This is a genomic window from Blastococcus xanthinilyticus, assembly GCF_008124835.1.
Taxonomy (GTDB): Bacteria; Actinomycetota; Actinomycetes; order Mycobacteriales; family Geodermatophilaceae; genus Blastococcus; species Blastococcus xanthinilyticus.
Map to the genome: position 1 here is coordinate 1 of NZ_VNHW01000009.1, position 57,232 is coordinate 57,232.

A 57,232-nucleotide genomic window follows, 5' to 3' on the forward strand; every position below is an offset into this window, starting at 1 on the left:
CCCTGAACTCCTGCGTGTAGACCCTGCCCACGAAGACACCCCTCCCGTGGCGATGCCGCCACTGTGACGGTGTCCGCGAAACCCGGGCAAGCTCAACGTCCACCACGTCGCCCACTGGGCGCACGGCGGGCCGACCAGCTGCGACAACGGCGCGCTGCTCTGCGAGCGGCACCACACGAGCTGTCACGAGGGCGGGTTCTCGATCCGCCGAGATCCCGGCACCGCACGGTGGCACACCTACCGGCCGGACGGGACCGAGGTCCTCAGCCGCGCCGGCCCCTGACCCGGCGGCGGCGCGGCCGCACCGGGCTACCCCTCCCGCGGGGCGTACATGATCACCGCGACACCCACGAGGCAGACCGACGCGCCCACGACGTCCCACCGGTCCGGCCGGAAGCCGTCGACGGCCATCCCCCACGCCAGCGAGCCGGCGACGAAGACGCCGCCGTAGGCAGCGAGGATCCGGCCGAAGTTCGCGTCGGGCTGCAGGGTCGCGACGAATCCGTAGAGCCCGAGCGCGATGACACCGGCGCCGATCCAGGCCCAGCCGCGGTGCTCGCGGACGCCCTGCCAGACCAGCCAGGCGCCGCCGATCTCCGCGAGGGCGGCGAGCGCGAAGAGCGCCAGCGACCGGGCGACGGTCACTCGACGACGTCCAGGAAGCGGCGCAGCGTCGCCAGGAAGACCTCCGGCTGCTCGGAGTGCACCCAGTGGCCGGCGTCGTTGATCCGGACCAGGCGCGTGCTGGGGAACAGCTCATCCATGTGGTCGCGGTCCTCGGGGAGGATGTAGTGCGAGTTCGACCCGGCGATCCACAGCACCGGCCCCTCGAAGGCCGCGCCGGGCGGCGGATCGGGGAAACCGCGGAGCTCGCCGAGGTCGCGCCCGAGCAGCTCCAGGTTCAGCCGCCAGTGCCAGCCGTCCCCGTCCTCCTCGCGGCTCAGGCTCTGCAGCAGGAAGCTGCGCACCATCCGGCTCGGGACGGCGGTGCGCAGCGCGGCATCGGCGTCGGTGCGGCTGGCCAGCGCGGTCAGGTCGATCTCCCGCATGGCGGCGATGAAGGCGGCGAAGGGCGAGGCCTCCTCGTCGGGGTCCTCGGTCCGGCCGCCCTGGAGCGGGTACTCGACCGGGGCGATGTCCACCACCACGAGGGCGCGCAGCAGCTCGGGCCGGCGCAGCGCCAGCTGCATCGACACCTTGCCGCCCATCGAGTGCCCGACCAGGGTCACCGGCTCCCCGTAGCTCTCGAGCTCCGCGGCGAGCAACCCGGCCATGTCGACGTAGTCGACCCGGTCGGTCCAGGGGGAGTGCCCGTGGTTCGGCAGGTCGAGCAGGGTCACCCGGTGGTCGTCGGCCAGCCCCTTGGCGATCGTCGTCCAGTTCTTGCCCTGGCCGAACAGCCCGTGCACGAAGACGACACGTGGTCCCCGCTCGCCCAGGACGCGCCCGTGCAGCCGCTCCTCGTCATCCGTCATGCGGCCATCCCACCAGGTCCGGTCAGCCGCCGGTCACCACCTCCGTGGTGTTGGTGGCGCGGTCCCACCGGATGTAGCCGCCCTCGAAGTCGCTGCGCCGGCCACCGTCGACGTCGTACTCGCCCGAGACGGGGTAGCCCAGCACCCCGTGCTCGGCGCCCAGCGACGCCCACCGCCGGTAGATGGCGCCGTACACCTCGTGCGCACCCAGGTCGGGGCGCCAGTAGATGCCGCTCTCCCCGAACCGGCCGGTGAAGGTCTGGTAGCGCCCCTGCCCGACGGTGGCGCGCTCGCCGGTCAGCGGGAAGCCGAGGACGCCGTGCTCGGCGTCCAGCGCCGACCAGCGCTTGTAGATGTCGCCGTACACCTCGTGGGCGCCCAGGTCGGCCCGCCAGTAGATCCCGCCCACGCCCCACCAGCCGGCGAAGCTCTGGTACCGGCCGACGCCCTCGGTGGCGCGCTCCCCGGTCAGCGGGAAACCCATCACGCCGTGCTCGGCACCCAGCGCACCCCAGCGCTCGTAGATGTCGCCGTACACCTCGTGGGCGCCCAGGCTCGGGTGCCAGTAGATCCCGCCGCCCCCGTAGCCGCCGGCGTAGCTCTGGTAGCGGCCGACGCCCGCGGTGGGGTGCTCCCAGGTGATCGGCGGCCCCATGAAGCCGCCCGGCCCGCCCAGGGCCCGGTACTGCTGCTCGACCGGCGACCAGGCCACCGACACCCCCAGGCGCTGCCCGGCCGCCGCGCGTTCCTCCAGGACGGGGTAGACGTTGGCCAGGCAGCCCTGCAGGGAGATCGACTGCTGCTGCATCACCCAGGCCGTCCGGCCCGCGCTCGGGCAGTCGGTGTGCGGGATGCCGACCCAGTGCCCGACCTCGTGCTGGATGACGTAGCGCTGGTAGGCGGCGAGACCGTGCGGCCAGGACGAGGTGCCGAACCGCCACCGCTCGTCGTTGATGTACACCGAGCGGCCCACCCGGCAGCTCCACTGGGCGCTGCAGCCGGGGGAGGCGGCGGCGATGACGGACGGCGCGGCGAGGATCAGGTCGAAGTCGCTGCCCGAGCCCACCTGCTCGAACGCCACGGTCCCGCCCAGGCTCCACCCGCGCGGGTCGGTGAGCACCTCCCGGGCGATCGCCGTGAAGTGGCCGAGGTCGCCGGCGACGGCGCCGCGCGTGGACACCGTGTAGGTGACCGTCCGCTCCGCGGCCGAGGCGGTGGACGGGAACACCGCCACCGCCGCCAGCGTGACGAGGACGGTCAGGAGCAGACGAGCGGCTCTGGACATGAGGCCTCCCGGCGCGGACCCCCCGCCCGCGCCCCAGGTCGACGTCGGCACCGCCGCCCGGTGCGCTGACCCGGCGCCGGCTGTGTGTCGTCGACCGGTCTACCGCACGCGGGGGGCCCGGAGGAACCCGTTCCGCGACGCCGGTCCGGCGGGTGCACGGCTTCGTCGTCCCGGGCCTCTACCGTGCCCGGGGGATCGACGAGGGGGCGCAGATGCCAGGACGACGCCGGAGCGGGACCAGCACCCGACGGGCGACGGGGACCACGACGCGGAAGGCCGCGCCGCGGAAGCCGGCTGCGCGCAAGGCGGCGCCGCGGAAGGCCGCCCCCGAGCTGCCCACCGCGGGGCCGGGGGAGCGGGTGTGGGTGCTCGCCGTCCCCTTCCGCGCGCCGGCGCCCGGCGCCGTCTGGCACCCGGGGCTGCAGGCCTCCGTCTGGGTGGGTCGCTCGCTGCCGCCCGAGCTGGCGCCCTACGACCCGCCGCCGTACAGCCTCGAGCGGTACCTCGAGGACGAGCTGAACGAGGTTCCGCGGCCGATCCCCGAGGGCCGGCCGCTCACGCCGCGCGACCAGCAGTGCGACGGCGCCGACGTGGTGGCGGCGCACGCCGCGGCCGGGGGCCGGGTCTTCCTGCTCGGCGACGATCCCGGCGTCGGCAAGACCGGTACGGCGATCCTGGCGGTGAAGGCGATCGCCGAGCAGCGCGAAGTCCGGACCGTGCTGGTCATCGCCGACCGGCCGGCGGCGATCACCATCCCGCACTGGGCGCGCTCCATCGCCGGCTTCGGCGACGGCGGGCTGCGCTGGTGCGTCACCACCTGGGACCGGCTGGGCAAGGTGGCGAAGCTGCGCTTCGACGTCGTCGTCGCCGACGAGACGCACATGGTGCGGCACACGACCACCCAGCGGTGGAAGCACTGGAAGGCCGTCTCCGGCGCCGCCCGGGTCAAGGACACCCCCTACGTGCTGGCCGCCACGGCGACGCCGGCGCACACGCCGCTGGAGCTGCCCTACCTGGCACCGGAGTTCGCCGCCCGGCACGGGGAGTCGATCAAGGAGTGGGCCGATCTGCCGAAGGCGCTGGAGCGGCACACGTTCCACGTGGAACGTGGCCGCTACGGCTGGCAGTGGACCGAGGACGCCGACGAGCGCCGGGCCGACCTCGCGCGCCTGCAGTCCTGGCTCGCGGACGCCGATCCGCCGGCCACCCTGCACCGTCCCGCGCCGTGGGGCCCGGTCACGGTGACCGGGACGCCGGTGCTGCTGACGCCCGCGGAACGGACGGCCTACGAGGCGGAGTGGTCGGAGTTCCGCGCCGAGATGCAGCTGGCCCGCCGGTCCCGGCAGAGCGCGAAGGGCCGGGCGGCACTGCTCCGGTTCCGGCAGAAGGCCGGGCTGATCCGCGTGCAGGCGACCGTCGAGTGGATCAAGGCGCAGGTGGAGGCCGAGCGGCAGGTGGCGGTCTCGGTCGAGTTCGTCGAGACGGCGGCCGACCCGATCCGCGAGGCGCTGCTCGACGGCGGCATCCCGGTCGCCGGCATCTACGGGCGCGACCGCTTCGACGTGGAGGCCGAGCGGCTGCGGTTCCAGCGCGGCGAGGCCGCCGTCTGCGTGTTCACGGTGACCGCCTCGATCAGCCTGCACGCGGGCGAACTGCTGCCCGACGGGGCGACGGCGTCGGAGGCGCCCAGGGTGGGGTTGTTCCACCAGCCCCGGTTCTCCGGCATCCAGGCGCGCCAGGTGACGGGACGGACCCACCGCGACGGGCGCAGCTCTCCGTGGCGGGTGGCGTTCGCCGCCGACACGGTGGAGGAGCAGGTGGCCCGCGTGATGGTCGAGCGGCTGGCGGTCAGCGGCTCCACCGCCGGGGCGGACACCTCGGCGCTGCAGGAGATCGCCGAGCTGCTCGACGCCGACTGGCTGCCCGCCGCCGCCCTCACCGAGGGCTGACGGCCGAGGTAGGGCGGCGGTGATCAGCGGAGCAGGCCGGGGAGGTCGAGCACCACGAACGGGGTGAGCCACAGCGCCACCGACGTCCACCACCAGGCGCGGGCGGGCAGCCGGGCCCAGCGCCGGGCGAGCATCGTCAGCGGCCCGGCGATCGCCGCGAAGAACAACCACAGCCCGGTGATGAACACGAAGTAGATCGAGATCCCGTCGTCCACCATGGTCGGGTCCACCGCCGCCCAGCCGGCCTCCATGGCCACCACCCACCCCGTCAGCCAGGTGTTGGCGAGCGGGAAACGGCACAGCCAGCCCAGCGCCAGCCCGAGGACCACGCACACCGCCCAGCCGAGCGGGGCCGGGAGGCCGCGGCGCGCCGTGCCGGCGGGACCCGCCCCGGAGACCGCGCTCATCGCGGCGCGGCCGCCCCGAGCTGGACGTGCGCACCCTCGCCGACGACCGTCACCCGGTCGCCGTCCACGGCCACCGCGGTCCCGTCCGCCAGCCCGAACACCGGGTGCGCCAGGTCGCGCGCGGCCGCCCGCAGCGCCTCCTCCGAGGCGTTCGGGAAGTAGGGCGAACCGAGGTGCGGAAGCACCAGGAGGTCCACCAGCCCCAGGCCGACGCAGTCCTCCGGACGCGGCTTGTCCGACGCGCTGAGCGCGAGATCCGGGCCCAGGACCATGCTGCCCGCGCTGATCCCGATCAGCAGCCGGGACGCCAGCAGCCCGGGCAGCCGGTCAGCCAGCCCGGACCGCCGCAGCTCCCGTAGCAGGTGGGTCGTGTCCCCGCCGGTGAGCACGAGCACGTCGGCCGCCTCGAGCCGCGGCCGCCACACCTCGCCCTCCAGCGCGGAGACGTCCACGATGTCGACGGCGGCGAAGCCGGCGCGCTGGAGGTTCACGTAGTCGGCGATCAGCCAGCCCTTGTCCCCGTCGACGACGTTGGCCGCGGTGGGTACGACGGCGGCTCGCAGACCGCTCAGCGGGCGCCCGGCCAGCTCCGCCGCCGCCTCGACCAGGGACGGGTGGCAGAGGCCGGCGGAGGTCAGCAGCAGCCTCATACCGGGCAGAGCCAGTCGTCCGACGACGGCGCCACGGTCTCCGTCAGCGGCGGGAAGTGCGTGCGGAAGGTGAACGCCTCGGGGGTGGGGCCGTGCGCCCGCAGGTGCCGGATCCGCTCCTCGGCGTCGTCGGTCGTGGGGAGGGTGCCGGCCGGGATCCACCAGAGCGCCGTCGTCGCCTCTGCGGCGCGGGCGAACCACTCCCGGCGCCGCCGCATGATCTGCACGTGGCGGCCGGCGAAGACGTAGCCGGCCAGCGCCTCGACGTCCCGCCAGACGGTGAGGTTGACGATCACGCCGTGGCTGCCGGCGGTGTCCCAGCCGAAGGCCTGCACCGAGGTGGCGTTGCCGTCCTCGGTCTGCAGCCGCCAGACGAAGCCCGGCGCCCGGTCGGCCTCGGCGTTGACCTCGTCCAGGGCCGCCATGAAGTCGGCCAGCACCAGGCTGTCCAGCGGAGCCAGGAGCCGGGAGACGTTCACCTGGGCGAGATGGTGGGTCACTCGCCGGAACCTAGGGGATCGGCCCGGTCCCCGACCAGGGCCGGAACCACCCCGCGGGACGGCGCCCGCCGGCTGCGCTAGGTTCGGCCGTGGCACGGGGTGTCCCGCCCGGGACTGAGATCACACCCGTCGAACCTGCTCCAGTTCGCACTGGCGAAGGGATGTCACCCGGCATGTCCGATGCTGTGGAAGTCGTCGACCTGCGCGCTGCCCGCACGGCGCTGCGCGAGAACGCCCCGCTCGTCCACTGCCTGACCAACACGGTCGTGCAGACGCTGACCGCCAACGCGCTGCTCGCCGTCGGCGCGGCCCCGGCGATGGTGGACGCGCCGCAGGAGGCCGGCGACTTCGCCGCCGTCGCCTCCGCCGTCCTGATCAACGTGGGCACGGTGCACGAGCGCACCGCGGAGGCGATGCGCCTGGCCGCCCGCTCGGCCGGTGCGGCCGGCACCCCCTGGGTGCTCGACCCCGTGGCCGTGGGCCCGCTCGCCTACCGCACCGCCCTGGCCGGTGAGCTCGTCGGGCTCGCCCCCGCCGTCGTCCGGGGCAACGCCTCCGAGGTCATGGCGCTGGCCGGTGCCGGCGCCGGCGGTCGCGGCGTGGACAGCACCGCCGGCGCCGACGACGCGGGCAGCGCCGCCGCGGGGCTCGCGGCCCGCACCGGCGGGGTCGTCGCGGTGAGCGGGGAGGTGGACCTGATCACCGACGGCACGCGGACCGTCCGCGTCGGCGGCGGATCGGCCCTGCTGACCCGCACCACCGGCGCAGGCTGCGCGCTCGGCGCCCTGGTCGCCGCGTACGTCGCGGCGACCGGGGATCCCCTGGCCGGCGCCGTGGCCGCGCACGCGCACGTCGCCCTCGCCGCGGAACGGGCCGCGGCCACCGCCGCCGGTCCGGGCACCTTCGCGGCCGCCTGGCTGGACGCCCTGGACGCGGTTGGACCCGACGACCTCGCCCGCGCCGACGTCCGGCCGGCCTGATGAGACCGCCGTTCGACCCCACGCTCTACCTGGTCACCGACACCGCCCTCTGCCTCCCGCGGCCGGTCGCCGACGTGGTGCGCGCCGCCGTGGCCGGGGGCGTCACCGCCGTCCAGGTGCGCGACAAGCTCGCCCCCCGCCGGGAGCTGCTCGCCCTGACCCGCTCGGTGCAGGCGGCCCTGGCCGACCGCCCGGACGTGCCGGTGGTGGTCAACGACGCCGTGGACGTCGCCCTGCTGGCCGGCGCCGACGGCGTGCACGTCGGCCAGGAGGACCTGCCGGCCGACGAGGTGCGCGCCCTGATCGGGCCCGACCGGCTGCTCGGGGTCTCGGTGGAGAGCGCCGCCGACCTGGCCGAGGCGCTGGCGCTGCCACCGGGCACCGTCGACGTGGTGGGGCTGAGCCCGGTGTGGGCGACGCCGACCAAGCCCGAGGCCGGGCCCGGGCTGGGGCTGGACGCCACCCGCGAGCTGGCCGCCGCCGCGCACGCCGGTGGGCTGCGGGCCGTGGCCATCGGCGGCATCGACGCCACGCGGGCCGCCGCGGCGGCGGCCACCGGGGTGGACGGGATCTGCGTCGTCTCCGCCGTCTGCGCCGCCCCCGATCCACGCGCGGCCGCGGCGCGACTGCGCGCGGCGCTGAGCCCGGTGGGTGCGCGATGACGCCGACCGCGCTCACCGTGGCCGGCAGCGACCCCAGCGGGGGAGCCGGCATCCAGGCCGACCTGAAGACCTTCAGCGCCCTCGGTGCCTACGGGACCGCGGTGCTGACCGCGCTCACCGCGCAGAACACCCACGGCGTCACCGGCGTGCACCCGGTGCCCGCCGGTTTCGTGGTGCAGCAGCTGGAGACGCTCCTGGACGACGTCGCGGTGCACGCCACCAAGCTGGGCATGCTGGGCAGCGCCGAGGTCGTGCGGGCGGTGGCGGGCGTGCTGGCGCAGCGGCGGCCGGGGCCGGTGGTGTGCGACCCGGTGATGGTGGCGACCAGCGGCGACCGGCTGATCGACGACGACGCCGTGGCCGCCGTCCGCACCGACCTCCTGCCGGTGGCCGACCTGATCACGCCGAACGTCCCCGAGGCCGCGGCCCTGCTGGACGCGGCGCCGGCTCCCGACGTCGCCGGGCTGCACGCGCAGGCGCGGGCGCTGCTGGACCTGGGCCCAGGGGCGGTGCTGCTCAAGGGCGGCCACCTGGGCGGCTCGGAGAGCGTCGACGTCCTGGCCACCGCCGCGGGCACGGTCGAGAGCCGGCGGCCCCGCGTCGCGACCACGGCGACGCACGGCACCGGCTGCACGCTCTCCTCGGCGCTCGCGGCGCTGGCCGCCCGCGCGGACGGGCCGCCCGACTGGGCACCGCTGGTCGAGACGGCGCGGACCTACCTCCAGCGGGCGCTGACCGAGGGCGCCGCGCTGCGGATCGGCTCCGGGCACGGGCCGGTGCACCACTTCGCCGGGATCTGGCCGGCGTGAGCTCCTTCAGCGACCGGGCCTGGGCGGCCACCGCCGAGCTCCGCCGGGCGATCGACGAGCTGGCCTTCCTGACCGAGCTGGGGGAGGGCACCCTCGCCCCGGCGGTGTTCCGCCACTACCTGGAGCAGGACGCCCTCTACCTCGGCGGGTACGCGCGGGCGCTGGCGCTGCTGGCCGCCCGGGCGCCGGACCCCGGAGCGGCGGCGTTCTGGGCCGGCTCCGCGCAGAACTGCGGCGTCGTGGAGACCCAGCTGCACGCCGATCTGCTGTCCACCGACCTGCTCGGGTCGGCCGGGGCCCCGCCGGCGCGCCCGCCGGAGCCCTCGCCCACCTGCCTGGGCTACACCTCCTACCTGGTGGCGACGGCGGCCACCGCGCCCTACGCCGTCGCCGCCGCGGCGGTGCTGCCCTGCTACTGGGTCTACGCCGACGTCGGCGCCCGGCTGGCCCCGGTGGCGCGGGCGGCGGCCGACCACCCGTACCGCCGCTGGGTCGCCACCTACGACGCCGAGCCCTTCCAGCTCGCCACGGCCCGCGCCCGCGCCCTGACCGACGCCGCGGCCGAGGCCTCGCCGGCCGAGGAGCCGGCGATGCTGGCGGCCTTCACCGTCGCGGCGCGCTACGAGCTGGAGTTCTGGCGGGCGGCGCACGTCCGGGAGAGCTGGGCTCCCGCCGGCTGAGCGACCGGTGCCGCCGCGGTTCCGGCGGGCCGCCCGCCGCCGGACCGGCACCGCAGGCGATCATCGGTGCCATGCGGCGGGAGGCGAGCATCCTGCATCTGGACCTGGATGCGTTCTTCGCCGCGGTGGAGCAGCGTGACAAGCCGTCGCTGCGCGGGCGCCCCGTCGTCGTCGGCGGCGTCGGCGGCCGCGGCGTCGTCGCCACCGCCTCCTACGAGGCGCGGGCCTACGGCGCGCGCTCGGCGATGTCCACGGCCGAGGCCCGCCGTCGCTGCCCCTCGGGGACGGCGTTCCTCGGCGGTCGGTTCGCCGCGTACCGGCGGACCTCCGACGTCGTCATGGAGCTGCTCCGCGAGCTCTCCCCGCTCGTGGAGCCGGTCTCCATCGACGAGGCCTACGTCGACCTCGCCGCCGGGCCGGGCCACGACCTCTCCGTTTCCGGTGTGACGGAACTCGGCCGAAGGCTCAAGGAACGGATCGCCGCGGCCACCGGGGGGGTGACCGGGTCGGTCGGCATCGGCAGCTCCAAGCTCATGGCCAAGATCGCCTCGGATCTCGACAAGCCCGACGGGCTCGTCGTCGTCCCGCCGGGTGGTGAGCTCGAGGTGCTGCACCCGCTGCCGGTCACCCGCCTCGGCGGGGTCGGCCCCGCGACGGCGGAGCGGCTGCGCCAGGTCGGGGTGTCCACCGTGGCCGACCTCGCGGCCAAGTCGCTGCCCGACCTGGTGGCGCTGGCCGGCCGGGCCCACGGGGCGGGGCTGTACGCGCTGGCGCGGGCGGAGGACGACCGGGCGGTCGTCCCCGACCGGGAGGTGAAGTCGGTGTCGCACGAGGAGACGTTCGAGCGCGACCTCACCGATCTGGCCGTGCTCGGCCGGGAGATCGACTCGATGGCGACCCGGGTGGGCAACCGGCTGCGGTCGTCGGCCTACTCCGGCCGGACCGTCACGGTGAAGCTCCGGCGGTACGACTTCACGACCATCACCCGCTCGCAGACCCTGCCCCAGCCCACCGACGACCCCCGGCTGATCGCCGCGACCGCCCGCCGGCTGCTCACCGAGGCCGGCACCAGCGGCGGGCTGCGGCTGCTGGGCGTCGGCGTCTCCGGGCTGTCGCTGTACGCGCAGGGCGACCTGTTCGCCGACGACGAGGAGCCGGCGGAGGACGCCGGTGCGGCTCCCGACGCTGCGGAGCCCGCGGCCGGGCAGCCGGAGCTGCCGGTCGAGAAGCGCTGGTGGCCCGGCCAGGACGTGCGGCACCAGGAGCTCGGCTCTGGCTGGGTGTGGGGTCGCGGGCTGGGCCGGGTCACCGTGCGGTTCGAGGGGCCGACGACGCCCCCCGGGCCGGTGCGCACGCTCGCCGCCGACGACCCGCTGCTGGAGCCCGCCGACCCGCCGTCCTGGACGCCCGGGTGACCGCACCGGCCGGCGGATGCCCGTGTAGAACGGCATCATGACCGAGCCGAGCACGTGGACGCGGATGACCCAGGAGGACCCGGAGCACTCCCGGGCCTACGTGCAGCGCTTCCGGGACCTCGCGGCGCAGGGGATGGACCTGGCCGGGGAGGCCCGGCTGGTCGACGCGATGCTGCCGCGCGGCTCCCGGGTCCTGGACGCCGGCTGCGGGCCCGGCCGCGTCGGGGGCTGGCTGGCCTCCGTCGGCCACCAGGTGGTGGGGATCGACGTCGACCCGGTGCTGATCGCGGCAGCGGACGAGGACCACCCCGGGCCGCGCTGGCTGGTCGGCGACCTGGCCGAGCTCGACCTCCCGGCCCGCGGCGTCCCCGAGCCGTTCGACGCGATCGTCAGCGCCGGCAACGTGATGGCGTTCCTGGCGCCGTCCACGCGCGGCGCCGTCCTCACCCGGCTGCGGGCGCACGTCGCCCCCGGGGGCCGGGCCGCCATCGGGTTCGGGGCCGGGCGGGGGTACGACTTCGACGAGTTCCTCGCCGACGCCGGCGCAGCCGGCTGGGCGCCGGACCTGCTGCTGTCCACCTGGGACCTGCGGCCGTTCACCCCCGCGTCGGACTTCCTGGTGGCCGTCCTCCGCCCCGTCTGACGGAGCCCTGTGCCGCGATGCCGTGCGGGCCGCCAGGGTCAGCGACCGCCCGCACGGCACCCAGGGGTGTTCGCCGCCCGGCCGCTCCCCGGATGGGTCCGGTCAGAGCCGGCCGTTGGCCCGCAGCTGGATCAGCGCCTGCACCGTGCGGTGCCCGCGCCACTCCAGGGCGGCCGCGGGGGACCAGCTGTCGAAGTCGACCGCCCAGCCGCCGTCGGGCTGCTGGCCCGCGGCGAGCCGGTCGAGCTCGGCGTCGACGACGGCCGGCGCGAACAGGGCCCGCACCGGACCGCCCGGCAGGGGAGCGAAGTCCAGCGGCCGCATGTACTCGTCGTCGGCTCCCCCGGCCACGTGCAGCAGCCCGTCGGCCGGCACCTGCGGGCGCAGGGAGTCCACGAGGTCCGCGGCCTCCGGCCGGACCGGCGCGGCGGCGTCGAGGAACTGCGCCGCGAACGCCAGCTCCATGGCGTGCGCGCCGCCGGCCAGGCCGGCGATCGCGTCCAGGCAGTGGTCCGTCGCCCGGGCCAGCCAGGGATGCCCCGCCACGGCGGGATCGGTGCCCGCCACCCGGTGCGCTCCGGCGGCGACGACGGCGGTGATCTGCAGCGACGCGCGGGTGGGGTCCGCGCCGGTCCAGAAGGGAGCGCAGGCGGCCGGGTCGGGAACGGCCAGGGCGAACGGGAGGCCACCGTCGGGCAGCGTGGCGGCGGCCAGCCAGTCGCACAGCTCCCGTGCCCGCCCCGTCGTCCCCGGCGCCAGGTCGGCGAAGACCTCGAACGCGTGCAGGGCGCCGCCGGGCTGGCTGGTGCCCGACCGGAGGTCCGGCTCCAGACCCCAGCCGTAGCCGCCGTCCGGATTGCGGTAGCCGTCGACGGCGGCCAGCACGGCCGCCGGATCGCCCCCGCCGGTCAGCAGGTCGAACCGCCGGCGGTCGAGCACGCGGCCAGACCCGGCCAGGAAGTCCGCCGCGGCGGCCAGATCGACGGTCACGGGCCGAGCCTTCCGCCTGGCGCGGGTCACCGCCAGGTCCGCCGCTGTTTCCCGTGAAACGGCGGTCACCGACCGCTGGACGCCTCCGGTGGCGCGGGTGGTGGCACGGCCACGCCCAGGGCCACGGTGAGGTCCAGCACCGTCTGCGGGTCCTCCAGCCGCGGCCCGTAGAGCTCCCGCAGCTGGGTCATGCGGTAGCGCACGGTCTGGGGGTGCACGAACAGCGCCGCGGCCACCTGGTCACGGCGACCGTGGTGCAGCAGCCAGCAGCGCAGCGTCTCGGTCAGCTTCTCCCGCGCCGTGTCCCCCACCGACTCCAGCGGCGCCAGCACCCGGGTGCGCAGATCGGCGAGCGCCTGCTCGTCGGCACGGAGGACGAGCTCGGCCAGCCGGGCGTCGGTGTCCACCGGCTCGCCCTCCGCGCCGGTCAGCCCCTGCCGCAGGGCCCGCAGCGCCCGGCCGTACGACGCCTGGACCTCCCACCAGCCGCGGGCCGGGCCCACCACCGCCTCCCGGCCGGCGAGCCCGCGCAGCAGAGCACCACGGGCGACTCCCTCGGCGTCGGGCACGAGCAGCACGGCGAGGTCACCGGTCGGCTCGAGGTCCGGCACGTCCTCCGTCGCGAGCAGCGTCCGCGGATCGAGGGAGACCATGGCGCCCCGGGTCCGGCCCTCGGGCAGGAGCACCGCGGTCAGCGTGCGCGGCGGCGTCCACTCCGCCCGCTGCGCCAGCCCGATCAGCTCGGCGTGCGGGGCGCCGGTGAGCAGCGCGTGCGCCAGCCGCTCGCGCAGCCGCTGGGCCGCCCGGCCGCTGGAGGCCAGCTCGTCCGCGTGCCCGGACACGCTGGCGGCCGACAGCCGGTCGATGTAGGCGAACACCAGCTCGGCGAACCGTGCCACCGGCTCGGGCCCGAGGCCTGCGGCGACCGCCGCCGCGCTCATGTCCCGCCAGGACACCCGCGCGCCGACGCGGTAGGCGGCGAGCAACGCGTCCATGGAGCGGCCGCTGCGCGCCTCACCGCGGCCGAGGGCGTACGCCGCCTCCACGACCGGCCCACCCGGCGTGGCCGCGTCGGCGTTCCCGCCGGCCGCGGCGAGCTCCAGGAAGCCGCGCAGGGTCAGCTCGACCGCCGTGGAGATCTTGCGCCCCATCTTCCCGGTGAAGGCGTCCGCGTAGCCCGGCACCGCGACGATGATCTCCTCGACGGCCCGCTCGGCCACCTTCGGCAGCTCCCTCCGCATCGCGTCGGCGACGGCTTCGGGGAATGGCGCGACACCCGGCATCGTCAGTCTCCTTTGTCCTCAGCGAACAGAAGCTACCGCGCGATTCACGTGCGGAGCACAGGTATTTGGCGGTGGAACTGGGAAAGGTAGAGATATGACAGCCACCGCCCCGCGCCCTGCCGCGGCCCGTACGCCGGCGCGGCCCGCGCTGCGGGACCGGGTGTTCAAGCTGGCCGAGCTGGTGACCACCCCGCTGCTGCCGGTCGACTACCTCGACCTGTTCGACCCGCTCCGTTCCGGCGCGGCGCTGCGCGGTCGCATCGAGGCCGTGCACGAGGAGACGCGCGACGCGGCGAGCATCGTCATCCGCCCCGGCCGCGACTGGCTCCCCCACGTGCCGGGCCAGTACGTCCGCATCGGTATCGACATCGACGGGGTCCGCCAGTGGCGCGCCTACTCGATCACCTCGGTGCTCGGCCGTCCGGACGGCTGCTTCACCATCACGGTGAAGGCCATCCCCGACGGCAAGGTCAGCAACCACCTGGTGCACCGGGTGAAGCCGGGCACGATCATCCAGCTCGACCAGGCCACCGGGGAGTTCTGCCTCCCGGAGGAGACTCCGGGCAAGGCCCTGTTCGTGACCGCCGGCTCGGGGATCACCCCGGTCATGGGCATCCTGCGCAACTCCGCCGACTCCCTTGCCGACACCGTGCTGGTGCACTCCGCGCCCACCTCCGAGGACGTCGTCTTCGGGGAGGAGCTGCGGCAGATGGCCGCCGACGGCCGGATCCGGCTGATCGAGCAGCACACCGACAGCGCCGGGATGCTCGACGCCCGGTCCATCGCCGAACTGGTGCCCGACCTGCACGAGCGCGCCACCTGGGCCTGCGGCCCGGTCGGCATGCTGGAGGCGCTCGAGGAGCACTGGGCGTCGGTAGGCATCGCCGACCGGCTCTACACCGAGCGCTTCCGCCCGCGGATCCTCGTGACCGGCGAGGGCGGCACGGTCACCTTCACGAAGAACGGGACCACCGTCGAGGCCGACGGCGCGACGCCGATCCTCGACGCCGCCGAGGAGGCCGGCGTGCTCATGCCCAGCGGGTGCCGCATGGGCATCTGCTACGGCTGCGTGCTGCCCATGCGGGCCGGCGCGGTCCGCGACCTGCGCAACGGCGAGATCACCACCGCCGAGGACGTCGGTGACGGCGTCCTCATCCAGACCTGCGTCAGCGCCGCCGCCGGCGCCTGCGACATCGACCACTGACCACCTCGAGCCCCAGGAGCCCGGACATGACCGTCATCCAGAAGAAGCCCGAGAACCCGATCGCCCACCTCACCCCCGAGGACATCGAGCTCATCGGCAAGGAGCTCGACACCATCCGCCAGGAGATCCGCGACAGCCTGGGCGAGGACGACGCCAAGTACATCCGCACCGTCATCGACGTGCAGCGCAAGCTCGAGCTCGGCAGCCGCGCCGTGCTGCTGTTCTCCAAGTTCCCCCCGGCCTGGGTGCTCGGCACCGCCGGCCTCTCGGTGGCCAAGATCCTGGAGAACATGGAGATCGGGCACAACATCCTGCACGGCCAGTGGGACTGGATGCGCGACCCGAAGATCCACTCCACGACGTGGGAGTGGGACATGGCCAGCCCGGCCGAGCAGTGGAAGCACTCGCACAACGAGCTGCACCACACGTACACGAACGTGATCGGCAAGGACAACGACCTCGGCTACGGCATCATGCGCGTGGACGAGGACCAGAAGTGGCACCCGATGTACCTGGCGCAGCCGCTCTGGAACTTCATCAACGCCTGCTTCTTCGAGTACGGGATCGCCGCGTACGACCTGGAGCTCGGCAAGAACCTGGCCACCAAGAAGCGCCGCAACGACCCGAAGTTCCGGGCCGCCGCCAAGCAGGTGCTCAAGAAGATCCGGAACCAGGCCGCGAAGGACTACGTCGTCCACCCGCTGCTGTCGGGCCCGTCGTTCCTGCCGACCCTGGCCGCGAACTTCACCGCCAACGTGGTGCGCAACCTCTGGTCGCACTCGGTGATCATGTGCGGCCACTTCCCCGAGGGCGTCGAGACGTTCGAGAAGACCTCGATCGACGGCGAGACCCGCGGCGAGTGGTACGTGCGCCAGATGCTGGGCTCGGCGAACATCTCCGGCAGCAAGGCCATGCACACGATGACCGGGAACCTGTCGCACCAGGTGGAGCACCACCTCTTCCCCGACATCCCGAGCAACCGGTACGCCGAGATCGCCCCGCGGGTGAAGGAGATCTTCGACCGCTACGACCTCACCTACCACTCGGCCCCGCTGTACAAGCAGGTCGCGAGCGCCTGGCATAAGGTCATCCGGCTCTCGCTGCCCAACGGCTGGCTGGCCGAGACGACGCCGAAGAACGCCCCGGCGCAGCTGGCCAAGCTGTACAAGATGACCACCGGTGGGCCCAAGGTCCGCCGCGCGCTGCAGTCGAAGGCCGCCGCCTGACCCCAGGGCACCTCGTCGAACCGGAGAGGCCCAGGACCCACGTGGTCCTGGGCCTCTCCGGTTGCGGGCTCGCGAGGCAGCTCGGCCTCCCCCTCGGGCGGGACCAGCCCAGGGGTGAGCCGAGAAGTCGGTCAGGGTTGCTGCGCCGGCGCCGGCTCGCGCTGCGAGAGCAGGACGGCCGGATCGCGGATCGGCACCTCCCACACCTCCTCCGCCGCGTCAGGGTCCACCACCCGACCGGTGTCGAGGAAGGCCGCGATCTGCGCCAGGCCCTGGAGCGCAGCCGGCCGTGGCGTCTGCAGGAGGAAGGCGTGCGGGTTGCTGGCCTCATCGGGTGTCTCGTCGCCGCGGTACAGGCTGGTCCGTGACCACAGCGCCCCGGCGTCGACGACCGAGAACGATGTCGAGTTCGGGACCGATCGGTCGCCCAATGCCACCTGCACCAGTACCCGTTCGGGTCGGATCAGCGGGGCGAAGGCCTCCGGACTGCCCGGCCGGGCCAGCCAGGTCGCCCCCGCCAGGTAGTCCGCCAGCAGCAGCGCCCGGGGCGCGGTGGCGACCACCGGGTCCTGTCCCACGACGGGCAACGCCTCGGCGACGAGCTGCCGCATGGCGGCCGGGTCACCCGGCAGGCCCGTGGCCTCCAGCGCCTGTTCGGTCACCAGCTCGAACGACGGCGCCAGACGGGCGATCTCGGTGATCGGCCCACCGGGCACGTTCAGCGCCGATCGGGCCACCGCCGGGTCGGCCGCCGTGAGCATGGCGCCGTACATCCCGCCCAGGCTCTGTCCGGCGTACCCGACGTCGTGTCCCGAGAGATCCGCCCGCCTGTCACCGTCGACGTCGGTCCCCCTCAGCGACCGGACCAGGGTCATGATGTCCGCCGCGGTCTGGCGGAGCGCGTCCCGCGAGGAGACCGCCGCAGCCGGCCCGGTCGCCGAGAAACCCTCCGCGCCGGTGATGGTGGCGTCCGTGTCCCCCTGGTCGACGCCACGCCCCAGGCTCGGCAGGGTCCTCGACTCGCCGTCGGATGTACCGATGATCCAGCGGCTCTCCGGGCCGTAGCCGTGGCCGACGGCGTTCGTGGCGATGGTCGCGATGCCTCGCTGCGCGTTCTCCTGGGCTGCGAGGAAGACCCTGGTCATCGATTCCGTGAAGCCGTGTCCGAAGACGGCGACCGGCCAGCCCCCGGCGGGGGCCTCCCCTTCCGGGAGAACGGCGACGAAGGGCAACCGATCGGCTGCCACGGGGTCCGGCCCGGCGTCCCCTGTGGGCGTCTGCTGGATCGTCACGTCCTGCCGCAGCCACGATGGCGCCTCGAAAGATCCAAAGACCAGGGTGCCCCCGCTCATAGGCTGCGGGACGGACACCGGTGGCCCACCGAGCGCCCCGGGCGCCGCGATCGTGTCCGCCTCGAACTGCACGGTGGTCCCGGAAACTGGGAAGACTCCGTCGATCCGCAGGCCCGGCCGGGTGATCCCGGTGGCGCGGAAGGCCGTGCCGTCGTCGATCTGCCGGCGCAGGTCGAGGAGGCCGTCCGTGGCCGACAGCGTCGTGAACCTCTCCTCCGCCGGACCAGTGCCAGGACTGCTTCGCAGCCGGAGCCGGTAGGTGGTGCCGGGGGCGAGCTGCTCGGCCGGGTGTGCGTACACGGTGAGCGTGAGGGGGTTGTAGACGACGCGGTCGACTCCGGTCCGCCAGCCGCCCCCCTCCCGCTCTATGGAGATGAGGCCGGCGACCTCGGATGGATCGACCGGGTCGGTGAAGCGGATCGCAAGCCGCGGGTCCAGGTCAAAGCCGTCCAGCTGGTTCAGCCTCCGGACCAGCCCACAGGCGATAACCGTCGAGCAGTCCGTGGAGGGAAGGGCCACCCGCCTCCCCGTCCGCTGGTCGGGATCGGCCACGGTGAGCGAGTTCGACGGGAACACCCACACCGGCTGGGCGGCGTCCGCCCGGGTGGCGACCTCCCCAGCCGGTCCCCGGTGCCCTGTCCTCCCGGAATCCGGCGAGGTGCCAGCCGTGGCAGCGAGGACCACGGTCAGGATGCTGAGCGCCGAGAGGGTCGCTCGTCGCCGGCTGCGGTGGGGCACGGAAGTCTCCATCGACTCGGGGACATCCTCTTCCTCGCCTACGGGTGGCTCGGCGCAACCGTCCGCCCGCGTGGAAGCCTGGAACATGCGACGGCCCCCGACTAGGGACCGGGCGCAAGGTCAGTTTGCCATGTCCACGAAGCGGCTGTAGTGGCCCTGGAAGGCGACGGTGACGTTGGCGGTCGGGCCGTTGCGGTGCTTCACCAGCATGATGTCGGCCTCGCCCGCCCGCGGGGACTCCTTCTCGTACATGTCCTCGCGGTGGATCATCATAACCATGTCGGCGTCCTGCTCGATCGAGCCGGACTCACGGAGGTCGGACAGCATCGGCTTCTTGTCCTGCCGCTGCTCCGAGCCACGGTTCAGCTGCGACATCGCGATGACCGGCACCTCGAGCTCCTTGGCCAGCAGCTTGAGCGCACGGGAGAACTCCGAGACCTCCTGCTGGCGGCTCTCGACCTTCTTGCCCGACGTCATCAGCTGCAGGTAGTCGATGACGATGAGCTTGAGGTCGTTGCGCTGCTTGAGCCGCCGGGCCTTCGCCCGGATCTCCATCATCGTCATGTTCGGCGAGTCGTCGATGTAGAGCGGCGCGTCGGCCACCTCGCCCATGCGGCGGGCCAGCTTGGCCCAGTCCTCGTCGGACAGCGTGCCGGCGCGCATGTGGTGCAGCGGCACCTTCGCCTCGGCCGAGAGCAGACGCATGGTGATCTCGTGCTTGCTCATCTCCAGGGAGAAGATGCAGGCCGGCATCCCGTGCTTCACCGTCGCGGACCGCGCGATGTCCAGGCCCAGCGTGCTCTTGCCGACACCCGGACGGGCCGCGATGACGACCATCTGACCGGCCTGCAGGCCGTTGGTCAGCTCGTCGAGGTCGCGGATGCCGGTCGGCACACCGCGGGCGGTGCCACCGCGGGAGGCGATCGCGTCGAGCTCGTCCATCGTCGGCTGCAGGACGTCCTCGAGGCGCGAGTAGTCCTCGCTCATCCGCTTCTCGGTGACGTCGTAGATCTCCTGCTGGGCGCGGTCGACGATGTCGTCGACGTCGCCGTTGCCCCCGGCCGCGCCGTAGCCGAGCTGCACCACGCGAGTGCCGGCCTCGACCAGCCGGCGCAGCACCGCCTGCTCGGCCACGATCGCGGCGTAGTAGCCCGCGTTGGCCGCCGTCGGCGTGGACTGGATGAGGGTGTGCAGGTAGACCGCGCCACCCATCTTCGACAGCTGGTCGGTGCGGTTGAGCTCGGCGGCGACGGTGATCGCGTCGGCCGGCTCGCCACGGCCGTAGAGGTCGATGATGCAGTCGAAGATCACCTGGTGCGCCGGCCGGTAGAAGTCGTTGCCGTGCAGCACCTCGACGACGTCGGCGATCGCATCCTTGCTCAGCAGCATGCCGCCGAGCACCGACTGCTCCGCCGCGACGTCCTGCGGCGGCTGCCGGTCGTACGCCGGCGCCGTCGCGGTCGGTCGGCTGAACTCGTCGGCCACCGCCACGGGGGTACCTCCATCTCCTTGCGGGCGCGCCCGCGGAACCACTCGGCGCAGGGGAAGTACGCGAGCTCGGCGGGCGACGCCGGACCGAACATCCGTTCGGTCACTGCCTACCGGAGGGGACCGACAGTCCGGCTCCCCGTGGTGGCCGGAGAGGACGTTAGGAACTGCGGCGGGCGGCGTCCACCACCGCTGTGCACGCCGATCTGCACAACTTGTGGACAAGTCGGTGGACGGAGGCGTGTCGACATGTGGAGGAAACGGGGGAGGTCGCGTCCCCGCGCACGCGGGCACCCCGGCTGACCTGCACGGACGCCGGCCGGGGGGTGTGGACGCAAGAAATCCGGGGAGAAATTTCGGGAGACGCACCACGAGTCACAGCAGGCCGCGCGGTGGCGACCGGTCGACGACCGGGCGACCACCCGGCGACGGTCCGGCGACCGGCAGCCGGCCCCGCCCCGTGGTGCCCGACCTCACGCTGCGCGGTGCGGTCGGGCACCGGGCGGTGGGGACGGCGGGCGGCGGACAGAGGCCCGTAGCCGCCCTGAACGCCACGAGGGGCGCCGGACCGGAGTCCGACGCCCCTCGGGGACGGTGCACGCGCTCAGGGCGCGTACGGCCTCGCTCAGCCTGCGACGACCTCGATCGTCAGCTGGGAGGCGACCTCGGGGTGCACCCGCACGGTGACGGTGTGCTCGCCCGTGGTCTTGATGCTGCTGGGCAGCTCGATCCGGCGACGGTCGAGCTCCGGGCCGCCGGCCGCGGTGACCGCGGCGGCGACGTCGGCGGTGGTGACCCGGCCGAACAGGCGGCCGCCGTCACCGGCGCGCGCCGGCACCTGGACGGTGAGCCCGGTGAGACGGCCGGCCAGGGCCTGCGCCTCCTCGAGGGACCGCACGTCGCGGGTCGCCCGGGCGCGGCGCAGGGACTCGACCTGCTTCTCGGCACCCCGGGTGGCCTGGATGGCCAGCCCGCGGGGCAGGAGGTAGTTGCGGCCGTAGCCGCCCTTGACCTCGACGGTGTCGCCGGAGGACCCGAGACCGGTGACCTCCTGCGTGAGGATCAGCTTCATCGTGCTCATGATCAGCGCGCCGTCGAGGTGTAGGGCAGCAGCGCCATCTCACGGCTGTTCTTCACGGCCGTGGCGACGTCGCGCTGGTGCTGGCTGCAGTTGCCGCTGACGCGGCGGGCACGGATCTTGCCGCGGTCGGAGATGAACTTCCGCAGCAGGGTCGTGTCCTTGTAGTCGACGTAGGTCGCCTTGTCCTTGCAGAACTGGCAGACCTTCTTCTTGGGCTTGCGAACAGGGGGCTTGGGCACCGGAGTTCTCCAGTAGTCAGATCAGGGGTACGAGGGGTCTGGCCCCGTCCGGGGCTCGCCCGAGCGTGCGGGGGGCGAGTGGGACGGGGTCCTTGCTCAGAAGGGAGGCTCGTCGGACGGGCCGGCGGGCGTCGACCAGGGGTCGCTCGCCCCGCCGCCGCCGCCGCCACCGCCGAAGCCGCCGCCGCTGTTGCCGCCGCCGCCGAAGCCGCCGCCACCACCGCCGCCGCCCTCACCGCGCGAGGCGCGGGTGACCTTGGCCGTGGCGTAGCGGAGCGAGGGGCCGATCTCGTCGACCTCCAGCTCGATGACGGTGCGCTTCTCGCCCTCCTTCGTGTCGAAGGAGCGCTGCTTGAGGCGGCCGCTGACGATGACCCGGGAGCCGCGGGTGAGCGACTCGGCCACGTTCTCCGCGGCCTGGCGCCACACGTTGCAGCGGAGGAAGAGCGCCTCGCCGTCCTTCCACTCCTGCGACTGGCGGTCGAAGGTCCGCGGCGTGGAGGCCACGGTGAAGTTGGCGACGGCAGCCCCGGACGGCGTGAAGCGCAGCTCCGGATCGGCGGTGAGGTTGCCGATGACGGTGATGACGGTTTCGCCGGCCATGGTCAGTGGACCTCGGGTCGCATCAGCTTCGTGCGCAGCACCGACTCGTTCAGGTTCAGCTGGCGGTCCAGCTCCTGGACGGCGGCCGGCTCGGCCTGGATATCGATGATCGCGTAGATCCCCTCGACCTGCTTCTTGATCTCGTAGGCCATCCGGCGACGGCCCCAGATCTCGGTCTTCACCGTTCCACCGGAGTTGGTGACGACGGTCAGGAACCGGTCCAGGCTGGGAGCGATGGTGCGCTCCTCGAGCTCAGGGTCGAGGATGATCATCAATTCGTAGTGACGCACGGAGAACCCCACCTCCTCTGGTCTCAGCGGCTGCAGGGCATCTGCAGCAGGAGGGTCGTACACGCGTCGCGCGCCCGGACCCGCAGGGAGCAGGAGAGGACGCGCACCGGCCAGGCTACCAGCGCCATGGACACGGTGTCCCCGTCGGACCGGCGCTCTACGCTCCCCGGGTGGCTGAGCAGCTGATCGGCGTGCACGTCGGACCGGGTCTGACCGAGGAGAACGAACTGCTGGACGGCGGGCCGCTGGCCCGCGCGGCGGAGGTGGACGCCGACGCGGTGCAGGTGTTCCTGGCCGACCCGCAGGGGTGGAAGGCACCGAAGCCGCGCCCGGACGCCGAGGCGCTGCTCGGCTCCGACGTCGCCGTGTTCGTCCACGCGCCGTACGTGCTCAACGTCGCGACCACGAACAACCGGATCCGCATCCCCAGCCGCAAGCTGCTCGGAGCGCACGCCGCGGCCGCCGCGGCGGTCGGCGCCCGCGGTCTGGTCGTGCACGGCGGCCACGTGCTGGCGAAGGACGACCCGGCGGCCGGGGTGGACAACTGGCGCAAGACCTTCGCCCGCCAGGCCGAGGACGGCGGGTTCCCGGTGCCGGTGCTGATCGAGAACACCGCCGGCGGCGGCAACGCCATGGCCCGGGAGCTGGACGCGCTCGCCCGGCTCTGGGAGGCGGTGGGGGAGTTCGGCGCGGGGCTGGTGCTGGACACCTGCCACGCGTGGGCCGCGGGGTGGGACCTGACCACCGTGGTCGACGACGTCCGGGGGATCACCGGGCGGATCGACCTGGTGCACCTGAACAACAGCCGGGACGCCGCCGGCTCCGGCCGCGACCGGCACGCCCCGCTGGCCGACGGGGAGATCCCGACGGAGCTGCTGGTCGAGGTGGCGCGGCGGGCCGACTGCCCGGTGCTCCTGGAGACCCCCGGCGACGAGGCGGGTCACGCCGCGGAGATCGCGCTGCTCCGGGCGGCCCTGGGGACGTGAACCCTGGCCCTGTCGTGAGGGTTCAGCGCCCGCGGGGGACGGCACGTGGCCGCGGTGGACTGTCCTGTCGTGAGGAGTGGGGCCCGGAGGGTCCCGCGAGCGAGCGACGGAAGGGTTCAGCGCCCGCGGGGGACGGCACGTGGCCGCGGTGGACTGTCCTGTCGTGAGGAGTGGGGCCCGGAGGGTCCCGCGAGCGAGCGACGGAAGGGTTCAGCGCCCGCGGGGGACGGCACGTGGCCGCGGTGGACTGTCCTGTCGTGAGGAGTGGGGCCCGGAGGGTCCCGCGAGCGAGCGACGGAAGGGTTCAGCGCCCGCGGGGGACGGCACGTGGCCGCGGTGGACTGTCCTGTCGTGAGGAGTGGGGCCCGGAGGGTCCCGCGAGCGAGCGACGGAAGGGCTCAGCGCCCGCGGGGGACGGCACGTGGCGGCGGTGATGCCCGGAGGGCATCCATGTGATGGTCCAGGACCCCGCCGGCCGGGTCGTCCACGCCGGGCCAGCTGGTGCGCACGACGTCGCGGTCCGGATCCAGCACGTCCCGCACCACGAGGGCCATCAGCACGAGCACGGCGACGTCCCGCAGCCCGACGGCCAGGAAGAACCACTCGACGTCGACGCCCATGTCGTCGGCGCCGAGGTACCAGAGCAGCCGCGGCACCCACAGCACCGCCTCGGTCGCCTGCCAGGCGAGCAGCGACCGCCACCTGGGGCGGGCGAGGGCCGCGAGCGGCAGCAGCCACAGCGACTCCTGCGGGCTCCACGTCGTGCCGGTGAGCAGGACGACCGCCACCAGGAGGAAGGCCACCTGGGGCACCCGGGGGCGCACCGGTGCCACCCGGGTCAGCCAGGCCACGGCGGCGAGCCCGGCCAGCCCCACCAGGACGGCGACCGCGTCCAGCAGGGCGGGCACCGGGTCGGCGCCCGGGCCCCCGGTCAGGTGCACGGCGATGTTCCACAGGCTGTCCGGTTCGGCCGCCGCGACGCCGGGCAGCGCCGGGAGGACCGCCCAGCCGGCCGGCCCCGCGAGCGCGACCGGGAGGACGACCGCGAGCCAGGTGCCGGCCGCGGCCAGCGCCGTGCGCGACCAGGCCCGGAGCCGGCCGGCCCGCAGGCACAGCAGGAGCAGCGCGAGCAGCAGGAGGACGGCGTGCAGCGCGGCCGCGGCGGCGAGCCCGGTGAGGGCACCGGCGAGCAGCAGCCGGCGCCGCGCCCAGGCCCACAGCGCCAGGCCGGCGAGGGCGACGGCGAACAGGTCCCAGCCGGTGAAGGCGTGCACGAGCAGCAGCGGGGAGAGCCCGATGATGGCGGCGTCCCACGGCCGCCGCCCGGCCAGCGCGAGGGTGCTCCGCACGAGGAGGAACGCGCAGGCGGTCAGCAGCAGGCAGGTGAGCACGTAGTAGCTCTGCACGGGCGGGATCTCGGGGAGCACGCCGGAGCCGGCGGCCGCGCGGTCGTAGACCCCGGCGAGCGCCGCGGCCACCGCCGTGAAGCCACCGGTGAGCACCGGCTGGTCGACCACCACGTCGAGGTGCGGCAGCGCGCCGTCACCCAGACCGTGCGTGCCGAACAGCGGCACCGCGTCGGAGTAGCAGAGGTGCGTGTACTGGACGCCGGCCGTCCAGTTCCCGTCGGAGCACGGCGCCTGCTTGATCCAGGCGACCGCCAGGACCAGCGTGGTGAACAGCAGGCACACCCGCAGCGGCGTCCAGAACAGCGCCCGCCCGGTGACGGCGAACCGGCCCCACGGCCCGCCCACCGCCTCGCTCGCCTGGCGCACGACCGGATCGACCCAGGAGGGCACCACCCGATCCGGCTCGCCCGGCGGGTGCGTTCCACGTGGAACGACGACGGGCCCGTCCGCGGTGGCGGACGGGCCCGTGGCCGGGGTGCTCATGCGAGCGATTGTGCGGGACGGATCAGCGCGGAGCCGGAGGCGTCGTCGGACCGGGTGTCCCGCCGCTGCGCCCGCCCGTGCCCGGGACGGTGGGGTCGTTGTCGTTCGGGTCCGCGTTGGCCGGGACGCCGTCGCCGTCGGCGTCGATGGTCGAGGGGTCCGGCCGCTTCGTCACCGTGGGGTCGTTCGGCGCGAAGTCCTTGTTGTCCGGCACCCCGTCCCCGTCGCTGTCCACCGTCGACGGGTCCGGCTTCTTGGTCACCGTCGCGTCGTTGGGGGCGAAGTCCTTGTCGTCCGGGACGCCGTCCCCGTCGGTGTCGACGACGGCCGGCTGGGCCGGCCGGCTCGGCTCCGGCGTGGGGGTCGGCGTCGGCTCCGGCTCGGGCAGCTGCACGCCCTTGCCGGTGTCGCCCTTGATCAGCGCCTTGTCCGGCAGGTCCTCCTCCGGCGTGCCGGCGAGGACGGTGTCCATGAACCGCTGCCAGATCGCGCCGGGCAGGCCCGAGCCGTAGATGATCCGCTGCCGGGAGTCGACGATCGGGTTGGTGGGGGAGTCGTTGCCCATCCACACCGCCGTCGAGAGGGACGGGGTGTAGCCGACCATCCAGGCATCGGAGTTGTTCTCCCCCTGGCCCTGGGTGCCGGTCTTCGCGGCCACCTCGCGGCCGCCCTCCAGCGACCGGCGCGAGTACCCGGCGACCTCCTTCATGGCCACGGTGACGTCGTTGGCGACGTTCGCCGGGATGACCTGCTCGCCGGAGTCCGGCGGGGTGCCGACCAGGACGGCGCCCTGGCTGTCGGTCACCTGCGCGACGAAGTGGTGGTCCCGCTCGATGCCGCCCGCGGCCAGCGTGGCGAAGCCGTGCGCCTGGTCGATCGGCCGCATCTCGTACTCGCCGATGCCGATCGCGGAGCCGGTGCCGCCGTCGGCGTTGGCGAGCGTCGTCGACTCTGCGAGGCCGCCCACCTCCCAGACCTCGGGGAGGCCGGTGGCCTCGAGGATGGTCTCGCGCACCTTCTCCGCACCGACCTCGAGCGCCAGCCCGTAGTAGGTGGTGTTCAGCGACTTGGTCATCGCCTCGGTCAGCGTGCAGGCGGGGCAGGAGGTGCCGCCGGAGTTGACCACCGGCTTCTCCCGGTCGTCGAACTTCATCGGCGAGCTGCCGTCGCGGCGGGAGTCGATGCCGATGCCCTGCTCCAGCGCGGTGGCGAGCACGTAGGGCTTCACCGACGAGCCGGGCTGCCGCTGGGCCTGGGCGTAGTCGATGACCCCGTCGCCGGCGCCCTTCGGGCCGCCGTAGTACGCGACGACGCCGCCGGTGCGCGGGTCGATGGCGACCAGTGCCTCGCGCAGGCCGTCCGGCTCCCCGGTCATGACCTCCTCGACGCTGGCCTTGGCGGCGTCCTGCGCCTGCTTGCTGACCGTGGTGGTGACCCGCAGGCCGCCGGCGCGGATCTGCTGCTCGTCGTAGCCGTAGGTGCCCTCGAGCTCCTGGAGGACCTGGTTGACGATCAGCCCCTCGGAGGTCTCGGGGATGCCGAGCGTGCTGCCGGTCTTCGGCAGCACCGGCGGGTACACCGACGCGGCCCGCTCCTCGGCGGTCAGCCAGCCCTCCTCGGCCATCGCGTCGAGGACGAGGGCCCAGCGGTCCTGCGCGCCCTCGGGGTTGGTCTCCGGGTCGTACCCCGAGGGGCTCCGGACGAGGACGGCGAGGACGGCGCCCTGCTGCGCGGTGAGCTGCGCGGCCGGGACGCCGAAGTAGGTGTTCGCGGCGGCCTCGATGCCGTAGGCGCCGCGGCCGTAGTAGATCGTGTTCAGGTAGTTCTCGAGGATCTGCTCCTTCGAGAAGTTGTTGTCCAGCTTGATCGCCAGGAACAGCTCCTGGAACTTGCGGCTGAACGTCTGGTCGTGCGTCAGGAAGGCGTTCTTCACGTACTGCTGGGTGATCGTCGAGCCACCCTGGGTGGAGCCGCCGGTCACGTTGTTCCAGGCCGCCCGGACGATGCCGGTGAAGGAGATGCCGGGGTCGGTGTAGAAGCTGCGGTTCTCCGCGGCCAGGATCGCCTGCTGCGCGGGCTCGCTGATCTGGTCCAGCGTGACGTTCGTCCGGTTCTCGTCACCCAGCCGGGCCATCTCCGTGGTGCCGTCGGAGTAGTAGAGGACGGTCGTCTGCTTGGTGGAGACCGAGTCGGGGCTGGGCACCTCGGTGGTGGCGTAGACGACGCCGATGAAGACGCACAGGAGCGCGAACAGGCCGCCGAGGATGCCGGCGCCGATCTTCAGCCGGCGCCGGCGGCGCTGCTTCGGGGTGCGCCCCGCCTTGCCCTTGCCCTTGGCGGCCGGCTTCCCGGCCGGTCGCGCTCCACGGCCGGCCGGAGCACCGCCGCGGGAGGCCGTCGTGCCACCGCGCGAGGCGCTCGTGCCACCGCGGGACGCGCTGGTGCCGCCGCGCGAGGCGCTCGTGCCACCGCGCGAGGCGCTGGTGCGTCCGCGCCCGGGGACCGGCGGGCGACCCGAGCCCCCGGCCGGGGGACGGCCGGAGCCACCGCCGCCGGAGCCGGGAGCGCGGACGGCCGCGGGACGGCGGACCGAGCCGGCCCGTGGTGCGACGGGCGAGGTCTCGTCGTGGCTGGGCACGAACACACCCCTTCCTGAACTGTCTGGGTCGACGCCCGGGCACGTGCCCGGGCGTACTTCGTCTTGAGCTGTGGGAGCAGGTGGTCCGCCTCGTCGCGGACCTCCCCCGCTCGGGGGTGCGGGCCGGTGGCCCCCGGGCTACTCGGTGACCGCGCGGCGGCGGCCGCGGCGCGGTTGCCGGCCCGGTTCGGGCTCGGCTCCGAGGACGTACGAGCAGTCCAGGTGGTTCCAGCCGCAGCCGCGGCACACCTCGACCCGGTACACGGAGAACTCGTCCTGCGCCGCGTCCATGCGGGCGAGCTCAGCCTCGGTCTTGGCCTGGCCGGCCACCGGTCCGAGGTGCTCGCCGTACACGTAGTTGACCAGGGTCAGGCGTTCCCGGCGGCACACCGGGCAGGCGACGTCGGTGGGCTGCCCGTGGTACTTCGCCGCCCGGGAGAGGTAGGGGCTGGCGTCGCACACCTCGAACAACCCGGTACGCCCGGCATGTACTCCCGCGAGGACGGCTCGCCGCTGCAGCGAGTAGTCCACGACGGATCGACGTCCGGGCACGGCGGCCAATGTACGCACCGGGTCCGCCTCCGTGGGGCTCCCGGAAGGCCCCCCAGCTCGGTGTTCGTCCCGCAGGAACCACCCGCCCCAGGCCTTCGGGGTGGAGATCGCGAGGAGCGCCGATGTATCGTCCCGATACATCGATTCGCAGAGACCGGGAGGGCGACGTGCTCGAGTTCGCCATCCTGGGCCTGCTGCACCAGACACCGATGCACGGGTACGAGCTGCGCAAGCAGCTGGCGCAGGTGCTCGGCGGGCTGCGCAGCATCTCCTACGGCTCGCTGTATCCGGCGCTGCGGCGGATGCACGCGGCCGGGCTGATCAGCACCGATGAGCCCGAGCGGCATGCCCTGCTCCCCGCCGACGCGCCGCCGCTGACCGGGCGGCGCGGGAAGGTGGTCTACACGATCACCGCGGAAGGCAAGGAGCGCTTCCACGAGCTCGTCACCCAGACGGGCCCGGAGGCCTACGACGACGGCGGTCTCTTCGGCGTCCGCCTGGCGTTCTTCCGGCACACGGCCCGCGACGTCCGGCTGCGCATCCTCGAGGGCCGTCGCCGCACCGTGGAGCAGCAGCGGGAGGGGCTGCGCTCCTCGCTGGCGCGGACCCGCGAGCGCCTCGACCGCTACACCCTCGAGCTGCAGCGCCACGGGCTGGAGTCGGTGGACCGGGAGGTGCGGTGGCTGTCGGAGCTGATCGACAGCGAGCGCCGGGAGGCGACGGAGCCCGGGGGAGAGCGCCGGGAGGCGACGGAGCCCGGGGGAGAGCGCCGGGAGGCGACGGAGCCCGGGGGAGAGCGCCGGGAGGCGACGGAGCCCGGGGCAGAACGAGACGGAGCGGGCGGAGCAGCGCAGCCCGGCCAGTTCGGCGAGGAACCGCCGGGCACCACGTGAAACCAGCCGGTGGGGCGTCCGTCCCCGCCGGCAGACAGCACCGGACCGCACGCGGTCCAGGAACACAGGACCAACGGTCCAGGGAGAAGGAGAGTCATGGGGTCAGTCAAGGTCGCCATCGTCGGCGTCGGGAACTGCGCGGCCTCGCTCGTTCAGGGCGTGGAGTACTACCGGGACGCCGACGCGAGTGCGTCGGTCCCGGGGCTGATGCACGTCCGCTTCGGCGAGTACCACGTCTCCGACATCGAGTTCGTCGCCGCGTTCGACGTCGACGCCAAGAAGGTCGGGCGTGACCTCTCCGAGGCGATCGTCGCCAGCGAGAACAACACGATCAAGATCTGCGACGTCCCGCCGCTCGGCGTGACCGTGCAGCGCGGCACCACCCTGGACGGCCTCGGCAAGTACTACCGCGAGACCATCGAAGAGTCCGACGACCAGCCGGTCGACATGGTCGCGGCGTTGCGCGAGTCGGGTGCCGACGTCCTCGTCTGCTATTTGCCCGTGGGCTCGCAGCACGCCGCGGAGTTCTACGCCCAGGCGGCGCTGGACGCCGGCGTCGCGTTCGTCAACGCGCTCCCGGTCTTCATCGCCGGGACCAAGGAGTGGGCGGACAAGTTCACCGCCGCGGGCGTCCCGATCGTGGGCGACGACATCAAGAGCCAGGTCGGCGCCACCATCACCCACCGGGTGCTCGCCAAGCTGTTCGAGGACCGCGGCGTGCAGCTGGATCGCACGATGCAGCTCAACGTCGGCGGGAACATGGACTTCAAGAACATGCTCGAGCGGGAGCGCCTGGAGTCCAAGAAGATCTCCAAGACCCAGTCGGTGACCTCCCAGGTCGACCGCGACATGGGCCAGGGCAACGTGCACATCGGCCCGTCGGACCACGTGCCGTGGCTGAGCGACCGCAAGTGGGCCTACGTCCGGCTCGAGGGCCGTGCGTTCGGCGACGTCCCGCTGAACCTGGAGTACAAGCTCGAGGTCTGGGACTCCCCCAACTCGGCCGGCATCATCATCGACGCCGTCCGCGCCGCCAAGATCGCCAAGGACCGCGGCATCGGCGGCCCGATCCTGTCGGCGTCGTCGTACTTCATGAAGAGCCCGCCGGTGCAGTACAGCGACAGCGAGGCCCGCGACGCCGTCGAGGCGTTCATCCGGGGCGACATCGAGCGCTGAGCCCCACCGGGCACAGGAGGCTTTCCCTACGTCTCCGGGGGTCAGGACGTAGGGAAAGCCTCCTGTGCCGCGCCGCGTCGCCGCCGGTCCGGGGCGACCGGCTTCACTACGCTGCCGCCATGCCCGACCGCCGCCCGCTCGTCCCCCGGGCGGCCGCGGCCGGGCTGGCCCTCGCCCTCCTCACCGGGTGCACCGAGGAGAGCCGGCAGGCCGGTGACCCGGTCACCGAGGAGGACGCCGCGGTGCTGGCGAAGCTGCTCCACCGCAACCACGAGCAGGGCGGTGCCGACTTCGTCGTCACCGTGCCCTTCGCCGACGACGCGGTGCTCACCCTCACCGGCGAGATCGACTTCCGGCGGGCCGTCGGGCAGGCGCAGGCGGTCACGACCGTCGGCGACGAGGAACTCGACACCCGGACGCTCTTCTTCGACGCCGACGAGCTGTGGTCCGGTGACCTGCCGGGGCTGCCCGAGGCGCTGGAGGCCGCCGGCGCCCCGTCGGCCACCTACCTGCGCCGCGCCCTCCCCGCGGCGGGCGAGGAGCCGGAGCTGATCGACGTCGTCGTGCAGGTGCTGCAGAACCTCAGCGCCCGCACCGCCGACGACCCCGCCGCGTTCCTGGGCGACCCGTACGCGTTCGAGGCCGAGCAGCCGGTCGACGGCCGGCCGACCACCGTCTACCGGCTGCGCGAGGGGCGCACCGTCGCGGTGGCCGACGGCGACGCGACGCTGGTCCGGTACCGGACGCCGCTGCCGGGTGGGGGCTCGGAGGTCACGGTCACGCTGGCCGACCACGGCACCCGCAGGCTCGCCCTGCCCGGCGAGGAGGAGACGGCAGCCGCCGCGGAGCACCCGGAGATCGCCGAGGCGTTCGGCATCTAGGGGGGCGTCGGGCACCCGGGGGCGGCTCCGGCGACCGGGCCCGGACATGCGGGAAGGGGCGGCCTCTTCCCCAGACCGCCCCTTCCCGTGCACTTTCCTACCAGACCGGAGGCGTTCGCGCCTCCCGACACGGCGGACGGCTCAGTTCTGGGTGGGGTCCGGCGTCGCCGAGGAGAGCACCGCGAGCCGGCCGGCCTGACGGCCCATCACCGACCGCCACAGCTGGGGGCCGGAGAGCCCGCTGAGCACGTCGCCCGGGCGGCTGGGCACGACCGCCCAGGCCCCCTCGGCGATCTCGCCGCCCAGCTGACCGGTGGACCACCCCGCGTAGCCGGCGAAGACGCGGAGCCCGTCCAGCCGCCCCACCAGCGCGTCCGGGTCGCCGTCGAGGTCCACGAGGTGCACGTTCCCGGCGACCGGTCGCAGCCCGTCGGCCGGGCTGCCGCCCGCCGCGGTCGCGAGGCACAGCGCGGTGTCGGTCTCGCACGGACCGCCGACGTGGAAGACCCCGGGGGAGACGGCGAGGTCGCACCAGCCGGGGAGGACGTCGCGGATCTCGACCTGGCTCGGGCGCCCGAGCACGACGCCGAGGGTGCCGTTCTCCGAGTGGTCGAGGACGTACACGACCGCCCCGGCGAAGGTGGGGTCGGTGAGCACCGGCATGGCCACCAGGAGGGCGCCGGCGCGCACGTCGTCGAGGGCTCCGACCGACAGCGGCGGAACCGCTCCGGCACGTCGGCGACCGGTCGCGGGCCGCGTGGGCGGGCCGGACTCGGGTTCGGGCGCAGGCACCGGGGACATCTTCCCCAGTGTGCCCCAGATGAACCCGCCAGGGCGGGGCACGGCCCGCCGTCCCGGCCGACGGGGCGGCGGTGACCCTGCGGTCGGCGGCGGTCGCCCTAGGGTGACCGCGTGGCGGTGGCGGGGACGACGGTGCGCGGGCTGCTGACCCGCGGCGACTTCCGGCGGCTGCTGGGCACCCGGCTCCTGTCGCAGTTCGGGGACGGCGTCTTCCAGGCGGCGCTGGCCGGCACGGTGCTGTTCAACCCGCAGCGCGCGGCCGACCCGGTGGACGTCGCCGCCGGCTTCGCCATCCTGCTGCTGCCCTACTCCCTGGTCGGCCCCTTCGCCGGGGTCTGGCTGGACCGCTGGAGCCGCCGGCAGGTGCTCCTGCGCGCGAACGTGCTGCGGGCCGGCCTGGTGGCGGTGGTGGCGGCGCTCGTCCTCGGCGGCGTGCAGGGGCCTGCGTTCTACGCCGCCGGGCTGCTGGTCTTCTCGGTCAACCGGTTCGTCCTGGCCGCGCTGTCCGCGGGGTTGCCGCACACCACCGACGAGGCGTCGCTGGTCTCGGCCAACGCGCTCTCGACGACGTCCGGTGCCGTGGCGACGGTCGCCGGCGGCGGCGCCGCCCTCGCGCTCCTGCAGGTGACCGGTTCGGACGACGCGGGCTACGCCTCGCTGGCGCTGGCAGCCGCGCTGCCCTACCTCGCGGCCGCCGGCGTGGTGGCCGGCTTCACCCGCGCCCACCTCGGCCCCGACCACATGGCCCGCTCGGCGCGGCTCTCGCCTAGCCAGGTGGTCGGGGGCATGGCCGCGGGCGCCCGCCACGCATGGCAGCACCGGCCCGCGGCCGCCGCGCTGACCGCGATCAGCCTGCACCGGGTCTGGTTCGGGCTGCTGACGCTCATGGCGTTGCTCCTCTACCGGAACACCTTCGACGGCGCGGCCGGCCCGTTCCCCGGGGGCCTCGTCGGGCTCGGTGAGGTGGTCGCCGCCGGCGCGGTCGGCACGCTCACCGCCGCGGCCGTGACCCCGGCCGCGGTGCGCCGGCTGGGCAAGGAGCGCTGGATCTTCCTGCTCCTGGCGGCCGGCGGCCCCGCTCAGCTGGGCCTGGGGCTGCTGCTGGAGCCGGCGGCGGCCGTGGCGGCCGGCTTCCTGCTGGGCCTGCTCGGCCAGGGCGTGAAGATCTGCGTCGACACCACGCTGCAGGAGAGCATCGACGACGACCACCGCGGCCGGGTCTTCTCCGTCTACGACACCCTGTTCAACGTCGGGTACGTCGCCGCTCTGGTCGCCGGGGCGTTCGTCCTGCCCGCGTCGGGCGTCTCCCGGCCGCTGCTGGTCCTCGTGGGCGTCGGCTACGTGGCCACGGCCGTGCTGCACGCGCGCATGGTCCGCCGCTGAGGTCTCCCGCCCACCCCCGGCCTCAGAGCTCCGGGACGCACGGCCCGTCGCCGAGCACCGCGAGGCCGGCCAGGTCGCCGGCCGCGAACGCGGTGAACGACCGCCGCGCCTCCGGGTACATCAGCTCCCGGTCGTCGTCCACGTGCGAGAGGCCGACCAGGTGGCCGAGCTCGTGGAGCACCACCGCCCGGACGCTGGCGGCGCCGTCCGGCTCGGCCAGGATCGCCGGCAGCTGCCCGGCGTCCAGGCTGACCGTGCCGGTCACGTACACGCGCGGGCCGTCGTCGAGGAAGACGGCGGTGCTGCCCGCCTCGCCGACGACGTCCCCCGCGAGCGCCGGGTTCTCCGCCTCGACCTGCCAGCCGATGAGCACCGGCGCCCACCGGTCGCCGTAGCGCTCCGGCTGGAAGGGCGCGTGCTCGCCGGTCAGCGGCTCGTCGCTGTAGCCGTCGAAGACGAAGGTCAGGCCGGTGGCCTCGGCGACCCGGGCGACCGCGTCGTGCACCAGCGCCTCGCCGCCCGGCGGCGCCGCATCCGGGCGGAACACGTAGCGGATCTCCCGGCAGGGGTCGTAGGCGACCGGGGTGACGCCGTCGGCCTGGGTCGCGGTGAAGGCGTGCACGCCGCCGCCCGGGATGCCGGCCGGGGGCCGGCCCAGCGGCGTGGTCGCGCCGGCCGGGGTGGGCCGGTCGGTCGGCGGGGCCGGGGCCGCGACGACGGGCAGGTCCGGCGCCGCGGTGGTGGTCCCGGTCGACCACGGCCACGCCGGGGGATCGGTGAAGGCCAGCCCGGCCGCCACGGCCGCGACGACGAGGGCGGCGCTCCAGCGGCCGGCCCGGGACCCGCGCCGGCGTGGCAGGGGCGGCGGGAGGGGCGGCCCGCCGGCGGCCTCGTCGAGGACCCACTGCGGCGTCCGGCCGCTGGGCGACGACGGCAGCCCGAGCACGTCGTCCCCGGGTCGCTGGGGTTCCACACCCGTCATGTCGGCAGCGTCGCCCCTTTCCTGGAGGGGGCAACGTGCGCGCCGGGTCCGGCGTTCCGCGCGCCTAGCCCTGGCGCTCGGCCCACCACCGGCGGAGCGCGGCCTCGGCCTCGTCCCGGTCCAGCGGCCCGCGCTCGAGCCGCAGGTCCTTGAGGAACCGCCACGCCACGCCCACCTCCGGGCCGGGGGGCAGGCCGAGGAGCTCCATGATCGCGTTGCCGTCGAGGTCGGGCCGGACGCGGGCGAGGTCCTCCTGCTCGGCGATCTCGGCGATCCGCTGCTCGAGGGAGTCGTAGGTCGCCGACAGCGCCGCCGCCCGCCGCTTGTTGCGGGTGGTGGAGTCCGACCGGACCAGCTTGTGCAGGCGGGGGAGCAGGTCGCCGGCGTCGGTGACGTACCGGCGGACCGCGGAGTCGGTCCAGTGGCCGTCGCCGTAGCCGTGGAAGCGCAGGTGCAGGAAGGTCAGCCGGGAGACGGCCTCGATCACGTCCTTGGGGTAGCGCAGGGCGGTGAGCCGCTTGCGCACGAGCTTGGCCCCGACCACCTCGTGGTGGTGGAAGGAGACCCGCCCGCCGGGTTCGTGCCGCCGCGTCGCGGGCTTGCCGATGTCGTGCAGCAGCGCGGCCAGGCGCAGCACCAGGTCGGGGGAGTCGTGGTCGTCGTCGGCCAGCTCCAGGGCGATGGCCTGGTCCAGCACGGTCAGCGAGTGGCTGTAGACGTCCTTGTGCTGGTGGTGCTCGTCGATCTCCATGCGCAGCGCCGACAGCTCCGGCAGGACGACGTCGGCCAGCCCGGTGGCGACGAACAGCTCCAGCGCGGCGCGGGGGGAGTCCTGGAGCAGGGTCTTGGACAGCTCGGCGTTGACGCGCTCCGGCGTGATGCGGGCCAGGTCGCCGGCGAGCGCGGTCATCGCGGCGACGACGTCCTCGGTGGGGGCGAGGCCCAGCTGGGCGACGAAGCGCACCGCCCGCAGCATCCGCAGCGGGTCGTCGGCGAAGGACTCGACGGCCGCCCCCGGCGTGCGCAGCCGCCGGGCGAGCAGGTCGCCGAGGCCGCCGAAGGGATCGGTGACCGTGCGATCGGGACCGAGGGAGACCGCCATCGCGTTGACGGTGAAGTCGCGCCGGGCGAGGTCGTCGACCAGGGAGTCGCCCCACGCCACCTCGGGGTTGCGCGACTCGCGGTCGTACCGGTCGGCCCGGAACGTGGTGATCTCCACCCGGAGGCCACGGATCTCCGCGCCGACGGTGCCGAACGCGATCCCCGTGTTCCACGTGGAACGCGCCCAGCCCTGGAGCAGCTCGAGCACCTGCTCGGGCCGGGCGTCGGTGGTGACGTCGATGTCGCCCGGGGTCCCGGACCCGCCGGCAGCGGCAGCCAGCAGCGCGTCGCGCACCGAGCCGCCGACCAGGTGGACCTGGAATCCCGCGGCGGCGGACCGCTGCCCCAGCTCGGTGAGCACCGGGGAGAGGTCGACCAGCTTCCGGACGGTCTCCTGGACCGCCGGCGGGACCGGCTCGGGCTCAGGGGGACTCGGCGGGGTGGCGGACACGACGAGCCAGCCTAGTGCCGCGGCGGCGCCGGCCGGACCGGGCCGGCGGACGCCCCGCCCCGCGGGCGCCCTCCACCGGCGTCCCGCGGCGGTGCCGCCGGGCTCCCCGCTGCGCTGCTCCCGGAGCCGCGGCCGGTGGCGCGCTACCCTCCTGGCATGGCTGGGACGGGCGGGCGAGGGCGCCCGGGCCGCCGGCTGCGCCGGGTCGACGAGACCTCCGCCGGGGGCCTGGTGGTGGCCGACGACGGCGTGACGGGGCCCCGTGCCGCCCTGATCGGCCGCACCGACCGCCGCGGCCGACTGCTCTGGTCGCTGCCGAAGGGCCACATCGAGGCGGGGGAGACCCCCGAGGACACCGCCGTCCGCGAGGTGGCCGAGGAGACCGGGATCATCGGCGAGGTCGTCGCCCCGCTGGGGATCATCGACTTCTGGTTCGTCGCCGAGGGCCGCCGGGTGCACAAGACGGTGCACCACTTCCTGCTGCGGGCGGTCGGCGGCGCCCTCTCCGATGCCGACGTCGAGGTCACCGAGGTGGCCTGGGTCCCCCTGGACGAGCTGAGCACCCGGCTGGCCTACGCGGACGAGCGGGCGCTGGTCGAGCGGGCGCCCGGGCTCCTGGCCGACAGCGCGTGACCCGGCCGGCTGCCGCCCGCGCCGGTGGCCGCCCCGCCGCCGACGCCCCTGCCCGGCCGGGCGCCGCCCGGCGCGTGGCCGCGCTCGCCCCGCTGGTGGCCGGCGCGCTCGCGCTGACCGGGCCCGCCCTGGCACCTGGCGTGGCCGCGGCCCCGGCCGCTCCCCCGGGGACGACCGCACCGGTCACGGCACCCGCGGCGGCACCGGACGAGGCGGCCACCACCGTCGGGCCGGTCCGCATCGACGTCGCCCGCTTCGAACCGCGCACGGTGACGCCCGGCTCGCTCATCACCCTGACCGGCACGCTGACCAACACCGGCAGCGAGCCGATCACCGATCTCGCGGTGCGGCTGCAGCGCGGCGACGTCCGCACCGACCGTCCCGCGCTGGCCGAGGCCGTGCGGGATCCCGATCCGGCGACCACGGTGCAGCCCGCGTTCGCCCCTCTTGACTTCGAGCTCGCACCCGGGGAGAGCGAGGAGTTCAGCTACACGCTGGACTCCGCCGAGCTGCGGCTCGACGCCGACGGGGTCTACCCGGTGCTGTTCAACGTCAACGGCACCGTCGGCGGGGACGACGAGCGGGTGGGGGAGCTGGCGACCTTCCTCGCCCAGCAGCCGGTCGAGCCGACGGCGCGGACGACCGTGGCCTGGCTGTGGCCGCTGTCCGAGCGCACCCACCGCACCGCGGCCGGGGCGTTCGCCGACGACGAGCTCACCGAGAGCGTCAGCGCCGGTGGCCGGCTCGACCGCGCGCTCGCCGTCGTCGAGCGGCTGCCCGGGAGCGGCAACGGCGCGCCCCCGCTGCCGGTGACCCTGGCCATCGATCCGGCCCTGGTGGAAGCGCTGGCCCTCATGGCCGGCGGGCCCTACGCCGTCGGAGGGGTCGAGGACGCCGGTACCGGCACCGAGGAGGCACAGGCCTTCCTGGAGCGGCTCCGGGCGGTCGCCGCCGTCCACCCGGTGGTCGCCCTGCCCTACGGCGATGTCGACGCCGACAGCCTGACATCGGCCGGTCTCGGCGACGTGGTGACCCGCAGCCTCCCCGGGACGCCGGAGGGCACCGCCCAGGCCCGCCCGGCGCCCGTGCCGGACCCGGCCACGGACGGCGGCACGGCGGCTCCGACCGGGCCGGCGCAGACCCCGGCGGCGGAGACCGGTGCCGGGGCGGCGATCCTCGCCGAGGTGCTGGACGTCACCCCGGTCACCGACCTGGCGTGGGCCGCCGACGGCTCCTTCGACCCGGCGACGCTGGACACCCTGCGCGCCGGCGGGGTGGAGCGGGTGGTGCTGGACAGCGAGGCGCTCACCGACGGCGACTCCGCCGTCGGCATGGACGGCTCCGACGCCGTTGCCCGCAGCACGCTGGTCACCGGCGAGGAGCAACTGGACGTGCTGGTCGCCGACCAGACCCTGGGCGCCGTCGTGGGGTCGGCCGCGGTGACCGCCGGCGGGCCGCGCATCGCCGAGCAGCGCTACCTGGCCGAGCTGGCCGCCCTGACGATGCAGGCGCCCCCCGGCACCGAGCAGACGGTGCTGGTGGCCCCGCCCCGCGCCCTCGAGGCCGGTCTCGAGGGCGCCGGGGCGATGATCTCCGACGCCACCGGCCTGCCCTGGCTCCGGCCGGGGACGGTGGCCGGGCTCGCCGCGCTGCCGGCCGCGGACGCCGGTGGCCTGGCCCCGGCGGACGGCGACGGCGGGCTCGACGCCGCCGGGCTGGCCACCCTGGGGGAGGCGGTCGCGGCGCGCGAGGACCTCGCCGCGGCGGTCGTGGGCGACCCGGCGACGGCGCTGCGGGCCTACGACGCCGGTCTCGCCCGGACGGCCTCGGTCCTGTGGCGGACCGCCCCGGAGGAGTTCGCCGCGGCCGCGGCCGACGCCCGGGCCACGGTGTCCCGCCTCCGCGAGCGGGTGACCGTGGTGGCGCCGGCGGACGGCACCTACAGCCTGGCCTCCAGCGACGCGCCCCTGGTGCTGACCGTCGACAACCCGCTCCCCTTCCCGGTGCAGGTGCGCCTACAGGTCCAGACCCCCGCCAACCGCGGCATCGTGGTCGGGGACATCGGCGTGCAGACCCTCGCGCCCGAGCAGCGCACCCTCCTGCAGATCCCGGCCGAGCTGCACCGCTCCGGCGGCTTCCCGGTCACCGCGCAGGTCACCACCCCCTCGGGCCTGCCGCTCGGCGACCCCGTCGAGATCCAGCTCAAGAGCACCGCCTACGGCTCCATCTCGCTGTTCATCACCGTCGGGGCGGCCTCGCTGCTCGGGCTGCTGTTCCTCCGCCGGCTGGTGCACTTCGTGCTCCGCCGGCGCCGTGGGACCGCCGCGGCGGACGTGGCGGCGGCGCCGGACCTGCCGGCGCCCCCCGTGCGGAGCCCCGTGTGAGCGACCAGTCCCGGTCCTCCTCGGAGGACCCGGTGCGCGATCACGCGCCCGACGACCGCGCGCCGGACGACCACCCGCAGCGGCCGGTCCGCCTGCCTCCGCCGCCGGCGCCGACGCGCACCGGGCAGCGGCGCGCGTGGGGTTCCCCGTCGCCGCTGCCGCCCGCCCCCTACCTGGCGACCCCGCCCAGCGACGCGGTCTTCGCCGCCCCTCCCGTCGGTGACGGCGGCCCGGCCGAGGCCGCCGCCGACAGCGCCGTCCCGCCGCCGGTGCGGCCTCTGCCCGGACGCCCGCCGGTCCCCCCGCCGCCGCCCGGGCGCCCCGACCGCCCCCGGGCGGCCACCCCGGTGCCGCCGCTGCCGCCGCTGCGGCACCGCTGGGTACCGGCCGCGGACGAGACCCAGGTCTTCGCGATGCCGGTGCTCCCGCCGGTCCCCCGGGCGGCGCAGGAGACCGACGAGGACGTCGAGCGCCGCGAGGGCGCCCCCGGCGCCAGCGGTGGCATCCTCCGCGCCGCCGGGACCATGGCGGTCGCCACGCTGGTCTCCCGGATCACCGGGCTGCTCCGCACGACGGTGCTGGCCGCGGCCCTCGGCGTCGGGCTGGTGGCCAACGCCTACGTCGTCGTCAACACGCTGCCCAACATCATCTACGAGCTGCTGCTCGGGGGCGTCCTGACCTCGGTGATCGTGCCGCTGCTCGTGCACGCCCAGGAGCGGGACCGGGACGACGGCGTGGGCTACGCCCAGCGGCTGGCCACCGTCGCCCTGGCCGGCCTGGCGGTGATGACCGCCGCCGCCGTGCTCGCCGCACCCCTGCTGACCGCGCTCTACGGGCTCGACGAGGACCCCGAGCAGTACCGGCTGGCCACCTGGCTGGCCCGCATCCTGCTGGTGGAGATCGTCTTCTACGGGTTCGGCGCCTTCGCCCAGGCGGTGCTCAACTCCCGTGGCGTGTTCGGGCCGCCCGCGTGGGCGCCGGTGCTCAACAACGTCGTCGTGATCGCGACCGGCCTGGTCTTCCTCGCCGCGGCCGGCCCCGGCTCGCTGGAGCCGGCCACCATCGCACCCGGCCTGGTGTGGCTCCTCGGCATCGGCACGCTGCTGGGCATCGCCGTGCAGGCGCTGGTGCTGGTGCCCTCGCTGCGCAAGGTCGGGGTGCCGCTCCGGCCCCGCTGGGGTCTCCGGGACACCGGCCTGCGCGAGGCCGGGACCCTGGGGCTGTGGGTGGTCGGTTACGTGGCAGTGAGCCAGGTCGGCGTGCTGGTCGCCACCCGGATCGCCAACGACGCCGCGCTCGAGGGCGGCCTCGGGCCGGCGGCGTTCTCCTACGCCAGCCTGCTGTTCCAGATGCCGTACGGGATCATCGGCGTCGCGCTGCTGACCGCGCTGGTGCCCCGCATGAGCCGGGCGGCCTCCCGGTCCGACGTCCCCGGGGTCGTGCAGGACCTCTCGCTCGGCACCCGTCTCTCGTCCCTCGGGCTGCTGCCGGTCACCGCCGTGCTCACGGTCCTGGGCCCGGCGATCGGCGTCCTGGTCTTCGCCTGGGGCAACACGTCGGTGGACGAGGCCCGCGCCATCGGCACGGCGCTGGCCGTGGGCGCCTTCGGGCTCCTCCCGATGGCGGTGACCCTGCTGCAGCTGCGCGTCTTCTACGCGATGAAGGACGCGCGCACGCCCACCCTCATCCAGGTGGGCATGGTCGCCGTCCGGGTCCCGCTGCTCCTGCTGGTGCCCGCCGTCGTCGAGCCCGAGCACGTCGTGGCCGGGCTGATGCTGGTCACCAGCCTCACCTACGTCGCAGGGTGGGTCATCGGCGACCTCGCGCTGCGCCGCGAGCTCGGCGGCCTGCGCACCAGCGAGACCTTCCTCCCGGTCGCCCGCATCGCCGCGGTGGCCCTCGTCGCGGGTCTCGCCGGCGGTCTTGTCCAGATCGTGACCGGCGACCTGCACGGACGGTCGACCGCAGGGTCGCTCCTGCAGGTGCTCATCGGTACCGTGGTCATCGGCGGTGTCGCACTGGTCGGCCTGGTGATGGCCCGTGTTCCGGAGGTCCGGGAGCCCCTGGCTTCGGTCAGGGCCCGGCTGGGGCGCGGGTGAACCCGGACGACCGGCCGGCGCCGTCCGTGCCGGAGCGTCCGCCTCGGCGGCTCGAGAAGCACAGGGAGTCGACAGTGTCGATGGCGTCAACGACCACCGGCCTGCCCGACCGCTACCGGCCACTGGACCAGCTCGGCCCGGACGAGACCACGCCGACGGGCGTCATCCAGAGCTGGCGGGCCAAGGACCGGGTGCTCAACCGTGACGTCGCCATCCGGGTGCACGTCCCGGCCGGGCCGGCCGCGCACGCCTGGATCACCCGCGCGCTGACCGCCGGCGGTCTCGCCACCCCGGCGCTGGCCATGGTCTACGACGCCTCCGAGGGCAGCGTGGACGGCGGCGCGGCCGGGGCGGCGTACGTCGTCAACGAGTGGATCGACGGCGAGACGCTGGCGCACCGGCTGAGCTCCGGGCCCATGCCCGAGCGCGAGCTGCGGTTGGTCCTGCGCCGGCTGGCCGAGGGCGTCGCCGAGGCGCACCGCGTCGGCCTCGCCGTGGGCGGCCTCACCCTGGAGAACGTGGTGCTGCGGCCCAACGGGCTGGTCGGCCTGCGGGCCGTCCCCGCCGCGGTGGGCACCGTGGACGGCGACATCAAGGCGCTCGGCGCCCTCCTGGAGGCCTGTCTCACCGGCGTCGGCCCGGGCGCGCGCCCCGCCACCGGCCCCTCCGACCTCGTCGCCCTGGCCCGCCGGGCCCGCTCCACCGAGCCCGGCCAAGGGATGTCGAGCGTCGCCGCCATGGCCGCGCTGCTCACCGAACGCCCGCGCACCGGCCCGACGCAGTCGATCACCGCGCCCCGCGGGGAGGACGGCGAGCGCGGCCGGCGCCGTCGGTCCTGGGGAGGCCGGGCCGAGGCGCCCGTCCGGCTCGAGCCCGGCGCACTGCCCCCCGTGCCTCCTGTGCGACCGGTCCCGGACGGGCCCACCCTCGCCGCGACCCCGCCGCCGCCGGTTCCCGCCGGCACGCAGCCGGCCGCCGTCCCGGGGCCCGACCGCGACGACGAGGAGCCGTTCGGCGTGCTCGGCGCAGGCGACGCCGGCACGTACCCGGCCGGCGCGCACGGGTCGCACGCCTACGGGGCCGAGGCCTACGAGGCCGACGGGTACGAGGCCGACGGGTACGAGGCGGACGCCGTCGACCCGGCCGACGAGGAGGACGGCGCCCGCCGGCACCGCGCCGTCGTCGTCGGCCTCCCGCTGCTCGCCCTCGCCGTGGTCATCGCGCTGGCCTGGTGGTTCGGATCCAGCATCCTGTCGGTGGCCGACTCGGTGGACGAGGACGGCACCGGATCCACCCCGCCCTCGAGCAGCGCCCCGGCCGAAGGATCCGACCAGGGCGGCGCGCCGGCCGGCGCCCCCGTGCCGATCACCGCCGCGGAGGTCTTCGACCCCTTCGGCGACGGTGAGCCGGAGAACGACGGCGACGTCCCGCTCACCTACGACGGCGACCCGGCCACCGGCTGGTCCACGCTCACGTACCGCGGCTCGCCGGCCTTCGGCAACCTCAAGCCGGGCGTGGGCGTCGTCTACGACCTGGGCAGCGCCCAGCAGCTGTCCGGCGTCACCCTGCAGAGCGCGACGCCCGGCGCGACCGTCGAGGTGCGCACCAGCGAGTCGGCCACCGCCACGCTGGAGGACTTCGCCGTCGCCGCCGACGGGACGCTCGCCGACTCCACCGACCTCGCCTTCGACGAGCCGGTGACCGCCCGGTACGTGCTGGTGTGGCTCACCGGCCTGGTGGAGGGTCCCGACGGCTTCGCCGCCTCGGTGAACGAGGTCGAGACCCGCGCCGCGGGCTGACCGGGCACCCCGCGGAGGACCACCCGGCCCACCCCCGGGAGGGGGTCGCCGGGGAATGGGCCCCCTACCATCCTGGTTGTGCCGCCCGTGACGAGTGACCAGCAGCCCACCCCCGGCCCCGCGGTGACCACCGAGGAGATCGTCGATCCGGTGATCCCGCCGGCCGAGCACGACGGCGTCCGGGACCTGATCATCATCGGCTCCGGTCCGGCCGGCTACACCGCTGCCACCTACGCCGCGCGGGCCAACCTGCACCCCCTGGTCCTCGAGGGCTCGCAGTTCGGCGGCGCGCTGATGACGACCACCGAGGTGGAGAACTTCCCCGGCTTCCCCGAGGGGATCCAGGGCCCGCAGCTCATGGACGACATGCGCACACAGGCCGAGAAGTTCGGCGCCGAGCTCGTGCCGTCGGACGTCACCGAGGTCGACCTCACCGCCGACCCGAAGATCGTCAAGGTCGGCGACACGGTGCACCTGGCGCACGCGGTCATCGTCGCGACCGGGTCCAAGTACCGGTACCTGGGCCTGGACAACGAGCAGCGGCTGCTCGGCCGCGGCGTCTCCGCGTGTGCGACCTGCGACGGCTTCTTCTTCCGCGACCAGGACATCGTGGTGGTCGGCGGTGGCGACTCCGCGATGGAGGAGGCCACCTTCCTCACCCGCTTCGCCAAGAGCGTGACCGTGGTGCATCGGCGCCAGGAGCTCCGGGCGTCGAAGATCATGGTCAAGCGCGCGCAGGACAACGAGAAGATCCGCTGGGCGCTGGGCAAGCAGGTCACCAACGTGCTGGGCGAGAACACCCTCTCCGCGGTCGAGCTGACCGACACCACGACCGGCGCCACCGAGACGGTGCCGGTGAGCGGGCTGTTCGTCGCCATCGGGCACGACCCGCGCAGCGAGCTCTTCGCCGGGCAGCTCAAGCTCGACGACGGGGGCTACATCCAGGTGGACCACCCGAGCACCCGCACGAACATCGACGGGGTCTTCGCCTGCGGCGACGTCGTCGACCACATCTACCGGCAGGCGATCACCTCCGCCGGCACCGGTGCCGCCGCCGCGATCGATGCCGAGCGGTGGCTCGCCGACACCTTCGACGAGCGCTGACGCGGGCATAACCGACGCCGCTCGCCGGTTGCACCCGGCGAGCGTTTCTCGTCAGCGCCACCAGCCAGTGCAGCAACGAGCCAGTCGACCGAGAGGGAGAACGACCATGGCAGGCAACACCGTGACCGTCACCGACGCCAGCTTCGCGAACGACGTGCTGGGCAGCGACAAGCCCGTGCTCGTCGACTTCTGGGCGGAGTGGTGCGGCCCGTGCAAGATGGTCGCCCCCGTCCTGGAGGAGATCGCCTCCGAGCACGGTGACAAGCTCACCATCGCCAAGCTGAACATCGACGAGAACCCACAGATCGCTCGCGACTACCAGGTCATGTCGATCCCGACGATGACCGTCTTCCAGGGCGGCAAGCCGGTCAAGAGCATCATCGGCGCGAAGCCGAAGGGCGCCATCCTCAGCGACCTGGCCGACTACATCGCCTGACGCGCCGGACGGGCCCGGCCTGCGGGCTCCCGCCGCGAGCGGGACGAGCGGGCAGGTTCTCGATCACGCTCCGCATGCCGAAGGCCCACCGCGTCCGCCGGACGGGTGGGCCTTCGGCGTGTCCGGGGGACGACGCCGCCCCCGGTAGGCCATCCGGGCGGAGAGAGACGACAATCTCATGACGATGGGAACCGACAGCCGCATGCAACCCCTGAGGCATGGGGACCGCGGACCGGCCGTGGCAGACGTGCACGCCGCGCTGCGCAGCCTGGGCCTCCTCCTGGCCACCGCACCCGACGGGGAGGCACCGGCCCTCGAGTCCGCCGAGTACGACGAGGCCACCGAGCTCGCCGTCCGCCACTTCCAGCAGGTGCGCGGCCTGTCCGTGGACGGACGGGTCGGCGAGGAGACCTACCGGGCGCTGAGCGAGGCCCGCTGGTCGCTGGGGGACCGGCTGCTCCGCTACGACCCCGAGCGCCCCATGCGCGGCGACGACGTCACCAACCTCCAGGAGCGGCTGCTGGAGCTGGGCTACGACGCCGGCCGGGCCGACGGCATGCTGGGGGCGGAGACCGAGGCGGGGCTGCGCGCGTTCCAGCGCGACTACGGCCTCACCTCCGACGGCACCTGCGGCCCGGCCACCCTGCGGGCGCTGCGCCAGCTCGGTCGCAAGGTCACCGGCGGGCGGCCGCAGCTGCTGCGGCAGAGCGCCTCGTTCGTGGAGAGCGGCCCGCACCTGATCGGCCGGCGGATCGTCGTCGACGCCGGGCACGGTGGCGCCGACACCGGGTTCGCGGCGGGCGAGACCACCGAGGCCGACCTGGTGTTCGACCTCGCCTCGCGCGTCGAGGGCCGGCTCGCGGCGGCGGGCGCCACCGTGTACCTCACCCGTGGCCGGTCGCAGGGCCCCGAGCTCGCCCAGCGCACCGCCTTCGCCAACGACGCCCGCGCCGACCTCTTCATCTCCCTGCACATGGACGCGCACAGCTCCGAGCACGCCCGCGGGGTGGCCAGCTACTACTACGGCACCGGTTCGGGTGCGTCGTCCACCGTGGGGGAGCAGTTCGCCAACCTGGTCCGGCGCGAGGTCGTGGCCCGCACCGGCCTGCTCGACCTGGGCTCGCACCCGAAGACCTGGGACCTGCTGCGCATGACCCGGATGCCGTCGGTCCGGCTGGACAGCGGCTACCTCTCGCACCCGGTGGACCGGCTGCTGCTCCTGGACGCCCGGGTCCGCAGCGCGATCGCGCACGGCGTCCTCGCCGCCGTCCAGCGGCTCTACCTGCCCGCCGAGGCGGACCCGGCGACCGGCACCTTCGTCCTGCCCGACAAGAGGTAGAGCGGCCCGCATCGGGGCGGGAATCGTCGGGCCTACACTGCTGAAGGTGGTCACTCCCCCGCCCGGCACGCCTGCCGGTCCCGGTCAGCCGGGGACGCACCTGACCCACGGTGCGCATCCCCACGTCGTTCCGCGGCACCCGCGGCTGGACCCGCTGGCCGACCGCTACGCAGCCCGCACCCACGGGATGAAGTCCTCGGAGATCCGGGCGCTGTTCTCCGTGGTCAGCCGGCCGGAGGTCGTCTCCCTGGCCGGTGGCATGCCGGCCGTCACCGCGCTGCCCCTGGACGCCGTCGGCTCCATGATCGGTGAGCTGGTGTCGGGCATGGGCGCCCAGACGCTGCAGTACGGCTCCGGGCAGGGTGACCCGCGGCTGCGCGAGCGGATCTGCGACGTCATGGCCCTGGAGGGGATCACCGACGCCTCTCCGAGCGAGGTCGTCGTCACCGTCGGGTCCCAGCAGGCCCTGGACCTGGTCACCCGGGTCTTCATCGACCCCGGCGACGTCATCCTGGCCGAGGGACCCTCCTACGTCGGTGCCCTGGGCGTCTTCCAGGCCGCCCAGGCGCGCGTCCGGCACGTGGCCATGGACGAGCACGGGCTGATCCCGGAGGCGCTGGAGGAGGCGCTGGCCGACTGCCGGGCCAACGGTGACCGGGTGAAGTTCCTCTACACCGTGCCGAACTTCCACAACCCGGCCGGCGTCACGCTCTCCGAGCCGCGCCGCGAGGCCGTCATGGCCCTCGCCGAGCAGCACGACCTGCTCGTCATCGAGGACAACCCCTACGGCCTGCTCGGCTTCGAGGGGGAGCCGCTGCGGGCGCTGCGGGCCCGCAACAACCAGCGGGTCATCTACCTCGGGTCGTTCTCCAAGACCTTCTCCCCGGGCCTGCGGGTCGGCTGGGTGCTCGCCCCGCTCGCCGTCCGCGAGAAGCTGGTGCTCGCGACCGAGGCGCAGGTGCTCTGCCCGCCGTCGCTGACCCAGTACGCGGTGGCCCGCTACCTGGACACCCAGCCCTGGCGCGAGCAGATCAAGACGTTCACCGAGCTGTACCGGGAGCGGCGCGACGCGACGCTGGAGTCCCTGGCCGCCCTGATGCCCGCCGGCACCGCGTGGACCCGGCCGGAGGGCGGCTTCTACGTGTGGCTCAAGCTGCCGGCCGGGCTGGACGCCAAGCAGATGCAGCCCCGGGCCGTGAACGCCCACGTCGCCTACGTGCCGGGCATCGGTTTCTTCGCCGACGGGAACGGCCAGGAGTACATGCGGCTGTCCTACTGCTACCCGGAGCCCGACCAGATCCGGGAGGGCGTGCGCCGGCTGGCCCGCGTCGTGGAGGCCGAGCTGGACCTGCACTCCACCTTCGACCGCGTCGACACCGGCAGCTTCCGGGCCGTGCGCGGCATCCCTGGCCACGAGGCCCCGTCCACCGACTCCGGCACCATCGTCGGCCCCGCCAACAGCGACACCTACGAGGACCGGTGATGAGCGAGACGGCCCCCGCAACCGACCCCGCCGACGCAGCCGAGCGGCACCCGCTACGCGCCGTCATCCTCGCCGGCGGGCTGACGTTCGAGCGGGAGGTCAGCCTCGTCTCGGGCACCCAGGTGGTCGAGGAGCTCACCCGCGCCGGGCTGGACGCCGAGCTGCGCGACGCCGACGCCGAGCTGCTGCCCGGGCTCGCCGCCGCCCCCGCCGACGCCGTCTTCATCGCGCTGCACGGCTCGACGGGGGAGGACGGCGCCCTGCGCGCCGTCCTCGACCTGGCCGGTGTGCCCTACGTCGGTTCCCCGGCCGCCGCCTGCCGGCTGGCCTGGGACAAGCCGGCGGCCAAGTCGGTGGTGCGCGCCGCCGGCCTCACCACGCCGGACTGGGTGGCGCTGCCGCACAGCACGTTCCGCGAGCTGGGCGCCGGGGCGGTGCTCGACCTGATGGTGGCCCGGCTCGGTCTGCCACTGGTCGTGAAGCCCGCCTCGGGCGGTTCGGCCCTGGGCGTGCAGAAGGTGAGCCGCGTGGAGGACCTGCCCGCGGCGATGGTGAGCTGCTTCGCCTACGGCGACACCGTGCTCGTCGAGCGGTTCGTCGAGGGCGTCGAGCTGGCGCTCGCCGTCATCGACCTGGGCGACGGCCCCGAGGCGCTGCCGGCGGTGGAGATCGAGCCGGAGTCCGGCGTCTTCGACTACACCTCGCGCTACACCCCGGGCCTCACCGAGTACCACGCCCCCGCACGCCTCCCCGACGACGTCGCCGCCCGGGCGGCCGAGCTGGCGGTGCGGGTGCACGAGGCACTCGGCCTGGCCGACCTCTCCCGCACCGACGCCATCGTCACCCCCGACGGCGAGGTCCACTTCCTCGAGGTGAACGTCTCTCCCGGGCTGACCGAGACCTCCATGTTCCCCATGGCGGTGGAGGCGGCCGGGCACGAGCTGGGCGAGGTCCTCACCCAGTTGCTCACCAACACGGCTGCCCGGTGAGGTCGTGCTCGACCCGGACACCCGGATCGAGCACGACCGCCACGACCGGAGGTCAGGGCCAGGGGCAGGTGTCCTTGCGGGCGATCTGGGTCCGTGAGACGCGGTCCAGGCCGTAGGGCAGGCGCGCCATCGGGAGACAGGACGTCCGGACCTTGTCGGGGTTCGTCGTGATGTCCGTCAGCACGACGTAGTTGCAGTTCCCCGCCCCACGGATCGACCGGATGTTGTTGTTCCAGTACGAGTTGGGTGACACCCTGTAGCCCGTGTAGTCACACGTGCCCGACGAGCCGTAGATCAGCGTGCTGTTTCCGACGTAGTTGTCGTTCGCGTACCAGGTCATGAGCACCGTCGACGCGGCGGCCGCGGAAACCTGACCCGAGCCCTGGGCACGTTGCCGGGACTGCATCGCCGCCGTCGCCCGCGACGGCGTGGACGCACATGCTTCGGCAAGGACGACGGAGTCGCCGTTGGCGTCCACCTCGGTGCTGCTGAGAAGGACGGCACAGTGCCTCTCGGGCGGCGCGGCGACCGCTGGCGTGCTCACTGCCAACACGCCCATGGCGAGCCCGACGGCCGTGCCTACGACCGCGAACCTCCGGCGGCGTGAACCAGTCTTGATCTTCATGACGCGCTCCCCTCGACCTGCATCTGTCCGACACCTGCGGTGGCGCGAAACTACCGAGGGTCGGAGTACAGAACAAGACGAGACCGAGCTGTTTCTGATCGGGTCCGGCGTGTCCGTCATCGCCGGGCCGGAGGACGGTCCCGCCACCCCAGTCCGTTCACGTTGTGACGAAACAATGGGTGCGACCTGTGGGTCAGGCCTCCGGGCGGCGCCCGGTGATGTCGGGCGCCATGACGCCGATGATGCGCTGCAGGTCGTCGACCGATCCGAACTCCACGACGATCTTGCCCTTGGCCCGGCCGATCTGGATCTTGACCTTGGTCTCGAACATGTCCGACAGCCGCGAGCCGAGCTCCTCGACGCCGGGTGCGCTGATGTTGCGAGCGCGGCGGCGGGCGGCCGGCTGCTCGGCGGCGGCCATGGCGACCGCCTCCTCCGTCGCCCGGACCGACAGCCCCTCGGCGACGATGCGGGTGGCGAGGGCGTCCTGCGCCTCCGCGTCGTGCAGACCCAGCAGGGCTCGGGCGTGGCCGGCGGAGATGACCCCGGCGGCGACCCGCGTCTGCACCTTCACCGGCAGCTTCATCAGCCGGATCGTGTTGGTGACCTGCGAGCGGCTGCGCCCGATGCGCGTGGCCAGCTCCTCGTGCGTCGCCCCGAACTCCTCCAGCAGCTGCTGGTAGGCCGCGGCCTCCTCCAGCGGGTTGAGCTGCACCCGGTGGATGTTCTCCAGCAGGGCGTCGCGGAGCATCGCGTCGTCGGTGGTGTCCCGGACGATCGCCGGGACGGTGCCGAGCCCGGCCGCGCGGGCCGCCCGCAGCCGGCGCTCGCCCATGATGAGCTCGTACCGGCCGTCGGCGGCCTCGCGGACGACGATCGGCTGGAGCAGCCCGAACTCGCGCACGCTGTGCGTGAGCTCCTCCAACGCCTCGTCGTCGAAGACCTGCCGCGGCTGCTTGGGGTTGGGGACGACGTCGTCGACGGCGAGCTCGCGGAGCTGCGCGCCGGGAACGCCCACCGCGGCGCTCGCCGGCTCGGTCGACGGGTCGGGCACCAGGCTGACCGGGGAGGCCGGCACCGGGGCGCCGGCGTCACCCTCCTCGAGGGCGACCGGCTGCGGGGCTGGGCGCTGGTCCTCCTCGGCACGGTCCGCCACCGGCGCCGGCGCCGGCGTCGGCGTCGGCGCGGGACCGGTGGGGATGAGCGCCGCGAGCCCGCGGCCGAGGCCACCTCGCTTGGTCATGACTGCTCCTCGTCGGCCGGGGTGCTCACTGGGAATCCTGGGCGGTGAAGGGGACCGCCGTCTCACCGAACGCCAGCGCGCCGACCGGCGTGGCCCCGTTGCTGCCGGCCGCGCTGTCGAGCGGGGGGAGATCCACCCCGCGCTGGGCGAGCTCGCGGGCGGCGTCGACGTAGCTGGTCGATCCCCGCGACCCGGGGTCGTAGGTCAGCACCGACTGGCCGTAGCCGGGCGCCTCCGAGACCCGCACGTTGCGCGGGATGACGGCACCGAGCACCAGCTCGCCGAAGTGGTTGCGCACCTCGTCGGCCACCTGGTCGGCGAGCTTGGTCCGGCCGTCGTACATGGTCAGCAGGATGGTCCGGACCGCGATCCCCGGGTTGAGGTGCTGCCGGACCAAGTCGATGTTGTTGAGCAGCTGGCCGAGTCCTTCCAGCGCGTAGTACTCGCACTGGATGGGGATGAGCACCTCGTCCCCGGCCACCAGCGCGTTCAGCGTGAGCAGACCGAGGGACGGCGGGCAGTCGATGAGCACGTAGTGCGGCCGGCGTTCCCGGGGGAGGGCGGCCACGTAGGCCTCGATCGAGCGGCGCAGCCGGTGCTCGCGGGCGACGACGGAGACCAGCTCGATCTCCGCACCGGCCAGGTCGATGGTCGCGGGGACGCACAGCAGGTTGGGGCTGGCGGTGGTCGGGTGCACGACCTCGGAGAGCGTGCTGTCACCGACCAGCGCGTCGTAGATCGAGGGCGTGCCCACCGTGTGGTCCACGCCGAGGGCGGTGCTCGCGTTGCCCTGCGGGTCGAGGTCGATCACCAGCGTCCGCAGCCCGTACAGGGCCAGCGCCACGCCGAGGTTCACCGTGGAGGTGGTCTTCCCGACGCCACCCTTCTGGTTGGCGATGGTGATGACCCGGATCCGGCCCGGCGGCGGGAACGGCTCCTGGTTGGAGGCGTGCAGGACCCGGGTGGCGCGCAGCGCCTCCATCGCGATGGGGCTGTCGAAGTCGGCCAGACCTCCGGACGACGCCCCCGGGGACTGGTCGGCGGCCAGACTCGTGCGTAGCCGCTCGCCCGGGTCGGTCATCGCGGATCCTTCCTCTGCCGGCGTTTCACGTGGAACGGGTCGGGTATCGGCTGCTGTTCCACGTGGAACAGCTCGGTGCAGCGGCGTAGCGCCGTCACCGGTCTCCCCGCGTCATGACCACCACGGTAGTGGCAGCGTCCCCCAGGGACTCACCCACGGCTCGCGCCTCGATGTCCCGCATTCCTGCCGCGCGCAGTTCGGGCAGCAGGCCCGGCAGCTCCTCCAGGGCCCGCGCGCCGACCAGCGCGACCAGGCGGGAGCCCGGCCGCAGCAGCCCGCGGCACCAGCCGACCAGCCGGGGGAGCGGCGCCACCGCGCGAGCGGTGACGACGTCGACCCGGCCGACGGCGGTCACGACGCTCCGGTCCTCCGCACGACCCCGGACCACGCGCCACGGCGGGCCACCGGGCCCGGGCGCGAGCTCCGCCACGGCCTCCTCGAGGAACTCGACCCGCCGCGCCATCGGCTCCACGAGGGTCAGCGCGACGTCCGGCCGGGCCAGGCCGAGCGGGATGCCCGGCAGCCCGGCACCACTGCCGACGTCCACGACCCGGGCGCCCTCGGGGACCGCCTCGGCGACCGCCGCGCTGTTGAGCACGTGCCGCTCCCACAGTCGGGGAACCTCCCGCGGCCCGATCAGGCCGCGGGTCACCCCGTCGGTGGCCAGCCGGGCGACGTAGCGCTGGGCGGCCGGGAGGGCCGCGCCGAACACCTGCTCGGCCACGGCCGGGGCCGGGGGCGCGGCTCCCACCGGCTCCGGTGCCGGACGCGGCTCGGTCACCTGTCGGGCAGGACCACGACGCGGCGGTTGGGCTCCTCGCCCTCCGACTCGCTGTGCACCCCGGTGACCGAGGCGATGACGTCGTGGACGACCTTGCGCTCGAACGGGTTCATCGGGCTCAGCCGCTCGGGCTGACCGCTGGTGGAGACCCGTCGGGCGGTCTCCGCCGCCAGCGAGCTGAGGTCCGCGCGGCGCTTGGCCCGGTAGCCGCCGACGTCGAGCATCAGCCGGCTGCGGACCCCGGTCGACTGCGCGACGGCCAGACGGGTGAGCTCCTGCAGCGCCTCCAGGGTGGCGCCGTCCGGGCCGATCAGGTCGGTCAGGCGGCCGCCGACGATGGCGACCGACGCCCGATCGCCCTCGACGTCGAGGTCGATGTCGCCGTCGACGTCGAGGATGTCCAGGAGCCGCTCGAGGTAGTCACCGGCCACGTCGCCCTCGCGGACGAGCAGGTCGTCACCGGACCCACCCGCCCCACGCGCCACAGCCGGCTCGATGTCGATCGGCTCGACGACGGCGTCGTCGCTGCCGGCGTCGGCGTCGGGCAGGGCGGTCGGGTTCTCTGTCACGGGCTGCTGCGGAGCACTCACGGGTGTTCCTCCCAGGTCTGTGCGGCGGCCGGGTTGTCCCGGTGGTCGATGTGCCGGTCGGGCCGGCGGGGGAGCGGTCGGGCGGCGGTCAGCGGCGCTTGCGCTTGCCGCGGTTGGCCGGACCCTGGCCGGAGCCGGGCCGCGAGCCGCCACCGGCGCGCGGCACACCGTTGCCGGTGCTGCCGGGGGCCGGTCCCGAGCCGTTCGCGGAGGCGTCCGGGGTCGCGCCCTCGTCGCCTCCCGTGCTGCCGGCGGCCGTGCTCCCGGCGGCCGTGCTCCCGGTCGGCGGCGTGGCCGGCCGGCCCGGCTTCGGCCGGACCGGCTTGGCGCCGGGCTTGGGCGCGAGCGTCCGCGGGTCGACCGCCGGCTTGTCGGCGCCGGCCTTCGCCTTGGCGGCGTCGGATCCCGGCGGCGGCATCTTCTTGAGGACGAAGAACTGCTGGCCCATCGTCCAGAGGTTGTTGGTCATCCAGTAGATGAGCACACCGATGGGGAAGATGAAGCCGGAGACGAAGAGGCTGATCGGGACGCCGTAGAGCATCAGCTTCTGCACCATCGCGGCCTGGCCCTCGACCGGGCCGGAGCGCGCCATGATCTGCTTCTGCGTGAAGTAGGTCGTGAAGCACATGACCACGATCAGCGCGAAGGCGACGATCCGGATGTTGGTGTAGTTGACGCCCTGGATACCCAGGATCGCCTGCTCCTTGGCGCCGCTCATGTTGAAGGACGAGGAGATCGGGGCGCCGAACAGCTGCGCGCGCGCCGCCTCGTCGGTCAGCTGGTTCGACCAGGAGTAGAGCCCCTGCTTGTCCGGGGCCAGCCGGCGCAGGACGTGGAAGAGTGACAGGAAGACCGGGATCTGCGGCAGGATCGGCAGGCAGCCGGCCAGCGGGTTGACCCCGCGCTCCTTCTGGAGCTGCTGCATCGCGACCGCCATGCCCTGGCGGTCGCTGCCGTACTGCTTGCGCAGCTTGGCCAGCTCGGGCTGCAGCTCCTGCATGGCCCGCTGCGACTTGATCTGCTTGACGAACAGCGGGAACAGGATCACCCGGATCGTGATCACCAGGAACACGATCGCCAGCACCCAGCTCAGCCCGCCGAGCGCCGTCTCGGGCGCCGGGTCACCGAAGAGCAGGTTCCACAGCGAGTGCCACCGGGCCATCACCCAGGAGATGGCGGTGTAGAGCCAGTCAAGCAACGGAGGACTCCTCCTGCGGGGTCCGGCACCCGGCCGGACGGGCGGCCTCGCGGCCGGGGTCATCGGTCGGTGCACCCGACAGGCGCACCGCTGTGCTGGACGAGCGGGGAGGCTGCGCGGTTCCGCAAGCCTCCGCTCCGTGCCGGTCCGCCGGGGGGACGAAGTCCACGCCACCCGGGTGCCAGGGCGCGCACTTGAGCAGGCGCACCAGGGCGAGCCGGCTGCCGCGCCCGGCCCCGTGCAGGGCCACCGCCTCCGCGGCGTAGGCGCTGCAGGTCGGGTAGAACCGGCACCGCGCCGGCAGCGCCGGGCTCACCGCACGGGAGTAGAAGCCCACCGCACGGAGCAGCACCCGCGCGGCGGCCGAGCGGCGTGGCACCGCGGCCGGGTCGCCGCTCACCGGGAGCGCACCCGGTCGCCGAGCAGCCGGTCCAGACCGGCGCTCAGATCGCGGTGCAGCACCGCGGAGTCGGCGTCCGCCGCCTCCGGCCGCGCCCGCACCACCAGATCGGCGGTCCCGGGCAGCCGGTCGAGCTCGGCTCGGACGACGGCCCGCAGCCGACGGGTCACCCGGTGGCGGACCACCGAGTTGCCCACGGCCTTGCCCACCACGAAACCGGCCCGCGCAGCCACCGGCGACGTGTCGTCGCCGGCCGACTGCCCGGGCCGTTCGGAGAGGTAGTGCAGCACCATGGTCGGCCGCCCGGCGCGCCGGCCGGAACGGACCACCGCGGTGAACTCCGGGCGCCGGCGCAGGCGTGCCTGCGCAGGCAGCACGTCAGGCGGAGAGCTTCTCGCGGCCCTTGCGCCGACGGGTGGCGAGGATCGCCCTGCCCGCGCGGGTCCGCATCCGCAGCCGGAAGCCGTGGGTCTTGGACCGGCGGCGGTTGTTCGGCTGGAACGTGCGCTTGCTCACGAGGTACTCCCACTACACGACATCGGCGGTGCGTCCCCGTCGGTGGACGGGCACGCGTGGGGTGACGGTGGCGGCTTCGCCGGCCGGCATCCCAGAAGCTGGCACTGCGGACGGCGACGACCGGACCCGGCCGCGCAGGCACGCTGCGGGGGCCGGGGACGGGCACACCCGTCCACAGACTCCGCCCAGCATAGCCGAGGAGCGCGGGGCACCGGCGACCGGCAGCACGGCGACCCGCCATGGTGCCCGGCTCCGGGCCGGTCCGCCCCGTGGCGCGCCGGATCGGCCGCCCGCGCGGCGGCCACCTCCGGACACGGCCGGGGGACCAGCGGGATCGCCCGCGCCGTTGCCCGGCTGTGGACGGGGCTGTTAGCGTCGCCGTCGCTCCGCGTCGGGCGTCAGGGTCACGGCGCGCGGGCCGACCCCGTCGGTCGACCGACCGCCGAGCCGTTCTCCTCGCCGCCCGATCTGGGCCGTGAGCAGCAGGAATGCTGTTCCGGCCGCAGTCCCGTGCGTGGTCGGCGCACCATCCCGCCGACCGTGCACAGCCTGTGGACACCGGTGTGGACCACATGCGTGCGTGTATCCACAACCGGGAGCCGTCCACGGTGGCCGGCGCCCCCGAGGAACCCGGCGCGGACGAGCCGGACGCACCGGGACCGGCCGCGGGGTCGACTTCGAGGAGGACGAGCGGCATGGCCGACACGCCGGATCTGCCAACGGTCTGGGACCAGATCCGCGAGCGGCTGGCGACGAGTCTGTCGCCGCAGCAGAACGCCATGCTGAACCTCACTCGCCCGGTGGGCCTGGTGGAGGGGACGGCGGTGCTGGCCGCTCCCAACGAGTTCACCCAGACGGTGCTCGAGTCCCGGATGCGCCGGGTGCTCGCCCAGGCGCTGTCCGAGCAGTTCGGCCGTGACATCCACGTCGCCGTCCAGCTCGAGGACTCCCCGCCCGCGCCGCCGGCCGAGGCTCGCGACGACGAGCCGACCCGGCGCCCCTGGTCGTCGGTCGAGGCGCAGCGCGAGGAGGAGGACCGGGCCACCCGCGACCGGGCCGACGACGGGCGGAGCGCGTTCGGCGTGCGGGCCGACGTCGTCGGCACCGCCGCCCCGTGGGACCGCGACACGACCGCCGAGCGCCCCGCGCCCGCGGACTTCCCCGCCGTCCGGGAGCTGCACCCGGCCGACGGCCCGGCCCGCCCGCCGGTGGACCGCGGCGCCCCCGAGGACTGGAGCACCACCACCTGGGGCGCCGGCGCCGGCGATGCAAGTGCGCAGTCCGGCGGCCGCGACTGGGGAGGCGGCGACGAGCGCAGCGCCGACGTGCTGCCCTTCGACGTCGACGGCGCGGGGGAGCAGCGGCGTCCCGGGAGCGGGGGACGGGCCCGCCGCCCCGAGTCCGGCCGCCCCGCCGGGCTGGACCCGGGCCTGAACGCCAAGTACGTCTTCGACTCGTTCGTCATCGGCAACAGCAACCGGTTCGCCCACGCCGCGGCCGTCGCCGTCGCCGAGGCGCCGGCCCGTGCCTACAACCCGCTGTTCATCTACGGGGAGTCCGGGCTGGGCAAGACCCACCTGCTGCACGCGATCGGCCACTACGCGGCGCGGATGTTCCCCAACGTGAAGGTGCGCTACGTCAGCACCGAGGAGTTCACCAACGAGTTCATCAACCTGGTGCACTCCGGCCGGGCCGAGGACTTCCGCCGCCGCTACCGGGACATCGACTTCCTGCTCATCGACGACATCCAGTTCCTGGAGCGCGCCGAGCGGACGCAGGAGGAGTTCTTCCACACCTTCAACACGCTGCACAACGCCAGCAAGCAGATCGTCATCACCTCCGACCGTCCGCCGAAGAAGCTGACGACGCTGGAGGACCGGCTGCGCACCCGCTTCGAGTGGGGGCTCATCACCGACGTCCAGGCGCCCGACCTGGAGACCCGCATCGCCATCCTGCGCAAGAAGGCCTGGGGCGAGCGGCTGCAGGTGCCCGACCAGGTGCTCGAGTTCATCGCCAGCAAGGTGCAGACCAACATCCGCGAACTCGAGGGCGCGCTGATCCGGGTGACCGCGTTCGCGTCGCTCAACAAGCAGCAGGTCGACCTCCCTCTGGCCGAGCTGGTGCTCAAGGACCTGATCAGCGACGAGCAGGGGCCGCAGATCACGGCGGCGATCATCATGGCCGCCACCGCCGAGTACTTCTCCGTGACGATGGAGGAGCTGCAGGGCACCAACCGCAGCCGCACGCTGGTCAACGCCCGCCAGATCGCGATGTACCTGTGCCGGGAGCTCACCGAGCTGTCACTGCCCCGGATCGGCGCCTCTTTCGGCGGCAAGGACCACACCACCGTCATGCACGCCGTCAAGAAGATCACCAACCTCATGAGCGAGCGGCGGGCCACCTACACGCAGGTCACCGAGCTCACCGCCCGGATCAAGAGCCGCGCCCGGCAGTAACTCTGTCGTCCTCCGGACGACACCGCGGCCAGGTGCCGTCCCCAGCTGGGCTGAGCCCATCCGTCGCGCCTGCGCGGGACCCTCCGGGCCCCACTCGGCACGACCGTGCTCGTTCCGTCCCCCCGCTCGGATGAGCGGGCCGTCGCGCCTGCGGGCCCCACTCGGCCGAGCCCATCCGTCGCGCCTGCGGGCCCGCTCGGCGGGACCCTGCCGTGCCGTTCCCCGCCCTGCTTCCGAGGCCCGCCGTGGTGACGGTGTGCAGGCGGGGCGGTCACCGTCCGGACACCTACCGGCCACCGCCCCGACGCGGTCGACAAGTCGTTGTCCACACCTGTGTGGATCCCTGGGGACGACGGAATCGCTGGTTCCGCGCACGATCGACCGCGCACCG

General features: G+C 74.3%; 53 protein-coding genes, 1 pseudogene and 1 riboswitch. Of the genes and pseudogenes, 25 read left to right on the top strand and 29 right to left on the bottom strand.

Translation table 11 applies throughout. The features are described from left to right. Positions 1-100: 100 nt before the first annotated feature. Positions 101-283: pseudogene (locus BD833_RS14095) on the top strand (endonuclease); the annotation flags it as partial. 26 nt (positions 284-309) lie between these two features. On the opposite strand, the gene BD833_RS14100 reads toward BD833_RS14095, so the two are convergent. From BD833_RS14100 to BD833_RS14110, 3 genes are read right to left on the bottom strand one after another with little or no spacing between them, the layout of a single operon-like run. Then, a complete protein-coding gene (locus BD833_RS14100) occupies positions 310-645 on the bottom strand; it encodes a YnfA family protein (RefSeq protein WP_166533787.1) in 336 nt (111 codons plus the stop codon). Then, positions 642-1,475 carry an alpha/beta fold hydrolase gene (locus BD833_RS14105; RefSeq protein ID WP_166533788.1) on the bottom strand — a complete coding sequence of 278 codons (834 nt, stop codon included), beginning with the start codon at positions 1,473-1,475 and terminating at the stop codon, positions 642-644. The genes BD833_RS14100 and BD833_RS14105 overlap by 4 nt, the downstream gene beginning before the upstream one ends. 22 nt (positions 1,476-1,497) lie before the next feature. Then, complete coding sequence (locus BD833_RS14110; RefSeq protein WP_166533789.1) at positions 1,498-2,760, bottom strand: DUF3152 domain-containing protein; 1,263 nt, start codon at positions 2,758-2,760, stop codon at positions 1,498-1,500. A gap of 212 nt (positions 2,761-2,972) precedes the next feature. On the opposite strand from BD833_RS14110, the gene BD833_RS14115 reads away from it, so the two are divergent. Then, the gene (locus tag BD833_RS14115) at positions 2,973-4,709 is read left to right on the top strand and encodes a DEAD/DEAH box helicase (RefSeq protein ID WP_166533790.1); all 1,737 of its coding nucleotides are present in this window, start codon (positions 2,973-2,975) and stop codon (positions 4,707-4,709) included. Positions 4,710-4,732: 23 nt separating this feature from the next. Here BD833_RS14115 and BD833_RS14120 read toward each other — a convergent pair whose 3' ends face one another. The 3 genes from BD833_RS14120 to BD833_RS14130 are packed head-to-tail and all read right to left on the bottom strand — an operon-like array spanning position 4,733 to position 6,266. Further along, positions 4,733-5,116 (bottom strand): hypothetical protein, encoded by a 384-nt coding sequence (locus tag BD833_RS14120; protein WP_166533791.1) that lies wholly within the window; start codon positions 5,114-5,116, stop codon positions 4,733-4,735. Next, positions 5,113-5,766 (bottom strand): Type 1 glutamine amidotransferase-like domain-containing protein, encoded by a 654-nt coding sequence (locus BD833_RS14125; RefSeq protein ID WP_166533792.1) that lies wholly within the window; start codon positions 5,764-5,766, stop codon positions 5,113-5,115. The genes BD833_RS14120 and BD833_RS14125 overlap by 4 nt, the downstream gene beginning before the upstream one ends. Continuing rightward, entirely contained in the window at positions 5,763-6,266 is a 504-nt protein-coding gene (locus BD833_RS14130; RefSeq protein ID WP_166533793.1) for a DUF3291 domain-containing protein, read from the bottom strand. Before BD833_RS14130 ends, BD833_RS14125 begins: the two co-directional genes overlap by 4 nt. Before the next feature lie 85 nt (positions 6,267-6,351). After that, a riboswitch (TPP riboswitch) is annotated at positions 6,352-6,445 on the top strand. On the opposite strand from BD833_RS14130, the gene thiM reads away from it, so the two are divergent. The 6 genes from thiM to BD833_RS14160 all read left to right on the top strand — a co-directional run bounded on the left by thiM (position 6,440) and on the right by BD833_RS14160 (position 11,455). Beyond that, positions 6,440-7,246 (top strand): hydroxyethylthiazole kinase, encoded by an 807-nt coding sequence (gene thiM, locus BD833_RS14135; RefSeq protein ID WP_166533794.1) that lies wholly within the window; start codon positions 6,440-6,442, stop codon positions 7,244-7,246. (Overlaps the previous riboswitch by 6 nt.) Continuing rightward, positions 7,246-7,908: a thiamine phosphate synthase gene (gene thiE, locus BD833_RS14140; RefSeq protein ID WP_166533795.1), complete on the top strand. Its 663-nt coding sequence runs from the start codon at positions 7,246-7,248 to the stop codon at positions 7,906-7,908. The genes thiM and thiE overlap by 1 nt, the downstream gene beginning before the upstream one ends. Continuing rightward, positions 7,905-8,717 carry a bifunctional hydroxymethylpyrimidine kinase/phosphomethylpyrimidine kinase gene (gene thiD / locus BD833_RS14145; RefSeq protein ID WP_166533796.1) on the top strand — a complete coding sequence of 271 codons (813 nt, stop codon included), beginning with the start codon at positions 7,905-7,907 and terminating at the stop codon, positions 8,715-8,717. The genes thiE and thiD overlap by 4 nt, the downstream gene beginning before the upstream one ends. Continuing rightward, positions 8,714-9,397, top strand: a complete 684-nt coding sequence (locus BD833_RS14150; protein ID WP_208092671.1) for a TenA family protein — start codon at positions 8,714-8,716, stop codon at positions 9,395-9,397. Before thiD ends, BD833_RS14150 begins: the two co-directional genes overlap by 4 nt. Before the next feature lie 71 nt (positions 9,398-9,468). Next, the gene (locus BD833_RS14155) at positions 9,469-10,812 is read left to right on the top strand and encodes a DNA polymerase IV (protein ID WP_166533797.1); all 1,344 of its coding nucleotides are present in this window, start codon (positions 9,469-9,471) and stop codon (positions 10,810-10,812) included. Positions 10,813-10,849: 37 nt separating this feature from the next. Continuing rightward, the gene (locus BD833_RS14160) at positions 10,850-11,455 is read left to right on the top strand and encodes a class I SAM-dependent methyltransferase (RefSeq protein WP_166533798.1); all 606 of its coding nucleotides are present in this window, start codon (positions 10,850-10,852) and stop codon (positions 11,453-11,455) included. A 102-nt stretch (positions 11,456-11,557) separates the two neighbouring features. Here the strand turns inward: BD833_RS14160 and BD833_RS14165 are convergent, their stop codons facing one another. Continuing rightward, a complete protein-coding gene (locus BD833_RS14165) occupies positions 11,558-12,445 on the bottom strand; it encodes a hypothetical protein (protein WP_166533799.1) in 888 nt (295 codons plus the stop codon). Positions 12,446-12,510: 65 nt separating this feature from the next. Continuing rightward, entirely contained in the window at positions 12,511-13,728 is a 1,218-nt protein-coding gene (locus BD833_RS14170; RefSeq protein WP_166533800.1) for a PucR family transcriptional regulator, read from the bottom strand. A gap of 94 nt (positions 13,729-13,822) precedes the next feature. On the opposite strand from BD833_RS14170, the gene BD833_RS14175 reads away from it, so the two are divergent. Both BD833_RS14175 and BD833_RS14180 read left to right on the top strand, forming a co-directional pair. Next, entirely contained in the window at positions 13,823-14,932 is a 1,110-nt protein-coding gene (locus BD833_RS14175) for a ferredoxin reductase (protein WP_166533801.1), read from the top strand. 26 nt (positions 14,933-14,958) lie between these two features. Next, entirely contained in the window at positions 14,959-16,158 is a 1,200-nt protein-coding gene (locus BD833_RS14180) for a fatty acid desaturase family protein (protein ID WP_166533802.1), read from the top strand. A 131-nt stretch (positions 16,159-16,289) separates the two neighbouring features. On the opposite strand, the gene BD833_RS14185 is transcribed toward BD833_RS14180, so the two are convergent. From BD833_RS14185 to rpsF, 6 genes are all read right to left on the bottom strand, one after another. After that, the gene (locus tag BD833_RS14185; protein WP_166533803.1) at positions 16,290-18,029 is read right to left on the bottom strand and encodes a S9 family peptidase; all 1,740 of its coding nucleotides are present in this window, start codon (positions 18,027-18,029) and stop codon (positions 16,290-16,292) included. A 339-nt stretch (positions 18,030-18,368) separates the two neighbouring features. Beyond that, positions 18,369-19,739, bottom strand: coding sequence for a replicative DNA helicase (gene dnaB / locus BD833_RS14190; protein ID WP_166533804.1), 1,371 nt, complete (start codon positions 19,737-19,739; stop codon positions 18,369-18,371). A gap of 622 nt (positions 19,740-20,361) precedes the next feature. Next, complete coding sequence (gene rplI / locus BD833_RS14195; RefSeq protein WP_243737664.1) at positions 20,362-20,817, bottom strand: 50S ribosomal protein L9; 456 nt, start codon at positions 20,815-20,817, stop codon at positions 20,362-20,364. A 2-nt stretch (positions 20,818-20,819) separates the two neighbouring features. After that, positions 20,820-21,056: a 30S ribosomal protein S18 gene (rpsR, locus tag BD833_RS14200; protein ID WP_014378671.1), complete on the bottom strand. Its 237-nt coding sequence runs from the start codon at positions 21,054-21,056 to the stop codon at positions 20,820-20,822. A 96-nt stretch (positions 21,057-21,152) separates the two neighbouring features. Then, positions 21,153-21,659, bottom strand: coding sequence for a single-stranded DNA-binding protein (locus BD833_RS14205; protein ID WP_166533805.1), 507 nt, complete (start codon positions 21,657-21,659; stop codon positions 21,153-21,155). 2 nt (positions 21,660-21,661) lie between these two features. Then, positions 21,662-21,949 (bottom strand): 30S ribosomal protein S6, encoded by a 288-nt coding sequence (gene rpsF, locus BD833_RS14210; RefSeq protein ID WP_166533806.1) that lies wholly within the window; start codon positions 21,947-21,949, stop codon positions 21,662-21,664. Between the two features lie 170 nt (positions 21,950-22,119). On the opposite strand from rpsF, the gene BD833_RS14215 reads away from it, so the two are divergent. Further along, positions 22,120-22,935, top strand: a complete 816-nt coding sequence (locus tag BD833_RS14215) for a deoxyribonuclease IV (RefSeq protein WP_208092672.1) — start codon at positions 22,120-22,122, stop codon at positions 22,933-22,935. Positions 22,936-23,333: 398 nt separating this feature from the next. Here BD833_RS14215 and BD833_RS14220 read toward each other — a convergent pair whose 3' ends face one another. The 3 genes from BD833_RS14220 to BD833_RS14230 form a co-directional block, all read right to left on the bottom strand. Further along, positions 23,334-24,734 carry a glycosyltransferase family 87 protein gene (locus BD833_RS14220; protein WP_243737665.1) on the bottom strand — a complete coding sequence of 467 codons (1,401 nt, stop codon included), beginning with the start codon at positions 24,732-24,734 and terminating at the stop codon, positions 23,334-23,336. Between the two features lie 115 nt (positions 24,735-24,849). Continuing rightward, a complete protein-coding gene (locus tag BD833_RS14225) occupies positions 24,850-27,465 on the bottom strand; it encodes a transglycosylase domain-containing protein (protein ID WP_243737666.1) in 2,616 nt (871 codons plus the stop codon). Between the two features lie 138 nt (positions 27,466-27,603). Next, positions 27,604-28,017 (bottom strand): DUF5318 family protein, encoded by a 414-nt coding sequence (locus BD833_RS14230; protein ID WP_208092673.1) that lies wholly within the window; start codon positions 28,015-28,017, stop codon positions 27,604-27,606. 167 nt (positions 28,018-28,184) lie between these two features. Here BD833_RS14230 and BD833_RS14235 point away from each other — a divergent pair, with 167 nt between their 5' ends. From BD833_RS14235 to BD833_RS14245, 3 genes are all read left to right on the top strand, one after another. Beyond that, a complete protein-coding gene (locus tag BD833_RS14235) occupies positions 28,185-28,910 on the top strand; it encodes a PadR family transcriptional regulator (RefSeq protein ID WP_243737667.1) in 726 nt (241 codons plus the stop codon). A gap of 96 nt (positions 28,911-29,006) precedes the next feature. Then, complete coding sequence (locus BD833_RS14240) at positions 29,007-30,086, top strand: inositol-3-phosphate synthase (protein ID WP_166533810.1); 1,080 nt, start codon at positions 29,007-29,009, stop codon at positions 30,084-30,086. A gap of 119 nt (positions 30,087-30,205) precedes the next feature. Next, entirely contained in the window at positions 30,206-30,967 is a 762-nt protein-coding gene (locus tag BD833_RS14245) for a hypothetical protein (RefSeq protein ID WP_166533811.1), read from the top strand. A 141-nt stretch (positions 30,968-31,108) separates the two neighbouring features. Here BD833_RS14245 and BD833_RS14250 read toward each other — a convergent pair whose 3' ends face one another. Continuing rightward, complete coding sequence (locus BD833_RS14250) at positions 31,109-31,768, bottom strand: YqgE/AlgH family protein (protein ID WP_166533812.1); 660 nt, start codon at positions 31,766-31,768, stop codon at positions 31,109-31,111. Between the two features lie 111 nt (positions 31,769-31,879). On the opposite strand from BD833_RS14250, the gene BD833_RS14255 reads away from it, so the two are divergent. Next, complete coding sequence (locus BD833_RS14255; protein ID WP_166533813.1) at positions 31,880-33,151, top strand: MFS transporter; 1,272 nt, start codon at positions 31,880-31,882, stop codon at positions 33,149-33,151. 22 nt (positions 33,152-33,173) lie between these two features. Here BD833_RS14255 and BD833_RS14260 read toward each other — a convergent pair whose 3' ends face one another. Together BD833_RS14260 and BD833_RS14265 are read right to left on the bottom strand one after the other, a co-directional pair. Next, positions 33,174-34,133 (bottom strand): matrixin family metalloprotease, encoded by a 960-nt coding sequence (locus BD833_RS14260; RefSeq protein WP_166533814.1) that lies wholly within the window; start codon positions 34,131-34,133, stop codon positions 33,174-33,176. 64 nt (positions 34,134-34,197) lie between these two features. After that, on the bottom strand, positions 34,198-35,685 hold the full coding sequence (locus tag BD833_RS14265; protein WP_208092674.1) for a CCA tRNA nucleotidyltransferase: 1,488 nt from the start codon (positions 35,683-35,685) through the stop codon (positions 34,198-34,200). 156 nt (positions 35,686-35,841) lie between these two features. Here BD833_RS14265 and BD833_RS14270 point away from each other — a divergent pair, with 156 nt between their 5' ends. The 9 genes from BD833_RS14270 to BD833_RS14310 all read left to right on the top strand — a co-directional run bounded on the left by BD833_RS14270 (position 35,842) and on the right by BD833_RS14310 (position 47,951). Next, the gene (locus BD833_RS14270) at positions 35,842-36,318 is read left to right on the top strand and encodes an NUDIX hydrolase (protein ID WP_166533815.1); all 477 of its coding nucleotides are present in this window, start codon (positions 35,842-35,844) and stop codon (positions 36,316-36,318) included. Further along, positions 36,315-38,702, top strand: coding sequence for a DUF6049 family protein (locus BD833_RS14275; protein WP_166533816.1), 2,388 nt, complete (start codon positions 36,315-36,317; stop codon positions 38,700-38,702). Before BD833_RS14270 ends, BD833_RS14275 begins: the two co-directional genes overlap by 4 nt. Beyond that, positions 38,699-40,801: a murein biosynthesis integral membrane protein MurJ gene (gene murJ / locus BD833_RS14280; RefSeq protein ID WP_243737668.1), complete on the top strand. Its 2,103-nt coding sequence runs from the start codon at positions 38,699-38,701 to the stop codon at positions 40,799-40,801. Before BD833_RS14275 ends, murJ begins: the two co-directional genes overlap by 4 nt. Before the next feature lie 80 nt (positions 40,802-40,881). After that, positions 40,882-42,600, top strand: a complete 1,719-nt coding sequence (locus BD833_RS14285; RefSeq protein ID WP_243737689.1) for a hypothetical protein — start codon at positions 40,882-40,884, stop codon at positions 42,598-42,600. A 78-nt stretch (positions 42,601-42,678) separates the two neighbouring features. After that, a complete protein-coding gene (trxB, locus tag BD833_RS14290) occupies positions 42,679-43,704 on the top strand; it encodes a thioredoxin-disulfide reductase (RefSeq protein WP_243737669.1) in 1,026 nt (341 codons plus the stop codon). A gap of 106 nt (positions 43,705-43,810) precedes the next feature. Next, positions 43,811-44,140 carry a thioredoxin gene (trxA, locus tag BD833_RS14295; RefSeq protein WP_166533818.1) on the top strand — a complete coding sequence of 110 codons (330 nt, stop codon included), beginning with the start codon at positions 43,811-43,813 and terminating at the stop codon, positions 44,138-44,140. A gap of 238 nt (positions 44,141-44,378) precedes the next feature. Next, positions 44,379-45,479, top strand: coding sequence for an N-acetylmuramoyl-L-alanine amidase (locus tag BD833_RS14300; protein WP_243737670.1), 1,101 nt, complete (start codon positions 44,379-44,381; stop codon positions 45,477-45,479). Positions 45,480-45,525: 46 nt separating this feature from the next. Beyond that, positions 45,526-46,962: an aminotransferase-like domain-containing protein gene (locus BD833_RS14305; protein WP_243737671.1), complete on the top strand. Its 1,437-nt coding sequence runs from the start codon at positions 45,526-45,528 to the stop codon at positions 46,960-46,962. Beyond that, positions 46,962-47,951, top strand: coding sequence for a D-alanine--D-alanine ligase family protein (locus BD833_RS14310; protein WP_166533819.1), 990 nt, complete (start codon positions 46,962-46,964; stop codon positions 47,949-47,951). Before BD833_RS14305 ends, BD833_RS14310 begins: the two co-directional genes overlap by 1 nt. Before the next feature lie 52 nt (positions 47,952-48,003). Here BD833_RS14310 and BD833_RS14315 read toward each other — a convergent pair whose 3' ends face one another. From BD833_RS14315 to rpmH, 9 genes are all read right to left on the bottom strand, one after another. After that, complete coding sequence (locus tag BD833_RS14315; RefSeq protein ID WP_166533820.1) at positions 48,004-48,576, bottom strand: hypothetical protein; 573 nt, start codon at positions 48,574-48,576, stop codon at positions 48,004-48,006. A 193-nt stretch (positions 48,577-48,769) separates the two neighbouring features. After that, positions 48,770-49,819, bottom strand: a complete 1,050-nt coding sequence (locus tag BD833_RS14320) for a ParB/RepB/Spo0J family partition protein (protein WP_166533821.1) — start codon at positions 49,817-49,819, stop codon at positions 48,770-48,772. 25 nt (positions 49,820-49,844) lie between these two features. Beyond that, the gene (locus BD833_RS14325; RefSeq protein ID WP_166533822.1) at positions 49,845-50,900 is read right to left on the bottom strand and encodes a ParA family protein; all 1,056 of its coding nucleotides are present in this window, start codon (positions 50,898-50,900) and stop codon (positions 49,845-49,847) included. 94 nt (positions 50,901-50,994) lie between these two features. Continuing rightward, positions 50,995-51,681, bottom strand: a complete 687-nt coding sequence (gene rsmG, locus BD833_RS14330) for a 16S rRNA (guanine(527)-N(7))-methyltransferase RsmG (protein ID WP_166533823.1) — start codon at positions 51,679-51,681, stop codon at positions 50,995-50,997. After that, the gene (locus tag BD833_RS14335) at positions 51,678-52,271 is read right to left on the bottom strand and encodes a Jag family protein (RefSeq protein WP_166533824.1); all 594 of its coding nucleotides are present in this window, start codon (positions 52,269-52,271) and stop codon (positions 51,678-51,680) included. The genes rsmG and BD833_RS14335 overlap by 4 nt, the downstream gene beginning before the upstream one ends. Positions 52,272-52,359: 88 nt before the next feature. Continuing rightward, on the bottom strand, positions 52,360-53,469 hold the full coding sequence (gene yidC / locus BD833_RS14340) for a membrane protein insertase YidC (protein ID WP_166533825.1): 1,110 nt from the start codon (positions 53,467-53,469) through the stop codon (positions 52,360-52,362). After that, positions 53,462-53,869, bottom strand: a complete 408-nt coding sequence (gene yidD, locus BD833_RS14345) for a membrane protein insertion efficiency factor YidD (RefSeq protein WP_166533826.1) — start codon at positions 53,867-53,869, stop codon at positions 53,462-53,464. The genes yidC and yidD overlap by 8 nt, the downstream gene beginning before the upstream one ends. Beyond that, positions 53,866-54,246, bottom strand: a complete 381-nt coding sequence (rnpA, locus tag BD833_RS14350; RefSeq protein WP_166533827.1) for a ribonuclease P protein component — start codon at positions 54,244-54,246, stop codon at positions 53,866-53,868. Before rnpA ends, yidD begins: the two co-directional genes overlap by 4 nt. A gap of 1 nt (position 54,247) precedes the next feature. Continuing rightward, the gene (gene rpmH / locus BD833_RS14355; protein ID WP_091930872.1) at positions 54,248-54,385 is read right to left on the bottom strand and encodes a 50S ribosomal protein L34; all 138 of its coding nucleotides are present in this window, start codon (positions 54,383-54,385) and stop codon (positions 54,248-54,250) included. Between the two features lie 695 nt (positions 54,386-55,080). Between rpmH and dnaA the strand changes: the two genes are divergently transcribed. Then, positions 55,081-56,841 (top strand): chromosomal replication initiator protein DnaA, encoded by a 1,761-nt coding sequence (dnaA, locus tag BD833_RS14360; protein WP_166533828.1) that lies wholly within the window; start codon positions 55,081-55,083, stop codon positions 56,839-56,841. Positions 56,842-57,232: the final 391 nt, after the last annotated feature.

Bases quoted from the DNA above. Each gene is read 5' to 3' on its own strand.
- thiD (WP_166533796.1), top strand. From the start codon at position 7,905: ATGACGCCGACCGCGCTCACCGTGGCCGGCAGCGACCCCAGCGGGGGA.
- BD833_RS14105 (WP_166533788.1), bottom strand. From the start codon at position 1,475: ATGACGGATGACGAGGAGCGGCTGCACGGGCGCGTCCTGGGCGAGCGG.
- BD833_RS14120 (WP_166533791.1), bottom strand. From the start codon at position 5,116: ATGAGCGCGGTCTCCGGGGCGGGTCCCGCCGGCACGGCGCGCCGCGGC.
- trxA (WP_166533818.1), top strand. From the start codon at position 43,811: ATGGCAGGCAACACCGTGACCGTCACCGACGCCAGCTTCGCGAACGAC.
- BD833_RS14125 (WP_166533792.1), bottom strand. From the start codon at position 5,766: ATGAGGCTGCTGCTGACCTCCGCCGGCCTCTGCCACCCGTCCCTGGTC.
- BD833_RS14240 (WP_166533810.1), top strand. From the start codon at position 29,007: ATGGGGTCAGTCAAGGTCGCCATCGTCGGCGTCGGGAACTGCGCGGCC.
- BD833_RS14250 (WP_166533812.1), bottom strand. From the start codon at position 31,768: ATGTCCCCGGTGCCTGCGCCCGAACCCGAGTCCGGCCCGCCCACGCGG.
- thiM (WP_166533794.1), top strand. From the start codon at position 6,440: ATGTCCGATGCTGTGGAAGTCGTCGACCTGCGCGCTGCCCGCACGGCG.
- BD833_RS14110 (WP_166533789.1), bottom strand. From the start codon at position 2,760: ATGTCCAGAGCCGCTCGTCTGCTCCTGACCGTCCTCGTCACGCTGGCG.
- BD833_RS14175 (WP_166533801.1), top strand. From the start codon at position 13,823: ATGACAGCCACCGCCCCGCGCCCTGCCGCGGCCCGTACGCCGGCGCGG.
- dnaA (WP_166533828.1), top strand. From the start codon at position 55,081: ATGGCCGACACGCCGGATCTGCCAACGGTCTGGGACCAGATCCGCGAG.
- BD833_RS14180 (WP_166533802.1), top strand. From the start codon at position 14,959: ATGACCGTCATCCAGAAGAAGCCCGAGAACCCGATCGCCCACCTCACC.
- BD833_RS14270 (WP_166533815.1), top strand. From the start codon at position 35,842: ATGGCTGGGACGGGCGGGCGAGGGCGCCCGGGCCGCCGGCTGCGCCGG.
- BD833_RS14260 (WP_166533814.1), bottom strand. From the start codon at position 34,133: ATGACGGGTGTGGAACCCCAGCGACCCGGGGACGACGTGCTCGGGCTG.
- BD833_RS14310 (WP_166533819.1), top strand. From the start codon at position 46,962: ATGAGCGAGACGGCCCCCGCAACCGACCCCGCCGACGCAGCCGAGCGG.
- BD833_RS14160 (WP_166533798.1), top strand. From the start codon at position 10,850: ATGACCGAGCCGAGCACGTGGACGCGGATGACCCAGGAGGACCCGGAG.
- BD833_RS14205 (WP_166533805.1), bottom strand. From the start codon at position 21,659: ATGGCCGGCGAAACCGTCATCACCGTCATCGGCAACCTCACCGCCGAT.
- BD833_RS14285 (WP_243737689.1), top strand. From the start codon at position 40,882: ATGGCGTCAACGACCACCGGCCTGCCCGACCGCTACCGGCCACTGGAC.
- BD833_RS14115 (WP_166533790.1), top strand. From the start codon at position 2,973: ATGCCAGGACGACGCCGGAGCGGGACCAGCACCCGACGGGCGACGGGG.
- thiE (WP_166533795.1), top strand. From the start codon at position 7,246: ATGAGACCGCCGTTCGACCCCACGCTCTACCTGGTCACCGACACCGCC.
- BD833_RS14320 (WP_166533821.1), bottom strand. From the start codon at position 49,819: ATGACCAAGCGAGGTGGCCTCGGCCGCGGGCTCGCGGCGCTCATCCCC.
- BD833_RS14155 (WP_166533797.1), top strand. From the start codon at position 9,469: ATGCGGCGGGAGGCGAGCATCCTGCATCTGGACCTGGATGCGTTCTTC.
- rplI (WP_243737664.1), bottom strand. From the start codon at position 20,817: ATGAGCACGATGAAGCTGATCCTCACGCAGGAGGTCACCGGTCTCGGG.
- BD833_RS14170 (WP_166533800.1), bottom strand. From the start codon at position 13,728: ATGCCGGGTGTCGCGCCATTCCCCGAAGCCGTCGCCGACGCGATGCGG.
- BD833_RS14245 (WP_166533811.1), top strand. From the start codon at position 30,206: ATGCCCGACCGCCGCCCGCTCGTCCCCCGGGCGGCCGCGGCCGGGCTG.
- BD833_RS14325 (WP_166533822.1), bottom strand. From the start codon at position 50,900: ATGACCGACCCGGGCGAGCGGCTACGCACGAGTCTGGCCGCCGACCAG.
- BD833_RS14315 (WP_166533820.1), bottom strand. From the start codon at position 48,576: ATGAAGATCAAGACTGGTTCACGCCGCCGGAGGTTCGCGGTCGTAGGC.